Genomic DNA, 44,373 nt, shown 5'->3' on the forward strand with positions numbered 1-44,373 from the left:
CACTTCCTACGACAGTGCGCCCAACCCGAGCGCGGTGACGTCCGTCCCCTTTGTTCAGGCTTTCCTCACCGTGCTCATGGTCGGGCTGAGCCTGCTGCTCTTCGTCCTCTACGTGAACACCACCCTGCGATTGATGCGGATCAGCCACGTCATCGCGCGGATCGCCCGGGAGTCCCTGCGAAGCTTCTCGTCCATCCCGGGGACTTTGATGGACCCCAGCCCTACCCCACAGGCTTCGCCGACGGCGTGGATCCGTCATGACGGTCCTGCCGGAGTGCTGCATGAAGTCCACACCGACCGGCTCGTACGCGCCGCGCGCAAGCACGATGTAGTCCTGCGGCTCATCCCAAGGATCGGAGACTTCCTAGTCCCCGGCACACCCGTGCTGGCGGTCTACGGCAATTCCCTTCCCGTGAGCCAAGACCTGCGGCACACCATGTCGACGGGCGTCGAGCGCACCTTTCACCAGGACATTTCCTTCGGTCTGCGTCAACTATCCGACATTGCCCTGCGCGCCATGTCGTCCGCCATCAACGACCCGACGACCGCCGTACAGGCGTTGGACAGGGTCGTTCAGTTGCTGTCCACCTTGAGCCACTGGCCTTTGCACACCGCCTGCTATCGGGACAGCGCGGGCGAGGTGCGGCTGATTCGTTCTGTTCCCTCGTGGACCGAGCTGGTAGATCTCGGACTGGCAGAAGTGCGGGGCTGCGCTGTTGGCAGTCCGCAGGTCTCGCGGCGCATGCTGGCGGGAATCGACGATTTGCTGTCCACTGCGCCGCAGGACCGGCACGCACCCTTGCTGCGCCACCGCGAACTCCTGCAACAGTCCGTGGCATCGGGGACCCCAACCGCGGCTGATCGCGCTTTCGCCCTGATGCCAGACCGTCAAGGAATCGGCGGAACGCACCTGTCTGCGTAGCCTGCGCCTTCAGATCAGGTGGAGTGGGAGGCAACGTTTGCGTCGAGCGGCGCACACTGACGGAAGTTGGCGCCGGTTCAGGCCAAAGAGTCGTAATACGCCTTCTGGGCGGGGTAGTAGTCCCCGAAGTCCGGCTGGGGCCCGCCGCTACGTGAGGCGGTGAGCATGTCCAGGTAGTACTCCCAACCGGGACCGGTCGCGCCCAGCTGTTCGGTCGAGGCGAGATGATGAATCAGTTGGAGCTCGGTGGTGCCGTCCGTCTCGGTCAGCAGCAATTCGAGCAACCAGGAGCCGGCCTCGTCCTCCATTGACACGGCGAGACGACGGGGCGGTTCACATGCTTCGATGCGCATCGGGCACCAGGGTGCCGACTCCTCGAACGCCATCTGCACTTCGACGGTGCGGCCTGGCCCGGACTCGCCGCGCCAGGGCCCGAACCAGCGGGCGGTGCGCTCCGGCTCGGTGACGCTTGCCCAGACGTCGTTCGCGGAGGCGCGGTAGGTGCGGGTGAGGACGAGGTCGTATCCGGACGGCGTGGCTTGGAGTCGTCCAGTGGGTTCAGGGGTCATGCCGTGTCCTTCCTGGAGCTGGGCGTGGTCGGCGAGTTGCTGTCAGGCTCGGTCCGTTGGCGGTCCCTGCGCGTGCGGTGGACCTCGGTCTCCAGCGCCGCCAGACGCTGCGACCAGCCGGGCTGCCGGGTGTCGAACAGGGCGAGCCATGTGGCCAGTTGGCTCAGCCTGCTGGGTACGAGCGAGTACCGGCGGTGGCGTCCCCTTGGTTCGTCCTGGACCAGACCGGCCTCACGCAGTACCCGCAGATGGCGGCTCACCGCAGGCCGACTGATGGGAAACCGGGCAGCGATCTCTCCAGCCGGCAGGGGGGTGTGGCGCAAGAGGAGCATGATCTCCCGGCGCACCGGATCGGCGATGGCCTCGGCTACCTCGCTCAGGTCGTCCACATCAGGAAGTGTAACCTGGCGGTTACGCATCTGCTGGAATCCCTGCGAGGACGGGATCTGGCTGAACGCGGTGCCAGCCGAGGCGCTGATCCCCCTGGGGCTGCTACCGGCCCCGAACTCGGTCGCTTACGTCCAAGGCCCCACAGTTGGTCCGACAGGCCCGGAAGCATCGGAAAGGCCGACGGCTACGCTGGCAACGCGAACTGGGGTAACGACAAGTCCCAGTTTCCCGGGGCAAATACAAGGAATGGGACGTCAATGCCAGGGTCGACCTCCCGCAGGATGACTCCGGTCCCGCGTATTACACGCCTGACCACTACGGCACTTTCTACTGCGTTGGTCAATTCACAGGGTGATCAGAAATGACAGGCTTCGACATCACGGGGACCGGCGAGCCCTGGGTCGTCTTCGCACCGCAGGCAGACGCCGAGATCCGTCGGCAGTTGGCTGCCCTGAAAGCGCGGGGCGGACGTGTCTACCGTCTCGACAGCCGCGAGCTGGTGACTGAGCACGGTATCTACAAGGCGTTCGCCGAAGCTCTAGAATTTCCGGGCTACTTCGGCAGGAACTGGGATGCCATGGTGGACTGCCTGGACGATCTGTGCGGCGCAGTGACTGGCGGGGTCGGGATCGCAGTTGTCATTGATGGCGCGGATCGATTGCTCGGGACGGAGCACTTCCCCCTCTTCGTCTCGGTTCTCTGCCAAGGAGCGGATCGCGCGAACTCGGCGGTGGACCTGGATGGATTCCCCCTGGGCCGCGCTGCCGTCGCGGAGCACTTCGTGTTCCAGTTCAGTGCCTTCGATCCCGACAAGATCGAACTCCGTGTGGGCCAGCCGTGCCTGACCGTCACCACGGGGGAGGGGTACGTCGGGGTCGCGCTCAATCCCGAGGAATGGCATTGATGCCGAGCCCCGCGGAGTACCGGAGTCTGAGCGCGGCAGCGTCCGTTGGAGGTGTGTCCGCCGGAAGAGGAGTCGTGGCAAGGATGCTCGAACTGCTTGATCAGATCAATCAGCAGCGGGCGGCCCACTTGGCGATGGATTTTGCACAGCATGTGCTGGACGTTCCACGGGCGGAGATCGATGACGAGGTGATGGCCACCTGCCAGGAACGCATCACGGCCGCCCACGAGGCGATCGAACTGGGCGAGGCCACCCCCGGGCTGCTCACGGCGCACGAGCGGCTTTACGAGGCCGCCGAGCGGTGGGAGGGCCAACCGGAACCTTCTCGCACAGGGAGCGGGGCTGACGGCGCAGGCCGTAAGGGTGGGCACCGAGCGGCTGCTGGACAAGGCGAAAGGACGTGTGCCGGGCACCCCGCTGCGCTGTGCGGACGTCACCCGCGAGCTGCAGGCAGAGGTCGGCCGCTGGTATGCGCACCGGATCCCTGACGGTGCGGACGAACGGCTTGTCGCACGCCGTGCCCGCTGGGAAGAGGCCCGCTGGCAGGTACAGCACATCCTCGCCACGGAGCCCGCCCCGGGCGGCGACGGGGACCGGAGTCGCTCGGTCGGGCGATGAACGGAACCTGTGAAGGGCACTGAGCCGGACCGGGAGAGCGGGGCGAGCTTGCCGGGCATTGACGACCCCGCCGAGTGGGACGCGGCGTACGAACGCCGTAGGCCTATCCGTCCGGAGTCACCCAGACCCATCTGCGTCGGCGAGGGATCCGGGCCGTGACCCCACAGCCCGCCGACCGGACCGTAAACCGCAAGCGCCTCGGACGCCACGGAGGCAAGGCCACCAGCCGTCGACCGCGAGGTATACGAGCAGAGCCCCAGCTGACCCCGCCGCGCCGGACTGCTGTCAGCCCGCAGCCGTTGCTGACGCGGCCGGTAGGCGCGTTGTACGCGTCAGGGCCGTGGCCTCCGACGTGGGCCCCTCGACGGCGCCCACGAAGAAATCGTCGAAGCAAGCCTGCACGAAGTGCGCGAAGAGACCGGCGTCGTGGCCGACCGGGCGACGTAGACGTCGAGATGCGGGTTCGAGTGCTGACAGAAGGGCACCTTGTCCTGACCAGAGTTGGCCAGGGCCTTGGCCAAGCCCTCGATGAGCACCCCGGCTTCTCGGCCATCCAGATGACGCGTCGGGGCCCTCCATGGGCATGGGGGACGGCGGGGCATCGCGGACCGAGTCGCGTATAGGAAGGGGCATTTCATGTTTGAGGAGTTCGCCACCAGGACGGTGCGCACGGGTGAGGCGTCCGTCTTCGTTCGGTACGGGGGTGAGGGCCCGCCGCTCCTGTTGTTGCATGGCCACCCGCGGACGTCGGCTACCTGGCATCGGGTGGCGCCCATCCTGGTACGGCGGGGCTTCACCGTTGTCTGTCCCGACTTGCGCGGCTATGGGCGATCCCGTGGCCCGGCGCCCGCTCCAGACCACGTCCCGCACTCCAAGCGTGTCGTAGCGGAGGACATGGTCGAAGTCATGCAGGCGCTCGGGCATCAGCGCTTCGGGCTGGTCGGCCACGACCGTGGGGCCGCCGTGGCGCTCCGGCTCGTGCTGGACCACCCCTCCGCGGTGACCCGGGTGGCATTCGTGGACGGTCTGCCGCTGAGCGAGCATCTTGCTCGGGCCGACGCCCGTTTCGCCACCGCGTGGTGGCACTGGTTCTTCTTCGCCCAGCCAGAAATCCCCGAGCGCGTCATCAACGCCGATCCCGACGCCTGGTACCGCGGCGACCCCGAGGCCATGGGCCAGGAAAACTACGACGAGTGGCGGGCCGCCACCAGGAATCCGGACGTCGTCCGCGCCATGTTGGAGGACTACCGTGCCGGCATCACGGTGGACTGCCGACAGGAGGAGGCCGACCAGGGCCGAGGAGCACGGATCGGCTGCCCGGTTCTGGTCCTGTGGTCTCTCCGAGACGATTTGGAGGACCTCTACGGCGACCCTCGCGCCATCTGGCGTGACTGGGCCGACGATGTGCGCGGCCACGGTATCGACGCCGGCCACCATGTGGCCGAGGAAGCTCCCGGCCCGCTCTCCGCCGCCCTGGGCGACTTTTTCAAGGACTGACACTGCTTCGAGTGGCCGCTGAACGGCAGGTGTTGTCCCCAATGGCCGAGGAACTGCCCGAGACCAGTCTACGAACGCGGGGCTGACCCGCCTTGTCGCGCACGAGATCGACCACCTCGACTGGTTGCGTACCTCAACTGGATGCGGCCCGGCGTCGAGCCCTTGCCCGTTGAGCAGGCGAGTAGCTACTGCGGCGACGCCAGATGCCTCGCTGGCCCATGCTCGGAGAGCATCTGTTCCCGTTGTCGGCCCGGCAGGGCAGCACTCCAGCTCCGCACCACAGTCCTGACACATCGCGGAGTACCTGACGGACTCGAAAACGGCCTCCGCCATCTCCCACCCCCAACGAGGACGCGGTTAAACGACGGGTTGAGTGCCTGTATGTGCACTACTGGTGGCTTTTGCCGGATGTGTAGTGATAGCTCCGGGAGGGGTACATTGCCTGGCGCACGGTGTGCTGAAGCGGGTATCGGGCAGGCGTTTGATATGCGACCTCCCCAGCATCGATACAGGCATGATCGCTTTGGATCGGCTCATGCGTCCCGTGTGAGTGAAAGCTGTGCAGCGGAGAGTGTGAGCGGGGACGGCGTCCGTCCGGATGAAGCAGTGGAGTTGCAGCGGGAGAATGAGCAACTCAAGCATGCGATGGAGAGCCGACCGGCCATCGACATGGCCCGTGGCGTCCTGATGGCGGGCTTCGGCTGCAAGCCGGAGGAGGCATGGGAGATCCTGGTGACCGTCTCCCAGCACGCCAACATCAAACTGCGGGAGGTCGCCGAGGCGATCAACTCGGCCACGACCGGGAAGCCGATGCCGGTACCGCTGCGGGAGCATCTGATGATCGCCGTGCAGTCCTGGCAGTCGACCGGACATGAGCGCGGATCTTCTGGGTAGTCGGGATGCCTGGATGGGGAGGTCGAAGCGGCCCTTCCCCTGACGCGTTGTGCCAGCCAGAGGGTGAGTTGCTCGGGGCGGCGACATAGGCCGGGACAAGGCCATGGGGATGGCGTCGGCCTTGAGAAGGCGCAGTCCCATTGGCGTCGTATGCTGCCTGGCTGTCCGCTTCTGCGGGAACTTCGGTGTAGCCGGCCAAGGGCACCGCCGTGCCCCACAACCACCGGCGCCGTGTTCGTCTCGCGACCTCGTTCCCGCGGCTGCTCCGCGTCGAGGTCGGGACCTGCACCTCGCCGACCTCGACGCCGACGACGCCACCCGGATCGTGGGGCTGTTGCCGGTCTTCGAGGTGGCCATACCGCGCGGCACTGGATCCGGCAGCCCACGACAGCTGGGGCTGGGGGTCGTACCGGCGGGCAGTGGTCACGTTGTGCCTCCGATGGTGAAGGCCGTAGAGGCTCCTCCTGGTGGAGGTGTCACTTCGTTCTTGCCAGCGGGCCGGTCGACGCGTGCGCGGGAGAGGACACCGTCCCGGTCGTCAGGCGTTCGCCGTCGTGCAGCGGATCGTTGGCACGGAATTCTGACCGGCACGAGCGGCACGAAGAGCCCCACCCGGCAGCCCGACGTCCCGCACTGTCCTGATCCGGTAGCAGAGACGCGCAAATCGAGCGTCACAAGCCTGCGAGGGCGAGCAGCCGGTACATGCCTGTGGTTGGCAGGTTGGGGTTTGCGGCCGCGGCGGACGCGACGTATTCGGACGGATCAGCCAGCAGCCGTATCAGCTCGTCGGCCGGAAGCCTGGGATGGGTCGCGATGGTGCGACGCACCCTGTGGTCGGGGTCAGCTGCCAGGCGGCGCGCCAGTTCGAGTGGCAGGTCGGGGTCGCGTGGGGCCAACTGCCTCATTCTCGGGTCAGTGTCCGTGGCCAGGCGTCGAAGTACGTATGTCGGCAGGGGAATGTCGTCGGCCGGACGCCACCGGACTTTCTTGTCAGGGCGGGAAGTCCGGTCGATGCGCTCGGCGGTGTCGGGATCGATCTGCTCTCGGGCGTGGAGAGCCATCGTGGTGCGGACGCTGCTCTCCTCGTCGTTGAGGAGTCGTGCGACGAGCGGCGGTGGGAGGTGGTCGGACATCGCTGCCGAGGCGCGGAAGCAGGCGTATGGCGAGTCCACGTAGGGCAGTGGGTCGGTCGTCACCCAGGGCAGGCGCAGTGCTCGAAGTTCCGCGCGGGCTATGTCGCCCATGAGTTCCCGTTCGAGAGCGTCGTCGTCCAGCGCTTCGTGGTTCGTGAGCGAGCCCCATGGGGGGACGTCGTCGGACAGGATTTGTGCGTGGATCGCGGCTCGAGTCGGCTCTGGGGTGTCCTGACGGGCGAAGACACGGAGCGCGACGCGCAGGTTGGGATCCTGCGCGAGCTTGTCGCGCAGTGCCGCTGGGAGGTCGGGGTGCTGCGCGAGTTGCTCGCGCACCTCGTCGTTCGGATCCTCGGCCAGCCGGCGTGCGGTGGCGTTGTCCAGCGTGCAGTGGCGTACCGCCCCGGCGCGTGTGACCGGGTCGGCCAGCAGCTCCGGGACCAGGTCTGCCGGCGGAACAGGATGGGGAACTCGGCGGAAGTAGGTCGCGCAGGCCCCGGCTCGTACTGAGTCGTCGGGATCTGTCAGCAGCAGTCGGCGCACCGGTTCCGGGGCCGTCGTCCACCATTGGGCAAGCGTTGCCCGGACCTTTGGGTGCGTGTCCGCCGCCAGCCGGGCCCTCAGGTCTGCCGGCACGTGATCGCTCTCCGCCAAGTGCTCGCGAACCTGCGGGTCAGCGTCACCGAGCAGCCGTTCGAACAGTGCTCGTGATGCGCCGTCCGCAGCAACGACTACAGCCCTGCGAATCGCGGGATCTGGGTGCTCGGCGAGCATCATCCGGAACGCTTGTGGGATGTTGCGGTTGAGGGCGAGCGAGTGTGTAAGCCAGTGATCGTCGGTGGCAATGATCTCGGCGATCACGTCCTCGCTCAGGTCCGGCCGCTTGGCCACCCCGCCAAAGCCCTTGCGATGGCCGAGGAGGCGGCGCACGAGCTCGGCTGGCAGCGAAGGGTTCTCCGCGAGCCCGTCCACCACCTTGGCGAGATGCACCGGCGGCAGTATGGCGTCGGACATGGCAAGCGGCGTCCCTTCTGCCGTGGTGATCCGATCACCGAGTTTCTCACGCGAGTTCGTTGAGGGCTCAGGCGATTACCACCGGCACTGCCTTCGTTCTGCGGGGTCGAGGCGGCGCGTGTCTCTCAGGAGGGGAGTGGGGTGGGGCGGTCTGCGAGGGCTACGGCGCGCGCGGTCCCCGGCCCCGGTCCGGCCCAGCCGAGCCGTCGTGCTGCCGTCAGGCGATCAGCCTGGGCGTTTTCCCCAGGTCTGGTGGCACAGGTCCACGATTTCTGAAGAGGCGACTCCATCCGCGCGGTGGCATAGGTCGTGCATCTGCTGAGGCCGGACCGGTGACGATGGCGGGACCGGCGGCTGCGCGCGTGGCCGCGGATGCACCTTGGGCTGCGCCCCGCGCTGGGGCGCTGCGGGACGGGCGTGGGGCGCGGGCCGCGGCGGGGGAGCTTCGGTCTGGGGAGGCTGCGAGGGCACTGCGGAGCGCCGTTCGGGAGAGGCGTGTTGGTGTTGGGGCTTGTTGCGCGGCGGGCTTGGTTCAGCCCGTACCAGGGCGGAGTCTGGTGCAAGAGCGGTCACGGGTGTGGTGGGCGGCGGCACGGGCCGGTGGGGGAAGGCTGGGACGGGCACGCCCTGCGGGCGGCCGTCGGGCTGGGACGTGCCGGGAGGCACGGTGACGCAGCCCGTGACGCTCAACAGGCCAAGGCAAAAGGGTCAGCGGGCGAGGCGGCATCAGTCCACTGTGCTGTACCGCGGATGCCGACAGGCGGCACCGCACAGCTGATCACCGCAAGGAGGGACTCCCGTGTCCGTGTGCTGACGGGCACTCAGTCCGTCCGCCCGGCGCCCCGCCCGGTGGCTGCGGGGCGGGTCAGGCCCCGGCGCGAGGTCGGGCGGTGGCGTGGGGCGGCTTGCGCTGTTCGGTGCTTCATACAGGCCTGGTGCGAATCTTGCGTCCTACGAGGAGGTGCCCGCGATCTCTTCGATGGTGACGCTGTCGCCGTCCGCGGGCTGCTCGGGTGCGACCTTGTCGCCGTAGTTGCTGAAGGTTGTGGTCTGCGGGGTTTGGCCGCCTTCGACGACGGACTTGAGGATGTACGGCTCGCCTTCGGCGGCGACGAACAGGGTGTGTGTCTCGTCGCCGGACTTCTTGGTGAGCTTGACGGCCTGCGTCCCGTCGACCTCGGCGGTGCCGTCCTTCTTCATGCCCTGTCGTTCGGACTTGTCCTCGTCCAGGGCGGCGACCAGCTTCTGCTTGTCGCACATGCCGGCCATCTCGTCGTCCTGGCCCGGAATCTTGACCCACTTGCCGGCCGCCTTGTCCACGGCAGTGTCCGATCCCGGTTGGCCCTTGAGGCTGGTCTGCCAGTACTTCTCGTCGCCCTTGAGATAGAGGGTCTGGCCCGTGCGCCGGACCTCGGCCTTCGCGCCGGCCTGGGTGATGGTGCCCTGGCAGTTGCTCTGGTTGTCCACCGCCATGTCGATGGTCATGCTCTGGCCTGACTCTTCGACCTGGCCTTTCATGCGCATGGAATCGGCGTCCCTGGTCGCCTCGACGGCCTTCGCCGCGATCGCATCCGCGCTCTCTCCCTCGAACGCGTTCTCGGCGCTGTCGTCGGAGCCGCAGCCGGCCGCGCCTAAGGCGCAAATGCCGGCCACTGTCATTGCTGCGACCCGCCTGTTTACACGCATGCTGTGCTCCCTCGTCCGTCCTGTGGGCTCATCTGTCGGGCGCGCCACTTCAGTGGTGCCGGCGACGCCGTGATCGCGCGGTTACCCCGCTCTTCACACCGAAAGCCTGGAACGTCCCATTCCGGAACTAGGGTCAGGGTTGGAGCATGTGAGGAATCGGCCGTTCTCGCAGTTGACAGGGGTGTACGCCGGTCGAATGCGTGTTGCCGCCTCGTGTGGACGGCAGTCGCAACGCGGCTGTGTATTGCCCCACGCCTCAGTACGCTCAGCTCTGGGGAGACGGCGGGATATGTGCAGCCCGGGTCCGCCTTGTCCACCTGCGCATCCCTGAGGCGCCGAGGGCTTCGCGTCGTTTTTGCTCGTCGGGGTCGGGGACGGGCCGGCAGACAGGCTGGGAAGGCCCGCTGCTGGGGACGCCATCGAGGACCCGGCGGCTTGGCATCAGTCCTCAGAAATGGGTGGCAGTCCCAAAGGCTCGGCGGCGTTGAGCCATGTCATGCCGATCACGGTCCGTTGGCTCGTATCCCTGATGGAAGTAGACCTGCTGCTCGGCGGACAGACACGGAACCCTCGTCCCCTTGATCGTTCCTGTTACGAAGCACGAGGAGGGATAGATGAAAGGTCGCTCTGGTTCGGGTGACGCCTGCGCCGCCGAGCCGTCGTCTCCAAAAATGAGGGGATGAAGGTCGATCTCTCGGCCATCCGGGGCCGTGACGACGAATCGAATGGGCCTCCAGTTCAGGCTCTCCACGAAACCCGCCGTGCAGAGGGCTGCCACCGCGGCAGCTTCCTGATCTTGTCGATGCATCAGGTCCAGGTCGCGATGGTCTCGGGTCTGCTCGCGTACCAGCTCGCGTACCAGAGCATCGATCCCCCACCCTCCGCCGACCCAGACATCCACCCCTGCCCGTCGCAGCAGAGCCAGGACAGACAACACGTCTTCAGCAGTCATCACGCGACGGAGGCTAGAAGCGATCGCCTCGGACAGCGAACCAATTCCTCGATGGCAGCCAGCCCGGTAACCGCCCTGCCGAGCCCCAGGTAAATGCCACATTCAGTGCGAATCATGGACGCAGATCTCGCCATCCGAATGGAGACCGTGCCGCGCCCGGGCACGGCCGACTTGGCTGCCTGCGGCCGGCCCGGGGCGAGGCCCCGACCCCCGCAGGGCGGTCTCGTCACGGGCTGGTCGCCGGCGCGAGCGGATCAGCAGGTGGGGTCGAGGAGGATCTTGCGAACCCCGTCGGAGCGTTCGGCGAACAGGTTGTAGGCCGCCGGGCCCTGGGAGAGGGGGAAGCGGTGGGACACCACGACCTCCGGCTTGATCCGGCCGGCCTGGGCGAGGGCGATCAGGGTGGGGAGTTCGTAGTGGATCGAGCACAGCCCGATGGCGAACTCCAGCTCCTTGATCTGCGCCAGGCCCATGTGGAAGGGAAACGCCTTGTTCTGGCTGACGCCGATGACGCTGACCCGGCCTGCCTGCCGCACGGTCTTGAGGGCCAGCTCGATGGTGGCGTCCGAGCCCACGGCCTCCACCACCGCGTCCGGACCGCGCCCGCCGGTCATGTCCCGCACGGCGGCCTTCGCGTCCTCACCCTCGACCGGCTCGACCCCGAGGCCGGCGGCGAAGGCGCGGCGCTCCGCGACCAGGTCCGCACCGAGCACGCGTGCGGCGCCCATCGCGAAGGCGGACTGGGCCGCCATCAGACCGACCGGGCCGAGGCCGATGACCAGAACGGTCTCGCCGGGCTGGATGCGGGCGCGGCGGCAGCCGTACCAGGCCGTCGGGGCGTTGTCCGTCAGGACGACGGCGGCCTCGTCGGAGATGCCCGCTGGCAGGTGCACCAGGTTGATGTCGGCGTACGGCACCGCGAGGGCCTGGGCCTGGCTGCCGGGGAGCTGCGGGCTGACTCCGTAGCAGAGCTCCGTGCTGGACTTGGCGCGCTCGCACCGCGCGGTGAACCCGGCCGCGCACGACCGGCACCGGGTGCAGCCGGCCGAGGCGGGCACCAGGACCCGGTCGCCCGGCTTGAACCGGCTCACCTGGTCGCCGGTGTCGACGACCACACCGACACACTCGTGCCCCGGCGTGTAGCCCAACTCCGAACTGAACGGGTTGCCGTGGAAGATGTGCAGGTCGCTGCCGCAGATGCCGGCTGTGGTCACCTGGACGACCGCGTCAGTGGGGCTGGCCACGGCCGGGGCGGGGACATCGCCGTAGCGGATGTCATGACGGCCGTGGTAGGTCAGTGCCTTCATCGGCTTGCTCCCTGCCCTCCCGCCCGCTCAGTCCGCGATCTTCAGCACGAGCTTGCCGTGGTTCTCACCACGGAACAGCCGCATCAGGGTGTCGGGGAAGGCCGCCACTCCACCGGAAGCCACGTCCTCGCGGGACTTCAGCCGCCCCTCCGCCCGCCACGCGGCCATTTGCGCGATGCCCTCGCCGTAGCGGTCGGCGTAGTCGAAGACGACCATGCCGGTCATGGTGGCCCGATTGACCAGCAGCGAAAGGTAGTTGGCGGGGCCCTGCGGCTGGGTGCTGTTGTACTGGGAGATCGCTCCGCAGACGATGACGCGGGCACCCCGCGCCAGCCGCAGCAGCACAGCGTCCAGGACGTCGCCGCCGACGTTGTCGAAGTACACGTCGACGCCGTCGGGAGCGTGTTCGCGCAGCGCCTTGCGGATGTCCTCGTTCTGGTAGTCGATGGCGGCGTCGAACCCGAACTCGTCGATGAGCATTCGGCACTTGGCCTCGCCGCCGGCGATGCCTACGACCCTGCAGCCCAGGATCTTGGCGATCTGACCGACGACGCTGCCGACCGCCCCCGCCGCACCGGAGACGACGACCGTCTGCCCCGGCTCGGGGCGCCCGATGTCGATCAGGCCGAAGTAGGCCGTCAGGCCCGACATGCCGAGAGTGCCGAGATACGTGGGCAGGGGGGCCGCCGCCGGATCGACCTTGGTCACGCCGTTCCCGTCCGACAGGCAGTACTCCTGCACACCGAACGACCCCGTCACGTGGTCCCCGACCGCGAAACCGGGATGCCGCGAGGCGATCACCCGGCCCACGGCCCCGGCGCGCATGACCTCACCGATCTCCACCGGGCGGATGTAGGACCTGCCCGCGTTCATCCAGCCGCGCATCGCGGGATCGATCGACAGACAGAGCACCTGCACCAGGAACTGCCCGTCGCCCGGCTGCTCGACCGGCTCCTCCGTGTGCTCCCAGTCGGTCGGCTGCGGCTCTCCGACAGGTCGTGCAGCCAGGCGCACCTGGTGGTTGATGCTGCTCATCGTCGGCGGCTCCTCAGACGGTTGCGTGGGACAGGTGGCGCGTCACGTCCGGCAGGTCGTCCGTGGTGCACTGAGATGGCCACATGGCATACCAGCCGGTCGGTATGGTCGGTGAGCGTATCGGGGGCGAGGCGGGGGAAGCAAGAGGCGCCGGTCTCGACGAGACCTGGGAGTGGAGGCGGGTGGCCGGATGCGTGCGCGTCACTCGTCGGCCCGTTCCTGGCGGGGGCTCGCGTGGGCTCCGGTGGGTGGTCGGGACCGGCAGATGCCCGGAGTGTGGGCCTGCTCGGGCCTTGGGGTGGCCGGCGGCGTCTGCCGTGGAGCCCTGCTGCCCGCAGGCCCCCGAAAGCGCCGCGCCGCCCTGGCTTGACCGGGACGGCCCTGCCCAGACGCGGCGCGGACCCCTCCTCGTGCCGGTCTATCCCCGGCGGGGCAGACAGCCTTACGTCGGGCACCTCGGCCGACCTCTTCTTCTGCACGGCGTGCGCGAGGCTCAACGCCAGGCGCCAGCCGCCGGCCGCCGGTGCGGCAGAGGCGATTGCGGCGCAGTCGCCGTAGGTCGTGGCCGATCTGTCAGCGCGCCGCAGCTATGCGTACCGACTCATGGACGGCCCGCGCCAGCCGGGCGCCCCACACGGAGCGGGGGCCGGCGAAGGCATGGGGCTCCTCGCCTGGGCGAGCAACGCGCGTGGCGATACAGACGGCGTCGGTGGGCGTGCCTGAGCAGTCGTAACCGCTCTCCAGCAGTGCCTGAACCTTGGCTTCGGTGGCCGTGGCGACCGCGTTGACCAACGCTGAGTCGGTCAGCGCCACCGGGAGGGCGGCGATGATGTTGATGGTGCCCGGAGTCGTCCCCTCGGCCATGCCGGGGGCCGGGGAGGCGGCCCACCCGCGCACGCCCAGCCCAGCGGTGGTGACCGCCTCCACGCCTCCGTCGTGCGCGCTCCCGTACGCCTGGACGGCCGCGGCGGTCATCAGGCCGACCCCCTCTCCGCGCGCGTCGGCGTCGCGTGCAAGGCCGGCGAGGTGACGTTCGGGGTCGGTGCGGCGGTATCCGTGGGAGACCTGCGCGTTCATCACCCAGGCGCGCTGGCCGATGCCGCCGCCCAGGACGGCGCTGCTGATCATGCGCCAGCCGGTGCCCGCCCGCCACAGCAGGGCGCCCAGGTGCTCGCCGTCCTCGACGCGGGTGAGCAACTGAAGGGGCAGGGCAGCGCCGGGCGTGGTGCGCGGCGGCGGAATGGCGGTCAACGGACAGAACTCCTCACAGCGGCGGCGGAACCCGGTGATCGTACGCAGGCCGCTGTGGCGGGCCGCGCACCCCCCGGCCTGGGCTGCGGTGTCTTTCATCGAGTGCGGTGTGGGGGAGGGAGAGAAAGCGTTGGCACAGCGGATCGCGACCTCATCGTCCCTGCGGAGGCGAGGGCCGGGGTGAGGTCCGCGTCACCTCGGTGCGGAGGTGCCACCGGCTTTGCCGACCGGCAGGGACGGCACAGGGCGGCGTACGTCCTCTCGCCATCTCTGAGCTCCGGGCGGCGCCGTCCAGGAAGTTCTGGATTCGCTCGTCGCCGTGCTCGAGGCGCATAGGGGTGAATGTACGCCTGGCACGAACTGGTGGTGGTCGGAGCGATGCCCGCCTTGCCCTTCCACTCCGGTTCGGCCAGGTTGAACACCGACTGCGGCAGGTTCTTCTCGGGGACCTGGTCGACGTTGTGGACCATGGTGCGCGAAGGACCCAGTCCCCGCCCCTCGGCCGGGTAGGCGGATGGCACCATGTCCATCACCTCGTCCGGCCGACCGGCCAACAGATCCCCGGCCACCGCTCCAACGCGCCGACCTCCTGGGGCGAGGAAGACGTCCGCGGGCGTTCGGCTTCCCCCTACGGCAACTTCGCAGCCAGGGGGCGGTAAACGCCGTAGGGCACCTCGACGGTGATGCCGCTGCCCCGCTACAAGGTGTCCAGCACCGGTTTGACCAGGGACTCGCTCCGACGTTGTAGACCGTGATCTAAGTGTCGGCGGCCTGCCCGACCAACTGCGCTCCCTGACTCCCGCCACCGCAGGTCGTAAGGCTCCGTGTCAGACCGCTGACGGCGACTCAGGTGACCACTTACGGGCTGTTACTCGGATACTCCGCACGCGGTGCTCCGGTGATCGCCGTGGCCGGTGTGCGGGCGGGGGAGGGGTGTGTGGTGTGGGGTGGTGCAGGCTCATGGTGGGAGGCCGGATTGCGTGTTCGGGCATTGTGTGTTCGGGCGTTTGCGGGGCATCCGCAAGGGACACGGGCGACGAGCCCCAACCCGAAGGGATCCACACCATGTTGGCCATCATCTCCGCAGTGCTGTTCTTCATCGCGTTCCTGATCAACGCTGCTGACATCTCCACCAACGACGCCTTCAGCTCGACGAATGTGATGCTGCTCGGGCTGACCACGCTTGCTCTGCATCTCGCAGGTATCGGCAGCGGTTGGTCGCGGAGTGGCCGCAGACGCTGACGCCGCCCGGCGGGCACGCCGGTGCCCGCCGGGCCCGCGCGCGACCCGTTGCCGACCCGGCGCGGGCAGCTCGGCGCGGCGTATTCTTCGCTGGTGGAGCTGCGCTTTGTGACGCGCGAGTCGGACTCGCCGTGGGTCGACCGTGTGTGGACCTGCACCAGTGAGCAGGTGACGGCGATGACGTCGGTCGCGGGGGTGCGATGGGGCCTGGTGTTCTGGGAGCAGGACGGCCAGTGCCATGCGACTGTCACCGGCCCCGAGACCCGGACGAGCACAGCACCGGTCCCCGAGGGAGCTGTGTTCACCGGAATCGACTTCGCTGTGGGCACCTCGCTGCGGGCCCTGCCCACACCGCAGCTGGTCGACAGTGGTGTCGAGCTTCCTGACACCACACGCCGAGCCTTCCGCCTGGATGGCGCGCGCTGGGAGATACCGGGCGCCGATGACGCCGAAGGGCTGGTGGAGCGGCTGGTGCGGGCCGAGATCGTGGTGCGTGACCCGCTGGTCGCCGAGATCCTGCGCGGCGGCAGTGTCCCGGCTGTGTCGGGGCGAACGGTGGAACGCCGTTTCCGGGCCGCGACCGGCCTCACGCGCGGCGGCATCCGGCAGATCGAGCGGGCCCGCACGGCGGCGGAGCTGCTGGCCGCCGGTATCACGGCCGCCGACGTGGTCGCCAAACTCGACTACTTCGACGAGCCGCACCTGGCCCGGGCACTGCGCACCTATGTGGGGCGCACCGCCGGGCAGCTGCGCGACGGTTCTGGCGGCGCGATCGCGCTCGACCTGGCTCAGCGCCGGACGTCGTAGATCAGCTTCAGGATCCCGTTGGAGTAGCTCTCCGACTCCCGCAGCGACAGCATCTGCTTGTCCTGGTCCAACCGGTGGAACAGACTCTTGCCGGCACCGAGCAGGACGGGGAAGACGAGCAGGTTGTACTGGTCGATCAGGCCAGCCTCGGACAGCCGCCGCGCAAGCTCGGCGCTGCCGTGGATGTAGATCGAACCGCCCTCGCTCTCCTTGAGCCCGGCGACGTCTTCCGTCGTCCGCAGGATTGTCGTCGGCCCCCACCCGTCGACGAGGGCATCGTCGGGCAGCGTGCTGGACACCACATACTTGGGCAGCTCCCGGTAGGCGGCGTGGTCTTCCGAGGCGGGCCAGACGGAGGCGAAGGCCTCGTAACTGCGGCGGCCGAACATTAGCGCGGTCGTGTCGGACAGTTCCTCGCCCTTCAGCGACCAGGCCTCGGGGACGAATTCCAGGTCCTTCACCACCCAGCCACCGCTGCGGTGCCCTTCCTCGGGTCCGCCGGGCGAGTCCAGAACGCCGTCGAGCGACATGAATCCGGTGTAGACCAACTTACGCATCTGCAGTCTCCTCATGACAGGCCGAGCTCCTGAGATCAGGTTAGTTGGGGTCCGTCGGCGCCGTCTTGGACGGAAACGACACCGGCTGGGGGGACAGGAACGCCGTGTGGCCCGGGCCCGAGTCTGCCGCCATCAGGAAGCGTGCCAAAGGCGAACGCTGCAACCGCACCCTGCAAGCCGAGTGGGCCTACCACCAGGTCTTTGCCAGCAACGCCAAACGTGCCGTCGGTTCCGGTCTCGTCCAAGTGCATCGACTCCAGAGGACCACGGACCCCCTCGCTGGCTGTCACGATGGTCGCGTGGCAGGATCATGAACTCCTTTCGCGGTGCGTCCCGGCCGCAATGGCCCCCTACCCACGCGGCCCCTGCCCGCGTCCCGGCCGGTGCTCGCCCCACATGCGGCCGAGCAACTGCTCGTCCGGCCCCGGCAGACCGCAACATTGGTGCTGGGCCCCACGTCGACCGGCGTGAACGCGGCTGCTGCCGCGACGATTTCGTCGGCGAACCAGCCGTGCCGCGTCCCGCGCCTGTTCCGTTCTGCCCGGTCGCTGGAGCATCCGACCCCGGCTGTAGCGTGTGGGTTTCGTGCCGCGGCGGCGGGTGCCTGGCCGCGGCTTGAGGGGGGTGTCTTGTGTCCGAGCGTCATGCGGTGGTGGTCGGAGCGGGGATTGGTGGTCTGACTGCCGCTGTTGCGCTCCATCGCCGGGGGTGGCGAGTCACGGTATGTGAGCGTGCCCCGGAACCGCCCACCACGGGCGCCGGTATCGGCCTGGCCCCCAACGCTTTGCGTGCGCTGGATGCGATCGGCGTGGATGCCGCCTATACCGTCGGCAAGGCCGTTCCCGCCCAGATGGGTTTGCGTCGCTCCGAGGGCACGTGGCTGGTGCGGGAGGCGACCTCGGAGATGGCGGTCCGGTACGGTGTGCCGCCGATCGCCATTGCGCGCCCGGCTTTCACCGCCGCTCTCGCTGCCATCCTACCGCCGACGGCTCTGCGTTACGGCACGGCCGTTACCGGCGTGGACGACGCAGAAGGCCGCCCGGTCGTCCGTACGGCAGCGGGCCCTGACCTGCCCGCCGATCTGGTGGTCGCCGCGGACGGTATTCACAGCCCGCTGCGCCGTGCGTTCTTCCCCGGCCATCCGGGCCTGCGCTACCTCGGTGAAACCGCCTGGCGGTGTCTGGTGGATGCCCCGGAGCTGCGCGTGACGTCCATGAGTGAGACCTGGGGGCGGGGGGAGCGGTTCGGCATCACTCCGCTGTCTGATGGGCGGCTCTACCTCTACGCCACCGCGGTCGTCCCGGCCGGCACCCGCGAGGCGGACCCGCGCGCCGAACTGCGCCGCCGTTTCGGCTCCTGGCATGACCCGATCCCGGCCCTCCTGGAACGCGTCGGCCGCCTGGACGCGGCCGATGTCCTGCGCAACGACCTTTTCGACCTGGCGGCCCCCCTGCCTGCCCTGCACCATGGCCGGATCGCCTGGCTGGGCGACGCCGCCCACGCCATGGCGCCCAACCTGGGCCAGGGCGGCTGCCAGGCCATCGAGGACGCGGTGGTCCTGGCCCACCTGCTGCCTGCGGCCAACACCCCCGACGCCGACCCGGACCGTATCCCGTCCGCCCTGGCCGCGTACACGGCCGCTCGCCGGGTCCGCACCGACGCGGTACGTGTCCGCGCCCGCCGGGTCGGTCGCCTGGGCGCCGTACGCAACCCGCTTGCAGCGGCCGCCCGGGACCTCGCGGTCCGCGCCACCCCGAACCGCCTGGCCCGACGCGGCTTGGACGATCTCTTCACCGGCTTCCGCCTGCCCGGCCGGCATGACGCCCGGTGAGGTCCGGCACGGTGTCCTGTGCTGACATCTCATGCCGTTGGCAATGTTGCGAGAAGTGGTCGGAAAGCCAGGGCCGGAGACTGGTTCCCTTTCACCTCCGCCGGTCCGACATCGGTCAGGACGGTCTTGGAGCGTCTACCGTTGCGGGAGTTGCCGCCGTTCTTGCCGGCCGGATCGTGCTTGTCGTAGCCGAGGTGGTCGGTGATCTCCCCCTCCGTGGCGGACTCCAGCAGCCGCTTGATCAGCAACTGCCGCCGCAGGCCTGTGTTGTGCGTCCTGTGCGGTGGCATGCACCGCAGTGACCGCCGCTCCGAGGTGGCCGCATCGGAGCGGAAGTGGCGCAATTGAGCGTTGCCGCTGCGTTTCATGACGCTCACTCTGGTTTTGGGAGCGCTCCCACTCGCTCCATCCGCACACCGTGAACCGGTATCCCCCCACGGGAAAGAAGGAGACCGTGAGTTGTCATGATCACATCAGCAAGGTGCGGCGCCGTTCGACGCTCGTTCTGAGCCTCTTCGCTGCGCTGCTCCTCGGGCTGCTCCCCTGGAGCGGCACCGCCGTTGCCCACGGCTCGACCGTCGACCCCGCCTCCCGCAACTACGGCTGCTGGCTACGGTGGGGCAGCAACCACCTGGATCCGGCCATGGCCCAGCAGGACCCCATGTGCTGGCAGGCGTGGCGGGCCGACCCCAACGCCATGTGGAACTGGAACGGTCTGTACCGCAATGGATCCGGCGGGAACTTCCAGGCAGCAGTGCCCGACGGCCAGCTGTGCAGCGGCGGCCGCACCGAGGGCGGGCGCTACAACTCCCTGGACACCGTGGGCTCCTGGAAGACCACGGACGTCAGCAGCAACTTCACCGTAAAGCTGTACGACCAGGCCAGCCACGGCGCGGACTACTTCCTGGTCTACGTCACCCGGCAGGGTTACGACCCCACCACCCAGCCGCTGCGCTGGAGCGACCTCCAACTGGTGACCCGCACCGGCAGGTACGCGCCCAGCCAGAACTACTCGATCCCGGTCAGCACGTCCGGCTACAGCGGTCGCCACATCGTCTACACGATCTGGCAGGCCTCGCACATGGACCAGACGTACTTCCTGTGCAGCGATGTGAACTTCCGCTGACCCTGCGTCCATAGGCCGTCCCGCCGGACGAGCTCATGTCCGGCGGGACACCGTGCCCTGACCTCCCACCGTGCGCTGACACACCCCACGCGCCGCCTGGGCGTCAGGGCGGCCTGGCCGGCCCCGAGGGGTGGCGTTCACGGGATGCGCGCCGCCGACGGGATGCGCCACCGGGACGCGTCCATCCGTATGCGAACACCGCTGTTGAACGAGCGTTTTGATACCTGGAGCCGATATGCCAAGACACCGCTGGACCGGGCCGCTCCTGCTCGCCCTCCTGTTGACCACCCTCACCCCGCTGTCCGCCGCCGCCTCGGCACCGCCCGCGTCGGCGGAGACCGTGCGCACCCGCACGGCCGCGGCCCCCTCGGCCGTCCCCCTGCCATCGCTGCGGGCGACCACCACCCAGGTCGCCTCCGGCCTGAGACGGCCCACCGCCCTTGTCGCCCCCGACGACGGTACGGACCGCTTGTTCATCACCGAGAAGTCGGGCACCGTACGCGTCTACCACCCGGGCACCGGCCTGGCCCGGGACCCGCTCATCGACATCACGTCCGCCGTGGATGAATCGGGCAACGAGCGCGGCCTGCTGGGCATAGCCGTCCCGCCCGACTTCGCCGACAGCCACCACCTGTACCTCGTGTACACGGCACTGCCCGACGGCGCGGTCACGCTCGCCCGTTACCGGCTCGACGACTCCCGCCTGGAGCCCTTGCTCTCCCAGCCCCACGCCGAGTACAGCAATCACAATGGCGGCCAGCTCGCGTTCGGCCCCGACGGCAACCTGTACTGGAGCATCGGCGACGGAGGCGGCTCCGCCGACCCGTTGCGCGCCGGGCAGCGCCTGGACACCCTGCTGGGCAAGATCATGCGCATCGACGTCAGCCGCAGTTGCGGCCAGCTCGCCTACTGCATTCCCGATGACAACCCCTTCGTGGCCACCCCCGGCGCCCGTGACGAAATCTGGCTTTACGGCCTGCGCAACCCGTGGAGGTTCTCCTTCGACGGCGCCGACGGCTCGATGTGGATCGGTGACGTCGGTCAGGGCCGATGGGAAGAGGTCAACCACCTCCCGTCCGGACAGGGAGGGCTGAACCTCGGCTGGTCCTGCTACGAAGGACTGGAGAGGTTCCAGGGAGGCCACTGCGTACCCGGCGAACAGCACACCGAACCAGTGTTCACCTACTCCCCGTACACCGGCGGCTGCTCGATCATCGGCGGTCACGTCTACCGGGGCCAGAAGTACGCCGGCCTCGTCGGCGGCACATACATCGCCACCGACTACTGCTCCAGCACGGTCTGGGCGCTGCGGCCGGACGGTGAAGGCGGCTACGACCAGGCGGAGATCGGGCAGATGCCCACCCAGGTGACGTCGATCGGCGTGACCGTCGACGGAGAGTTCTACGTCGTCAACGACCTGCCCGGCGGCCTGCACCGCGTGTCCTTCGCGCGGGAGGAACCCACCTGCCGCGTGGATCGCACCGTGCGGACCTGGGGGGCCGGCACCACAGTCGACCTGACGGTCACCAACACGGGCACCACCCCAGTGAACGGCTGGACGTTGAAATTCCCGTTGGCTCTTGGGCAGACCGTCACCTCCGACTGGAACACCGACCTGACGCAGGGAAGCAACACGATCACGGCCACCAACGCCTCGCACAACGCCACGATCGCTCCCGGCGCGCACATCACCCTCGGCTACCTCGCCGGCCACACCGGCGACTCCTCGCCGCCGCCGCGGTTCACGCTCAACGGAGACGCCTGCGCCGTCGGCCGCTGAACGGTTGCTGCCTGGGCCCGCCACGCCGTCAACGGCGGGCCCACCCGCCCTCTTTCGCCTCTACTTCCGTCAACTCAGCAGATCGCCTGGTCCGGAAGGTTGCCATGATCTGGTCCGCACTCCGGCGCGGGAGGACAGCCATGCACGTGTCCCGCAAGCCCCGGCTCCGGCCTGCCGTTCCCCTTGCCTGCACCGTCGCCCTGCTGGCGCTCACGGCATGCAGCAGCGAAGACGCGCGGCCACCTGCGGCCCCGACCGGGGTCACAGCGCAGTCCAGCAGCGCGACCACCGTCCACGTCATGTGGAAGCCGGTGAAGACCGCAACGGACGGCGAGGCCGTGGAGGCGTACGAGGTCCTGCAGGCCGGGAAGAAGGTCAAGGAGGTCGACGCGGACCACACCATGGTCGACATCGCCGGCCTGAAACCATCCGCCGACTACGTGTTCACCGTCCGCACCCGAGACACCGCCGACAACTACTCCGCCCCGAGCCGCGAAGTCCCCGTCACCACCCTCCCCGCGCCCGCCAAGGACGGCGCACCACCGACCCGCCCCGGCCCGCTGCGCGGGAAGGCCGACGGATCGCGAGCCGCAGACCTGAACTGGACTGCCTCGACGGACGACCAGCGAGTCGTCTCGTACGACATCTATCAGGGCGACGTGAAGATTCACACGGTCGACGGTGCGGAGACGAGGGCCGTCCTCACCGGTCTCCGCCCGGGCACGGACTACGTCTTCACGGTGCGTGCCAGGGACGCGGCGGACAACCTTTCCCCGGCCAGCGCGCCTCTACGACTGACCACCGCCCGGGGCGAGGGCGGCGGAGGTGCGGGGCCCGAGGACTTCCGGGCCTCGGTGCGCAAGGACACGAAGGACACGGCGTACTACCTGGACCTGTCGTGGACGCCGCCCCGGACGGACGGACTCGTGGCCGAGTACCAGGTCTACCTCGACGAGGTGTTCGTGACGACCCTGGCCGGGGGTGACGAGGCGCCCGGAGAACGAGCGAGGCACACCGTCTACCTGGGCACGGAAGAAGGCAAGACGTATGCCGTGAGGATCAGACCGCGGCTGCCGGACGGCTCCTGGGGAGCGTTCTCGACACAGCGGACTGTCACGACGGACAGCTGACGTCGCGACGGCGTGGTCAACGGTCGGTATGCGGCGCATGTCGGAAGGGGCCTCCTCGACCCAGTGGTCTCGGTCGGCGAAGACGATATTGGCAGTGGTGGACCGTCGTAGGAGTGATCAGATGCGATGCCGCGTTGCGGTGGGGCGTTGCGGTGGGCGTTGAAGTTCTCCCAGGTCGCGACGCCGGTCCGCGGAATTGGAGGTGGCCCGCACGATCAGGTCGCGGTAGTCCTGCGTCCCGGGATACGGCTTCGCGTCGCTGATGCCGCGTCGTCCCGGGAATGACGGCCTCGCCAGGAGACGGGACAGCCGGCCTGTTGTGCCGGGCCGTCGGGCGGTGGTCCAGTGGAGGAGTGCGGAGATGAGGTTCACGGCGCTGACAGCGGACGGTGGGCTGCTGACGCCTGCGTCCGTGCCGCACCTCAGTCCAAATACTGAAGCACCTTGTGATTGCCGGACGTAGCGTTCATCGAGCGCTGCCTCGAGCCCAGCCATGACTCCCGTTCGCGACAGGAGTTCTACCAGGACGCTCCTGCAAGCTCACAGAACGTGATTGATCCAGCGCCGGAGCGCGGCGTGCGTGGTGTCGTCCAGTCGGCACAAGGCCTCGATCGCGTCCAGATCGCCCGGGAGCGGCGCGATGCCCGCGGTGGTGAGAGCGGCGTGGAGTTCCAGACGGCGACGGTCGGACGGTTCGAGAGGCATGGACAGGCGGCTCGCCGGGTCGGGGGCGGGCAGCACGTAGTCGCCGCCCTCCATCAGGCCGAGGGCGGTCGGCGACTGCTGCGGCTGGTCTTCCATGCGCGCGGCGGGGAAGCGGTAGGGGTCAAGGTCCTGCAGCGCGGCGGTGCCCGTGGTGAAAGCCTGCATTCCGGTCACGAGGGCCTCCTCAGTCGGTGTGTTGTTGGAGAGGAGGACGGACCGGCAGTGAGGGCAGTTCCGGTACACGGGGCCGTCCACCCGAATGTCCCCTACCGCATCTCGTCACAAGACCGATGAACCAACAGGTGTGCGGTCACCTTGTCGCACTGCCCATTGCCGGAGCGCTGGTCCGGTCGCAACGCCGGTTCGCCCGCGAGCGGTGGTCCGTGCTCAGGGCGGCGTCCACCGGGTCGACACCGACGGCAGGTCGCGTCCGTGCCCCAGACCTCGACGTCGGCGGTGTACAGATCCCGCTGCCTCAAGCGATAGAGGGGGCCGCAGGGCGCTGTCGAACCGGAGCACGTCATCCTGCGACCGCCGCTGGGAAACCTGGTGGCCGAAGTCGTCATCCATGCCCCTGTACTGACGGTGGCGGGGCGTAGTCGTGCCTGCAGCGAGCTGCTGTAACGGCCGTTGCGGCGACGCCGGGTGCTCCGTGCTCGATCGCGCTGCACTGGCGCGGGTAACTTGTCACCGGATGGATGACCGACGCTGTCGTCGACCTGACCACCGAGGGAGGGAACCTGTGGTCGAAGTGGACCAGCCGTCCACACCCGGCACCGACGCCCGCGATCCGGCGTCGTTTCTTGCCGCTGCCGCTGCCGCTGCCGCTGCTCTCGCCGCCGTAGACGCCACACTGCCTGATGCCCACCAGGAGGCCCTCGACACCGCTGCTCCCGGTGGCGAGCAGGTGCCGGATCGTCTGATGCTGCTCCGGCAGGTGCGCGAGCAAGTCCCAGGGTGGGAGACCGCCCTGATCGAAACGGCCCACGGCGCGGCCGCCCGACCTCACCGGCCGACAACCCGCAGAACGCCGATCCCTGCGTGGGCGCCCCGGCGTCGGCGGGACCCGGGCCAATCCCGCCGACCTGCGCCGCTTCGCCGGACAGATCACCGTGCTCACTCACCTCGCGCCCGAAACCGGCTCAATTCAGGTGGCCCTGCAGACCGCCCTCGGCGCCGCCCACGCCGCCGAACTCATGACCCCCCCAACTGGCATGCGCCCCACCGCTCCTAAGAACAGTCACACGATGCGGGTGCGGTCCCACTCGCCCCGCACCACGCCGATGGCGGCAACGATCCGCCTCGGCCCAAGCCCAAGTTCCATTCATGACGTTCGCACAGAAAGAGACCCGCATGGCCAGCAGTGTCGAGACGCTGGAATTCCAGGCTGAGACCCGCCAGTTGCTGCGGCTGGTGATTCACTCGATCTACTCGAACAAGGACATCTTCCTTCGCGAGCTGATCTCGAACGCCTCGGATGCGCTGGACAAGTTGAGGCTGGAGTCGCTGACCGACTCCAGCCTCGCCGCCGTCGACACCACCGACCTGCACATCTCGTTGGAGGTCGACACGGACGCCCGCACATTGACCGTCCGTGACAACGGGATCGGCATGACCCGCGACGAACTCGTGGAGCTGATCGGCACGATCGCCAAGTCCGGCACCGCCGGCCTGCTGGAGAAGATCAAGGAGTCCAAGGACGCCGCCACCGCAGAGGGCCTCATCGGGCAGTTCGGCGTCGGCTTCTACTCGGCGTTCATGGTCGCCGACAGGGTCGCCCTGCGCACCCGGCGGGTCGGCACCGACTCCGGTACTTTGTGGGAATCCGATGGCGAGGGGACGTACGACCTGCAAACCGTCGACGGCCTCCCGGTGGGTACGTCGGTCACCCTGCACCTCAAGGCCGCCGACAGCGAGGACGGGCTCGCCGACTACCTGTCCGAGTCGAAGATCCGTCAGATCGTCAAGAAGTACTCGGACTTCATCCGCTGGCCGATCCGGATGGCCACCGCGCGAACCGACGCCGAGGGCGAGAACAACACCGCGGAGCCCGACACGCTCAACTCGATGAAAGCCCTGTGGGCCCGGTCGCGCACCGAGGTGACCGAGGACGAGTACAACGAGTTCTACCAGCAGATCAGCCACGACTGGCTGCCCCCGGCCGAGACGATCCACATGCGCGCCGAAGGCACCTTCGAGTACGAGGCGCTGCTGTTCATTCCTTCCCAGGCACCCTTCGACCTGTTCTCCCGTGAGACCAAGCGCGGCGTGCAGCTGTATGTCAAGCGGGTGTTCATCATGGACGACTGCGAAGCGCTCATGCCGAACTACCTGCGCTTCGTCAAGGGTGTCGTGGACGCCCACGACCTGTCGCTGAACGTCTCCCGCGAGATCCTCCAGCACGACCGGCAGATCCGCGGTGTACGCCGACGCCTGGTCAAGAAGGTCCTCGGCGCCATCAAGGACATGCAGTCCAAGGACGTCGAGCGCTACACGAAGGTGTGGGAGCAGTTCGGCCGGGTGCTCAAGGAAGGCCTGGTCGAGGACACGGACAACACCGAAGCCCTGCTGGGGTTGGTGTCGGCCGCGTCCACTCACGACCCGGAGAAGACCACGACGTTGCGCGAGTACGTCGAGCGCATGAAGGACGGTCAGGACACCATCTACTACCTGACCGGCGAGACGCGCGCGATGGTGGAGAACTCCCCGCACATGGAGGCCTTCGCCGCCAAGGGCTACGAGGTCCTGATCCTCACGGATCCCGTCGACGAGGTATGGGTGGACCAGGTGCCCGCCTTCGACGGTCATCCTCTGCAGTCCATCGCCAAGGGCCAGGTCGACCTCGACGAGTCAGCCGACGGCGACCAGGGAAGTGACGCCGACAAGGCCGAGCGCGAGCAGGAGTTCGCCGGGCTGCTTCAGTGGCTGACCACCACCCTGTCCGAGCAGGTCAAGCAGGTCCGCCTGTCGTCACGCCTGACGACCTCGGCGGCCTGCATCGTCGGCGACGCCCACGACGTGACGCCGACTCTGGAGAAGATGTACCGGGCGATGGGTCAGCAACTGCCGCCCGTCAAAAGGATCCTGGAACTCAACCCTGCCCACCCCCTGATCACCGCCCTGCGTACGGCACACGCCGCAGACGCCGACAACCCCGCACTGGCGGAGACCGCCGAACTGATCTACGGCAGCGCGCTGCTCGCCGAAGGCGGCGACCTGCCCGACCCGGCCCGCTTCACCCGTCTGCTCACCGACCGACTGAGCAGCAGCCTCTAACCCTGGGCGCGGCCCGGCACAGCCGAAGGCCCCGCAGCGCGGTGCTCGACACGCGCCCCGGACCTGCCCGCTCCGGCACCCCGCATGGGGGTACTGGAGCGGGCAGGTGTCGTCGGACGCCCACGCCATGTGCGGCAGGCGCAGTTCGCCGACGGCTGCGGGCTCCGCGACGGGTCGAAGCGACCTGCGTGGCTACGGCGCCGGCAAACACCTGTGTTCCGGCGCGCCTGCCTAGAACCTCCGTATGGGCGGGTCGTTCCAGGCCGCGATCGATTCGCCCGCGCGGCAAATGCCCGTTTGTCGCCGTCGCTTTGACCGCCCCGGGCCGCCACGACCCCGCGGCGTACGACGGACACCCCCGTCGCCGCCTGACGTGCTCAGGCCAGTCTGTCGGAGGCAGTTGGCGCCGCGGCACCGGGGCGCACACGGGCTCACTCGGGCTTCCGGAGTGCCCGGATCAGGTCGCGGAGGTTGGCCTCGGGCATGTAGGCGCGGGTGAGGGCGACGCCGATGCGCGGCAGGTCCGCCTCGTCGCGGTACAGCAGGTACAGCGGCTCATACCGGGGGTTGAACTTCTGCTTGAAGGCGTGCAGGGATCGGAACCCGTAGTACGGCTCCATGAAGACGCCGAGTTGGTCCAGAGCCCGGTCGAATGAGGTGGCGGTATCCGACCAGGCGCTGTCGCTGTGGGCGAGCGGTGCCCCGGACAGGGACACGAACTCCGCGCCCTCTTCCTGGAAGGCGAGAAACGCGGAGGCGATCATGAACTCAACCACGGGCGGGAAGGGCCCGTCAGCACGTCTGCGCATGACGTCGAGCGTCCACCCGCGAACCCGGCCGTCGCCGGCATACACGGGGATCCACGAGGTGACCCCGAGTACCGTCGCGCCTTCCGTCGCCAGTCCGACGCGTACGTGGGGGTCGAGTGCCTCCTCCACGCCGCCCAGCGTGAAACCCATCTCGGGCAGCCCTTTGTCGCCCACCCACTCCTCGGAGATGGCCCGTACCTGGTTGACGACTGCGCGCGGCTGATCGGCCAGGCGAACCAGTTCGAAGCCGACGTCCAGTTTCTTGCCGCGGTTCAGGGCGCTGCGCACCTTCTGCCACCGCTTGCCGGTGAGTTCCAGCCCTGGGAGGGCCACCACCGTGTCCTCTGCCACCTGGACGCTGTGCCAGCCGAGCGCCTCGGCGGCCTCAGCGACCGGGCGGGTGGTGGAGAACAGGCAGGGAACCGTGCCGTGGTGCTCGCAGAAGTCGACGAAGTCCCTCACCGCCGCCCGTCGGTCCTGCGGCGCCCCGGCCGGGTCACCGAGAGCGATGCATACGCCCGCGTGCCTCCGGTAGGCCACGTAGGCATGGCCGGACGGGGCGAAGAAGTAGGAGTTGTCGGGCCAGGTGGTCATCCAGGACAGGTTGGTGCCGCCGTAGCGGACGAGAAGGCCCACCGCCCGCTCGCGCTCCTCCCGCGCGGTCGAGTCGCGTGAGCGGCGGAACCCGCTGAGCAACGGGATGGGGACGCGGAACGCGGACCGGCCCGCCAGGAGAACGACAAGCTCGGCGGCCCAGACCACGCCAACTGGCGCCAACACCGGCAGGCCCTCGAGTACGTCGCGCCGGTCGGCCTCGTCGGCCACCGCGTAGGCCACCGTGACCAGAGCGCCCAGCAGGACCGACAGTGTGGCCAGGACGGTGGTGATCCACCAGGCCGCGCGTCGGCCCTTGCGCAGGCCGTCCACGAGCACGACGGCCACCAGCGCGTGGACTGCGGCGTGCAACGCGGAACCGCCCAGCCCGTACGTGGACCCCATGGGCCCCTGGGCGGGGATCAGCCACACCACGACGGTGATGGCCAGGAGCAGAACGATGCCCGAGGCGGCGAACAGACGCCACTCGCGGCGGCTCACTCGGCCCGACGCCGGGGACCTGTGCGGCAGGGGCAGCCACCGGGCGGCGGCCAGGCCCAGCAGGGCGCCGATCAGATGCTCCAGGTCGGCGATCCCGCCCACGAAGAGGAACGCCACCAGCACATAACCCGAAAGGGCCAGCCGCACCCGCAGCCGCCAGGGGGAGGGCAGGGTCGCGGTGGCCAGGGCCGCGGCGGCCAGGGCGCCGGCCGAGGGCCCCACGTCCAGGTCCCGAGCCACCAGCTCCGCCCACGACCAGCTCACGCCCCGGCCCAGCCACAGCAGCCCGGCGCTGGCGAGCACCGCGACGAGATGGCCGATGAGCGTCGTCGCCGCCGCCCACCGGGTGCCCATCCGCCATTCGGCGAAGCCCACCAGGAAGACCACGGCGACCACGACGGCCAGCTCGGCGCTGGGCCGGGGACCGAACACAAAACCGCTGAGCAGCGTCCACCAACGGTTCGCCTCGAACGACGGCAGCCCGTAGGCGATCTGGGGATACCAGGAACGGTCCTCCACCGGCCGCCACAGGGACTGCGTAGCCAGGGCCACCACGAGCATGGCCACGAGCAGACCGATGGTGAAGGGCAGCCGGCGCATCACATGTATGACGCGGCCCCTGCCGTCGGCGGAGGTGACGCTGTCCTCCGGTCGGTCCGAGCGGTCTGGCCTGAGCTGTCGAATGCCCACGAAAGACATTAAAGGCGGCAGCCAGGCAGCGTGCGCGTCGGTGGTCGGGTGTCATGGCCCCAGGAGTTGGTCGGACGAGGTGTCCGTCGGTCTGCAGGCGCTCGACCTGCACATCAAGGACCGGGCCGGGGCCCGACCGTCTCGTGGCGCTGCAGATATTCGGGTCGTCTGTCTCCAGGCCGCCCTGGCTCACTCCTCCCGTCGGTGGAATTCGCTTGTGCGTGCGCTGGTGACAACCAGGCTGGTGACGATTCCGGTGGGATGCGCGGCCGACTGGTAGCCCTCGCCAGCGGGAAGTTCGTGGACGCCCCGCACCGCACGGCCGTCGTGGCCCGCTCCCCGCAGCACCGGTCCGAGAAGGCCGGGTCCCCTGACCCGGGTCGTCCCTTGGGGCCGTCCCTCAGTCTTGCCCTTCGGGCTCCTTCGAGCTGCCGGGTTCGTGACGCACGTCCGGGAAACCGCCCTCGGCAGCGACGACCTCATCGCGTTCGACTACGCAGCCCTGGTCGCCGCCGCCCTTGCAAACACCATCGTCCGCCTTGAGCCCATCCCTCACCGCAACAGCCATTACGCCGCGCTCATCGCCGCCGAGTACCTGGACCACGCCAGCGAAGGAATCGATCCCCCTACGGCGCCCTCTCCGACTTCGTCCGCAAGATCCGCGGCACTCGCCTCGCTGTCCCAGCCGTCGGCGATCAGCTGCGCGCGGGGGGTGGTCGGATGAACGTGCCGTCGATGAGGGCAGTCAGGGGAGCGGCGGTGTCGATAGTGTGGCGCAGGTTCTGTCCGGTGCCGGAGATCACCCGCAGGTGGTTGCGGGCGGGTTGAGTCGCTGCGGAACGGCGGGTGGTAGCCGCCGGACGGTCACACGCTGAGCGCCTCCCGGACGGTCTGTTCGGCGTCCGTGCCGCCCACGCCGGAGGAGGTCACCCGGCCCGCCTCCAGGACGCAGTAGCGCTGGGCGGCGCGCATGGCGAAGCCGACGTGCTGCTCGACGAGGAGGACTGCGAGTCCGCCGCCCCGGGTCAGGGCGAGGACGGTCTCCTCGATCTCCGCGACGACGGAGGGCTGGATGCCCTCGGTCGGCTCGTCGAGCAGGAGCAGCCGCGGCCTGGTGATCAGGGCACGGGCGATGGCCAGTTGCTGGCGCTGGCCGCCCGAGAGCAGGCCGGCGCGGCGGCTGGACACCTCCCGCAGGACGGGAAAGAGGTCCAGCACCTCCGCGATCGCCATCCTGCCCCCGCCGCGGCCGTCGGCGACCAGTTGCAGGTTCTCGGCGGTGCTCAGATGCGGGAAGGACTGCTGGCCCTGCGGGACGTACGCCATCCCGCGGGCGACCCGTTGGTGCGGGGCGAGGCGGGTGATGTCCTCGCCGTCCAGCAGGACGCTGCCGCTCCTCGGCTTCAGCAGGCCCATCGCGACGCGCAACAGGGTGCTTTTGCCGGCGCCGTTGTGCCCGAGGACTGCGGCGACCCCGTCCTTCGGGACGGTGACCGTGACGTCGTGCAGGACGGGGCTGCGGTCGTAACCGGCCCGAACGTTCCTGATCTCCAGCATGGCGTCAGGCCTCCTGTGTCGACGCGACGGGTGCCGAGGACGCCACCTCGGGTTCGGAGGCCCGCCCGAGGTAGACCTCCTGGACCTTGGCGTCGGCCTGGACCTCATGGACCGTGCCCTGGCTGAGCATCCTTCCGGCGTGCAGGACGCTGACACTGCGGGCGAAGGAGCGCATGAAGTCCATGTCGTGCTCGATGACGACGACGGTCCGCTCCTCGCTGATGCGCTGCAACAGTTCGCCGGTCGCCTGGCGTTCGTCGTGACTCATCCCGGCCACCGGCTCGTCGAGCAGCAGCAGCCGTACGTCCTGCACGAGCAGCATGCCGATCTCCAGCCACTGTTTCTGACCGTGCGCGAGAACCCCGGCCGGACGGTCGCGCAGCGCGGACAGACCAATCGTCTCCAGAGCCTGCTCGACCGGCTCCGGGACGCCCTTGCGGCGCCGCAGCATGGTCCACGGACCACGTCCAGCGCCGGCAGCGATATCCAGGTTCTGAAGAACCGTCAACTCCTCGAAGACCGTGGCCGTCTGGAACGTACGGCCGATGCCCATACGGGCGATCGACTGCACCGGCCTGCCCAGCAGCTCCCGGTCGCCGAAGCGGGCCGAGCCGCCGGCTTTCACCAGGCCGGTGACGGCGTCGACCAGTGTGGTCTTGCCGGCGCCGTTCGGGCCGATGAGGAAGCGCAGGTCACCGGGGTGGATGTCCAGGTCGACGCCGTCGACGGCGGTGAAGCCGTCGAAGGTCACGCGCAGATCGCGAACGGTCAGTCCCTCGCCACTCATGCGGTCTCTCCTGAACTGATCGGGCGGGTACGGCGGTTGCGTACAGCGGTCGTCAAGGAGGCGAGGCCGCCTGGCAGGAAGCCGACCGCCAGCACGAACAGCAAGCCCTGCAGGTACGTCCATGCGGCCGGGAAGGCGTCGGACAGCGTGCTCTGCGTCCAGGCGACGGCGACCGCGCCGAGCACCGCCCCCACCAGCGATGCCCGGCCACCGACCGCCGCGCCGATGACGAAGCCGATGGACGGCACGATTCCGATCAGGGCCGGGGAGATGATGCCGACGGCCGGGACGAAGAGGGCCCCGCCGAGCCCCGCCAGCCCGGCCGCGACGACGTACGCCACCAGCTTGACGTTGGCCGGGTCGTAGCCGAGGAAGCGCACTCGCTCCTCGGAGTCCCGTACGGCGACGAGGAGTTCGCCGTACCGGCTGACGAACAGCTGGCGGACCAGGATCATGACCAGCAGCAGGGCCGCGGCGATGATGAAGTACACCGTCCGCTGGTTGACCGGGTCGCGCAGGTCGTAGCCGAAGAAGCCCTGGATGTCGGTCAGGCCGTTCGTGCCGCCGGTGGTGGCCTGCTGGCCGATCAGCCAGATCGCCAGGGCCGCGGCAAGGGCCTGGCTGAGGATCGCGAAGTACGCGCCCTTGACCCGGCGGCGGAAGACGAAGAAGCCGAGCACGGCGGCGACCGCCATGGGCAGCAGCACCGTCATGGCCAGCGCGAACAGCGGGTTCGCGAACGGCTGCCACCACCAGGGCAGCGTGTCCGAAGTGCCGTACAGCTGCATGAAGTCGGGGAGCGTCTCGCCGGTCGCGGCGGCGTCCGCGAGCTTGAGGTGCATGGCCATGGCGTAGCCGCCGAGGCCGAAGAAGACGCCCTGGCCGAGCACCAGCAGTCCGCCGCGGCCCCACGCCAGGCTGACGCCCGCGGCCACGATCGCGTAGCACAGGTACTTGGCCAGCAGCGAGAGTCGGAAATCGGGAAGGACGAGCGGCGCCACGCCGAGCAGCAGGACGGCGCCGAAGAGGAACCCGCCGGGCACCCGGAAGCGCGTCAGCACACCGGGGGCCGGAGTCTTGGCGGCGGCGGGGGTCACGGTTGTCGTCATGCCAGGCTCCGGGTGCGCAGTGTGTACAGGCCCTGGGGGCGCCACTGGAGAAAGGCGACGATCGCCACGAGGACGACGACCTTCGCGACGCTGATCGTCGTCGAGTACTCCAGCACCGCCTGGAGCACACCGAGCACGAAGGCGGTGATGACACTGCCCTTCAGCTGCCCGATGCCGCCCACGACCACGACGAGGAAGGCGTCGACGATGTAGTTGGTGCCCATGGTCGGGCCGATCGGGCCGACCAGGGTGAGGGCGACACCGGCCACGCCCGCGAGGCCCGAACCGATGAAGAAGGTCGTACGGTCGACCCGTTCGGAGGCGATGCCGGACACCTCGGCGAGGTCGCGGTTTTGCACGACGGCCCGGATCCGGCGGCCCAGCGGTGTCAGCCGCAGCACGAGTGTGAGGCCGAGGACGCAGCTCAGGGCGAGGCCGAGGATGAACAGCCGGCTGTTGGCCAGGGTGAAGCCGGCCACCGAGATGTTGCCGGTCAGCAGATCCGGGGCGCGGGTCTGCACGTTGGGCGCGCCGAAGATGTCACGGGCGAGCTGCTGGAGCATCAGGGAGACGCCCCACGTCACCAGCAGCGTGTCGAGCGGCCGGGTGTACAGGCGCCGGATCAGCAGCCATTCCAGCAGTGCGCCGAGGCTGCCGGCCACGAGGAAGGCCAGCGGCAGGGCGACGAGCAGCGAGACGCCGGCACTGCTGATGGACTTCTGCAGGACGTAAGTGGTGTAGGCACCGGCCATGATGAACTCGGCGTGGGCCATGTTGATCACGCCCATCTGACCGAAGGTCAGCGTCAGTCCCAGGGCGATGAGCAGGAGGACGGCACCGATGCTGATGCCGGTGAAGGACTGGTTGAGGATGACCGTCATGAAGCGGCTCCGGGTCGGGGACGAGCGTGCGGTCCGGGGCGCGGCCCGGCCTCGGGTGACGAGGCCCGGGCACCTGCGCGGGGCCGGGGTTCAGGAGAGACCGGAGGCCCAGGTGTAGCCCTTCAGATACGGGTCCGGCTTGACCGGCTTGCCGGAGTTCCAGACCTCCTCGATGAGGCCGTCCGCGCCGACCTTGCCGATGCGGGCCGTCTTGTACACGTGCTGGGAGGCGCCGTCCACGGTGACCTTGCCCTCGGGGGCGTCGAGTTCGATGCCGTCGGCGGCCGCCTTGACCTCGGCGACGTCGAACGAGCCGGCCTTCTCGACCATCTCCTTCCAGAGGTAGACCGAGACGTACGCGGCCTCCATCGGGTCACTGGTCGGCTTGTCCTTGCCGTACGCGGCCTGATAAGCCTTCACGAACTCGGCGTTGGCCGCGCCCGGGGTGGTCTGGTAGTAGTTCCAGGCGGTCAACTGGCCTTCCAGATACTGGGTGCCGATGCTCTTGACCTCCTCCTCGGCGATCGACACCGACAGCACCGGCATGCTCTTCGCGGTGAGCCCCGAGGACTTGTACTCCTTGAAGAAGGCCACGTTGCTGTCGCCGTTGAGGGTGTTGAACACCGCGTCGGCACCGGAGTCCTTGACCTTGTTGACGATGGTGCTGAACTCCGTGGAACCCAGGGGTGCGTAGTCCTCCCCGACGACCTCCATACCGTTGGCCTCCGCGTACGCCTTGATGATCTTGTTGGCGGTGCGCGGGAAGACATAGTCGCTGCCCACCAGGTACAACCGCGTCAATCCCTGCTTCTTCAGGTAGTCGAGCGCGGGCACGATCTGCTGGTTGGTGGTCGCGCCGGTGTAGAAGATGTACGGCGACTGCTCCAGGCCCTCGTACTGCACGGGGTAGAACAGCAGCGACTCGTAACGCTCGAAGACCGGCTTGACCGCCTTGCGGCTCGCCGAGGTCCAGCAGCCGAAGGTGGCGACGACCTTGTCATCGGTGATCAGGCCCTCGGCCTTCTCGGCGAAGGTCGGCCAGTCGGAGGCGCCGTCCTGACTGACCGGCTTGAGCTTCTTGCCGAGCACCCCACCAGCGGCGTTTATCTCCTTGATGGCGAGGAGCAGCGAGTTGTGGACGGTCACCTCGCTGATGGCCATGGTGCCCGACAGCGAGTTGAGCAGACCGACCTTGACGGTGCTGCCGGAGGTGTCGGCCTTGGCCGCGGTGCCGGACGACGTGTCGTCGCCGGTCTTGGCACCGCACGCACTGAGGGCGGCGGACGCGCCGATGGCAGAGACACCCGCGAGAAGACCGCGACGGCTGATGCTGGGCCCGGACATGCAGTACCTCCTTGCCCCGAAGGGGGCGTGGGAACGAGAGGAAGAATCGGGGACGGGGGTGTGCGGGCACTCAGCGTGTGAAGGGCGGCTGGTGGGCGCGCGCATTCCCAGCCGTACGGTGCGGTGGCGGCCGAGCTGGTCGTCTGAAGTGCGGTCACAGACTGCGCCCGTGCTGTTACCCCGGCGTTTCGGTGCCGTTGATGAGTAATTTCTTTTGGAAGCACTCGGTGCGAACCACGCCGTGAGCCGACCTCTTGGATGTCCCAAAGACCACTGGTGGGGGCGTACTTGGGGCCGGGGAGGGGCTTGCTTGCCCTGGAAAGCATCTCCCGAGGGGAGGTAGGGTCGGTGCTGTGAGCCGCTTCTTCGTGGCCTGCTGAGGAGGATCGAAGTGCTGTCAGAGCCGCCGCGCGATCTCCCCCGACTGCTAAGCAGTGCGGAGCGGTTGATGACCCGTCGGCTGGCCGCCGCGCTGGAGGACGAGCACTGCTCCGTCGAGGAGTGGCGGGTGCTGGCGCTGCTCTCGGACGGCCGGGGTCACACCATGTCGGACGTCGCCTCCTACGCCCTGATGCCCGCGCCCAGCCTCACCAAGCTGGTCGACCGGATGGTGTCGGCGGCCCTGGTCTACCGCCGCAAGGACCCGGGGGACGGCCGGCGCGTGCTGGTCTACCTCTCCGCCCGCGGCCGGACCCGGCACCGTGCCGTGTCGGTACCGGTGCAGCGAGTACACGAGCAGGTGCTGAGCGAGCTGCCCGGCGTACAGGAACTGGCGGACGGTCTTGCGCGGCTGGAGTTCTTGCTGGAGTGCGGCTCGGAACAGCTCAGAGCTGAGCGGTGATCTCGAAGTCCAAGGCGTCCGCCCGGGCGAGATACAGCCGTTGTTCGAGATGGTTGCCCCGCAGCCGCAAGGCGCCCCGGGGGCCCTCGTAGCAGATCGTCTCGTCCGGGCCCGCCGGCGCCGATGCGCTCAGCGACCCGCGCTGTTCGGCCAGCGCGCCGAGCAGCAGGAAGCCCTCGAAACAGGACTCGCCGAGACTCCCCGCGACCGGCGCCTCGTCGCCGAAGCGGCGGGCGTAGCGGTGGCCGAAGGACAGGCTCTCCGCGGTCATCAGGGAGTCGAAGTACCCGGCCGCCGCCCACAGTCCCTCCGACGCCTCCGCGCCGGAGGCGAGCAGCAGGTTCTCGTCCATGTGCGTGCTCAGCCGTACGCACCGCTGATGCAGGCCCGCCGCGGTGAACGCCCGGTTGAAGCGCACCGCGTCGTCCCCGAGCAGCAGCATCAGTACCGCGTCCGCCCCGCATGCCTCGACCCGGCGCACCACGGGGCCGAACTCCGCGGTGTCCAAGGGCACGAACACCTCGTCCACTACGCTGCCGCGGCACTCGTCGGCGAACCGGCGCGCGGTACGTGCGGTCACCCGCGGCCAGACGTAGTCACTGCCCACAGTGCACCAGCGGCGCACACCCGTGGACTTGGCCAACAACTTCATCGCCGGGGCGAGTTGCTGGATGTCCGTCTCTCCGGTGAGGAAGACGCCGGGAGTCTCCTCGCCGCCCTCGTACTGGGCGGTGTAGATGTACGGCACCCGGTTGGCGATCCGTGGTGCCAGCGCCTGGCGGACCGCGGAGTCGTGCCAGCCGACGACCGCGTCGACCGCGCCGAGCGCGACCAGGCCGGCCACCTCGTCCGCGACCTGCCGGGGTGCGGCGCCGCCGTCCACGACGACCAGCCGTACCTCCCGGTCCAGGATGCCGCCCCCGGCATTGAGTTCCTCCGCGGCCAGTTGCGCCGAAAGCTCGCAGGACGGTCCGAAGATGCCGGCCGGTCCGTGGAGGGGGATCACGAGCGCCACCAGGAGCACGTCCCGGCGGCTCGGGGAAAGGTGTGCTGCCGTCGAGTGCACAGGGCACCTCCGGGGATTACGCGGCGTCCGCGGAGTTCAGCCCCGGCGCCCTTGCTGAGGACCTCCCGCACCGACGGAGCCTAGACCGGTGCGGGGGCGTTGACAATGCGTCAAGATCTGACCAGCCGAGCGACAGCCGGCGAGCGGCGTTCGCGCCTCACTCGCCTTGCCGCGGCTGCCGGACCGCTCAATCCGGCCCAGGCCGGCGCGGCTCGGGGCAGCGCCGGCATCGCTCAGGCGGTCAGCGGCGACGGAGCGACAGCCGAGCCCTTGTCGCGCAGCCGGGCGCGGAAGTTGACCATCAGGAGGACGGGGAGAACTGCGAAGTCATCGCAGGCGTTGAGGAGTGCCTTGATTTTCCTCCAGGTACAGACCGAGCCGCTGCCTATCCGGGTGAGCGTGAGGCACTCCAAGGCCTCTGGGGGAGGGTAGCGGCAGTGGTCTCCGCTGCTTCTGACCGGGGGCCGGGAGGCCGATCCGCTTGTAGTGGCGCGGGGCGTCGACCGTGATGACGGCGGATCGGGCCAGGGAGCCACTGCTCAGCAGTGCGGGATCAGCGATCGCGCGCGGCGGAGCGGCAAATCCGGGAAACACGAAACCTGGTTCAGCGAGTGGTTCTCATCTGGTTTATCGGTCCTGGTGTGTCCGCGGTGCCGGGAGACCGTGAAGCGATTTCGTGACCCAACGCCTCTACACAGCCTGAGATTTACGCCCTAGCCTCGTTCCACTGTTCCCAAGTTACTTGCCAGTCAGTCCATCTGTGATGGGCGCCCTCGGGCCCGGAGGCAAACATGAGTTCCGCGCAGCACCTTCTTGAAAGCCGCCCGCCTTCCGTGGCGCACCTGTTCCTGTCGCGGCTTGAGGCCACCCCCGATCGGGAGGCGTACCGGTATCCCACAGTGGTCGACGGTGGCGGTGAGGAGTGGCAATCGCTGACCTGGGCGCAGACTGCGCAGCGGGTCAAGGCGATCGCGGCCGGTCTGCTCGCCCTGGGGCTGCGGCCCGAGGAGCGAGTGGCGATCTCCTCGTCGACGCGGATCGAGTGGATTCTGGCCGACATGGGCGTCATGTGTGCGGGCGCTGCGGCGACGGCCGTATACCCCAGCACCAACGGTGAGGAGACGGCGTACATCCTGGCCGACTCCGGCAGTCGTGCGATCTTCGTAGAGGACGCCGAGCAGCTGTCCAAGGTCGCCGCGCACAAGAGTGAGCTGCCGGACCTCGAGTACCTGGTGCTCTTCGACCCGGCGCCGGACGCGGCCGGAGTCGAAGGGTTGGAAGTGCTGACCCTCGCCGAGCTTGAGCAGCGCGGCACCGAGTATCTCGGCAAGCACCCTGATGCCGTCGAGGCGACGGTTCAGAGCATCGGTCCGGAGCAACTCGCCACGCTGATCTACACCTCCGGCACGACCGGCCGCCCGAAGGGCGTGCGCCTGGTGCACGACTGCTGGTCCTACCAGGGTGTCGCCCAGGAGTCGACGGGCCTCGTGCTCCCCGACGACGTACAGTTCCTGTGGCTGCCGCTCTCCCACGTCTTCGGCAAGGCCCTGATCGCCGGCCAGGTGCAGTCCGGGCACGTCATGGCCGTGGACGGCCGGGTCGACCGCATCATCACGAACCTGCCGGTGGTCCGGCCCACCATCATGGCGTCCGCACCGCGGGTCTTCGAAAAGGTCTACAACGGCATCGCCGCCAAGGCGCGCGCCGAGGGCGGCGCCAAGTACAAGATCTTCCAGTGGGCGGCGAAGGTCGCCCGCGATTACGCCAGAACCGGTCAGGAGCAGATGGTCGCCACCGGCCGACGCGCTGTCCCTCTGTCGCTGTCCGTCCGGCACACCCTTGCCGACAAGCTGGTCTACGGCAAGATCCGCGCGGCTTTCGGCGGCCGGCTACGGGGCAGCGCATCGGGCAGCGCCGCGCTCGCGCCCGAGATCGGCTACTTCTTCGCCGGTGCCGGCGTCCCAGTGCTGGAGGGTTACGGGCTCACCGAGACCAGCGCGGGCTGCACCGTCAACCCGGCCGATGACAGTCGGGTGGGCACGGTCGGCAAACCGCTGCCCGGAACCGAGGTCCGCATCGCCGAGGACGGTGAGATCCTCCTGCGCGGGCCGGGCATCATGCGCGGCTACCACAACCTCCCTGACAAGACCGCCGAAGTCCTGGAGTCCGACGGCTGGTTTCGTACGGGGGACATCGGGGAGATCGACACGGACGGCTACGTCCGGATCACCGACCGCAAGAAGGACCTGTTCAAGACCTCCGGCGGCAAGTACGTTGCCCCCACCGAGATCGAGGGCCGTTTCAAGGCGGTCTGCCCCTTCGTCAGCAACATCCTGGTCATCGGCAGTGACCGCAACTACTGCACCGCCTTGATCGCACTCGACGAGAGCGTGATCATGCCCTGGGCCGCCGCGAACGGCCTGGCCGGCCGACCCTATGCCGAGGTCGTCACCTCTTCCGAAGTCCATGCCCTCGTCGACGGCTTCGTCCAGCGCCTCAACGGCGGCCTCCAACGCTGGCAGACGATCAAGAAGTTCGCCGTCCTGCCCCGCGATCTCGACGTCGAGCACGGCGAGCTCACCCCGAGTCTGAAGGTCAAGCGCCCTGTCGTCGAACGCGCATACGCCGACTTGGTAGAGGCCATGTACGAAGGCGCCCGCGAAGCCTGACCCTCCATGCGCTGTCCGGTACGCAGCCTCCGTACCGGACAGCGGCCCCCACTGTTCGCGATGTCGGATCGGTGTCCGGGCTTGGGCTCAGTGCCCGGCCGTTGACCTCGTGGTGGTGGCCTCATCCAGACCGTAGCCACCGGATCGCAGGCGTCAAGGGAGCAGAATTCCAAACGAGCAGGATGAGGGGGATGAGTTGAAACAAGAAGGCTGGTGTGCTCGCGGTCGCTGTTGCCGGCTCTTTCCGCAACTTCCTTGTCCGACCCGGATTTCGCGGGTGAGCTACCGGGACTTAATTGCGGTGCTCCCCCGTTTGCGGGGGAGGTGAAGCGATTCTGGGCGGTGCTCTGGCCCGCAGGTCACAGCGGGCGATGCTGCTGCTCGATGTACTGACGGACGATCGAGAGCGGCGCCCCGCCGGCCGAGCCGGCGAAGTAGGAGCCGGACCACAGCCGTTGAGCCCGTCAGTAGTGCCGGACCAGTTCCGGGTACTCCTGGCGGAGCCTGCGGGAGCTGACGCCCTTCAAGCAGTTGACCAGCTTGGAGACGGCGACCTTTGGGCGGGAAGTTCACCAACAGAACTCGGCCAGTTCGGTTACGAAGCCAGGCGCAGACGGCCCGCATGATCTCCTCCATGCCGTCAGGTACACGTCGTTGAAGACCTTGTGCCGGTACTTCGAGGTCTCCGCCGTCGTCCTGCAACAGTCCCTCCGGGACCTGGACGCCGCGTACGGCAACTTCTCCGACGGCCCGAAGGGCGAGCGCCCTCGCATGGGAGCGTCCCGGTTCAGGTCCCGCAAGGACAACCGGCAGGCCGTCTGGTTCACCGCCAATGCCCGCTGGAAGATCGCGCTTCCTGCGCCGGGCCGAGAAGCGTCTGAAGAAGACGCAGCAGGCCCTGAGCCGTAAGGCCAAGGGGTCCAGCCACCGCAGGAAGGCCCGGCTCAAGGTCGCCCGCGCACACGCGAAGGTGGCCGACGCACGGCGCGAGTTCCACCACCAGCTCTCAACGAAGATCATTCGCGACAGCCAAGCGATTGCCGTTGAGGACCTGGCGGTGAAAGGTCTCGCCCGTACACGCCTGGCCATGTCCGTGCACGACGCCGGGTGGTCGGCGTTCACGGCGATGCTGGAGTACAAGGCCGCCCGGTACGGGCGCACCCTCGTGACGATCGGCCGGTTCGGGCCGACCTCACAGGTGTGCTCGCAGTGCGGCGTCAGGGACGGCCCCAAGCCTCTCCACGTCCGGGAGTGGACGTGCGCAGCCTGCGGGTCCGTCCTTGACCGGGACGTCAACGCGGCGGTCAACGTCGCCAAGGCCGCCGGACTGGCGGTGTCAGCCTGCCGAGCGCGGGTAAGACCGGGACTCCTCCCGGCACAGCGCGGTGAAACAGGAACCCACCGAGACGGTCACCCGACCGTGGCAGGAATCCCCGCGCTTTGGCCCGGGGAGCGGACGTCAATCGTGGGCATGAGCCCTGGCCGCGGGATGCGAGTCGTGGCCGTTCGCGCCCAGGCGCGCGAGCAGGCGCAGTCCGTCCTCGGCAGGGCTGTCAGGGGCTGCGGACAGCAGGAGCAGTTCCATGCCGGACGCGTCCGGCAGAGCGAAGTTCTCCTGGTGCAGTTCCAGCGGGCCGACCAGCGGGTGCCGGTAGGCCTTGCGTCCATGGGTGCGTGCTCGCACGTCCGCTCGGGCCCACAGGCGGCGGAAGCGCGCGCTGCCCATCGCCAACTCGCCGATGAGCGCGGCCAGTCGAGGATCCTCGGGGTATTTGCCCGCGGCCAGGCGCAAGTGCCCCACCACGTCGAGGGTGCATGTGTCCCAGTCCGCGTAAAGTCCCCGCTCGGCCTCCTCGAGGAAGATGTGCCGGGCGGTGTTGAGGCCCGGCATAGGCTTGCCGTAGAGGAGTTTGGCGAGGTGGTTCCCGGCGAGCACGTCCAGGCGCTGGTTCATGATCAGTGCGGGTGCGTGGGGGACCAGGTCGAGCACGCGCAGCAGCTCCGGCCGGACTCGCCCGCCTGGCGCCTTCGCGCGTCGGCGGCGCTGCCGGGCGAGCCGGTGGAGGTGCCCGCGCTCGGTCTCGTCGAGGCCGAGGACGTGGGCGAGCGCGTCGAGGACCTGTTCGGAGGGTTGCGTGGCGCGGCCCTGCTCCAGTCGTACGTAGTAGTCGACACTGACGCCGGACAGGTGCGCGACTTCCTCGCGACGCAGGCCCGTGACCCGGCGTCGGTTGTCGGCAGGGATACCGACGGCTGCCGGATCGACCCGGGAACGCCGGGTCCGGAGGAAGCCCGCAAGATCGTCCATGCCCCCAGTATCGCTCCGCCTCCGCCCGTGAAGGTGGCCCCGCCGGTACCAGGAAGTCCAGTCCTACGGAAGAGCTGCCCCTGAACGCAGGCCGCGGCGGCGCCCAGGATCGAAGGCATCCGATCCGAGGGAGTCGCCATGAAGACGCTGATCATCTACGCCCACCCGGAGCCGAAGTCGCTCAACAACTCGCTGAAGGACCTCGCGGTGTCCACCTTGGAAGCCGTCGGGCACGAGGTACGGGTGAGCGACCTCTATGCGATGAACTGGAAGGCGGTCGTCGACGCCACGGACTATGGCCCCAGCGCCTCGGCTCCGTTGAAGGTCACCCGGGCCTCGGGTCTGGCCTTCGACGCCGGGACACTGACCCCGGACGTCCTCGCCGAACAGGAGAAGCTGCTCTGGGCCGACACGATCATCATCCAGTTTCCGCTGTGGTGGTACACGATGCCCGCGATCCTCAAGGGCTGGGTGGACCGCGTGTTCACCTACCACTTCGCGTACGGCGTCGGAGAGCACAACGAGACCAAGTACGGCGAACGCTTCGGTGAGGGCACTCTCGCGGGCAGGAAGGCCCTGCTGTCGGTGACCGTGGGCGGCGCCGAGTCGCACTACGCCGCGCGCGGGATCAACGGCCCCATCGAGGACCTGCTCTTCCCGATCCACCACGGCATCCTCTACCACCCGGGCATCGAGGTACTGCCACCGTTCGTGCTGTACGGCGCAGACCGGATCACCGGTGAGAACTACCCGGACGTTGCCAAAGCCTGGAAGCAGCGTCTGCTCACCCTGGAGTCGACCGAGCCGATCCCGTTCCGGCGCCAGAACTTCGGTGACTACGAGATCCCCTTGCTGCAACTGAAGGAGGGACTGGAGCTAGCGGGCCGGACGGGGTTCGGGCTGCACGTGCGCGGCTGACCGTCGGCTCCCGTCTCCTGTCGGTTGACCCGAGAAGCTTGCGGGTCTGGGACGAGGACGGGGCACCTGTCGACGCGAACGGGGCTCTCCCACCTCGCGCATGTGCCGCCGTCCCTGACGGCAGGAGTCGAGGGGCCGGTTTCCGGGTTCGGGATACCAAGGTTGAGGCAGTGCGCCTTCACTATGGACTGGGCGAGCCATCGGTGCGGCGGGGCATGCTGGGGACCAGGTGGTGCGAGGGAGGCCTGACGCGCATTCGAGCGGCGCCAACGTGCGGCGGGGCCGTCTGCGGCCGCCTGCCGACGGGGCGGGCTGAACTCCAGGCCCGCTCCTGCGCTCCGATGCGTGCTCTTCCGGAGCACGCTCTTGGACTTCGGCGCTCTTCCGGCACGGGGTGGGCGCCACTGGACCGGTCGTCGCTCGGAGCGACGGCGTAGCGGGCGTCCGCGTCGGCAGAATTGCTGCACCGCATCGCCGACGGCGCCTGGGCGGTGTGGTAGAGGGAGTCTGAAGACCTTGCAACAGTGCCCGGTTCGTCCAGAGGGAGCGGGCGGGCACATGGTGCACATCACGGGTTAGCGGCCCGGAAACGTCCGCGGTCCAAAATCTGTGCTGTGGTTCAGTACCGAGAGGTGCACGGCTACCGGCGGGCCTACCGGATAGAGGGGGACGGGCCGCCGCTGCTTCTCCTGCACGGGATCGCGGACAGCTCCGAGACCTGGTCCGCGGTGATGCCCGTGCTAGCCGATCACTACACCGTCATCGCCCCCGATCTGCTCGGGCACGGCGAGTCCGCTCGGCCGCGGGCTGATTACGCCATCGCCGCGTATGCCTGCGGGATGCGGGATCTGCTGACGGTGCTCGGGGTGGACCGGGTAAGTGTTGTCGGGCACTCACTCGGGGGCGGAGTGGCGATGCAGTTCGCCTACCAGTTCCCCGAGCGGTGCGAGCGGCTGGTGCTGGTCAGCAGCGCGGGCATGGGGCCGGAGGTGCATCCGATGTTCCGGCTGGCCGCGGGGCCGGGGGCGTTCGCCGGGATGTATCTGCTCACCTCGCCCCTGGCCCAGGCGGTGGCCGCGATCGCCGAACCGGTCGTCCGGCTGGCCGGCGGCGGGGGCCTCGGCCCGGATCTGCCCTACGTCATGGACCGCTACCGGCGCTTCGCCGACGCCGCTGCCCGGCGCGCCTTCCTGCGCACCGTCCGGGCGGCGGTGGATCTGCGTGGCCAGCACATCACCATGCTCGACCGGGGCTATCTGGCGCGGCATCTGCCCACGCTGATCATCTGGGGCGGGCGGGACCGCATCATCCCGGTGTCGCACGCAGCGGCGGCGCACGAGGCGCTGACCGGCAGCCGGCTGGAGATCTTCGAGGGGTCCGGCCATTTCCCCCACCACCATGAGCCCGACCGGTTCGCCGAAGTGGTGCTGGACTTCCTGCACACCACCGAACCGGCGGACTACGACCGGTCGGCGTGGCGCGAGGAACTCCGCAACGGCCCACCGCCGGCCAGCGTGGAGGAGCCGTCCAGCGGGAGCTAAACCTGTCCTACCTACCAAGCGGGGTCTGAGCTGGTCATGGTTGCGTCCAGGGAAGTGGTGTACGGGTTCGACCTGATCCGGGGGTTTGCTCCGGCATCGGGATGGTGCCCGCATAGATGAACGGCCACCGGC

35 protein-coding genes and 5 pseudogenes (1 of these 40 cut by a window edge) are annotated in these 44,373 nt (G+C 68.8%); 19 read left to right on the forward strand and 21 right to left on the reverse strand.

The annotated features are described in order from the left end of the window. Positions 1-922, forward strand: partial view of a DUF2254 domain-containing protein gene (locus tag AC068Z_RS37000; RefSeq protein ID WP_478566229.1) — the 3' portion only. Its footprint begins 419 nt before the window's first position; 922 of the gene's 1,341 nt are visible here — the last part of the coding sequence; its start codon lies off the left edge, out of view; it ends in the stop codon at positions 920-922. A 77-nt stretch (positions 923-999) separates the two neighbouring features. Here AC068Z_RS37000 and AC068Z_RS37005 read toward each other — a convergent pair whose 3' ends face one another. Both AC068Z_RS37005 and AC068Z_RS37010 read right to left on the reverse strand, forming a co-directional pair. After that, positions 1,000-1,491, reverse strand: a complete 492-nt coding sequence (locus tag AC068Z_RS37005) for an SRPBCC family protein (RefSeq protein WP_478566232.1) — start codon at positions 1,489-1,491, stop codon at positions 1,000-1,002. Continuing rightward, positions 1,488-1,880 carry an ArsR/SmtB family transcription factor gene (locus AC068Z_RS37010; protein ID WP_478566236.1) on the reverse strand — a complete coding sequence of 131 codons (393 nt, stop codon included), beginning with the start codon at positions 1,878-1,880 and terminating at the stop codon, positions 1,488-1,490. The genes AC068Z_RS37005 and AC068Z_RS37010 overlap by 4 nt, the downstream gene beginning before the upstream one ends. Before the next feature lie 362 nt (positions 1,881-2,242). Between AC068Z_RS37010 and AC068Z_RS37015 the strand changes: the two genes are divergently transcribed. From AC068Z_RS37015 to AC068Z_RS37030, 4 genes are all read left to right on the forward strand, one after another. Next, positions 2,243-2,785, forward strand: a complete 543-nt coding sequence (locus tag AC068Z_RS37015) for a barstar family protein (protein ID WP_478566239.1) — start codon at positions 2,243-2,245, stop codon at positions 2,783-2,785. Positions 2,786-2,868: 83 nt separating this feature from the next. After that, positions 2,869-3,273 carry a hypothetical protein gene (locus tag AC068Z_RS37020; RefSeq protein WP_478566242.1) on the forward strand — a complete coding sequence of 135 codons (405 nt, stop codon included), beginning with the start codon at positions 2,869-2,871 and terminating at the stop codon, positions 3,271-3,273. A 766-nt stretch (positions 3,274-4,039) separates the two neighbouring features. Beyond that, entirely contained in the window at positions 4,040-4,900 is an 861-nt protein-coding gene (locus tag AC068Z_RS37025) for an alpha/beta fold hydrolase (protein ID WP_478566245.1), read from the forward strand. A gap of 486 nt (positions 4,901-5,386) precedes the next feature. Then, positions 5,387-5,794, forward strand: a complete 408-nt coding sequence (locus tag AC068Z_RS37030) for an ANTAR domain-containing protein (protein WP_478566248.1) — start codon at positions 5,387-5,389, stop codon at positions 5,792-5,794. 671 nt (positions 5,795-6,465) lie between these two features. Here the strand turns inward: AC068Z_RS37030 and AC068Z_RS37035 are convergent. From AC068Z_RS37035 to AC068Z_RS37060, 6 genes are all read right to left on the reverse strand, one after another. Then, positions 6,466-7,941: a hypothetical protein gene (locus AC068Z_RS37035; RefSeq protein WP_478566251.1), complete on the reverse strand. Its 1,476-nt coding sequence runs from the start codon at positions 7,939-7,941 to the stop codon at positions 6,466-6,468. A gap of 951 nt (positions 7,942-8,892) precedes the next feature. Continuing rightward, a complete protein-coding gene (locus tag AC068Z_RS37040; protein WP_478566254.1) occupies positions 8,893-9,627 on the reverse strand; it encodes a hypothetical protein in 735 nt (244 codons plus the stop codon). A 448-nt stretch (positions 9,628-10,075) separates the two neighbouring features. Then, positions 10,076-10,579 (reverse strand): nucleotidyltransferase domain-containing protein, encoded by a 504-nt coding sequence (locus AC068Z_RS37045; RefSeq protein ID WP_478566334.1) that lies wholly within the window; start codon positions 10,577-10,579, stop codon positions 10,076-10,078. 254 nt (positions 10,580-10,833) lie between these two features. Then, the gene (locus AC068Z_RS37050) at positions 10,834-11,886 is read right to left on the reverse strand and encodes an alcohol dehydrogenase catalytic domain-containing protein (RefSeq protein ID WP_478566257.1); all 1,053 of its coding nucleotides are present in this window, start codon (positions 11,884-11,886) and stop codon (positions 10,834-10,836) included. Between the two features lie 27 nt (positions 11,887-11,913). Beyond that, positions 11,914-12,921, reverse strand: a complete 1,008-nt coding sequence (locus tag AC068Z_RS37055; RefSeq protein WP_478566259.1) for an NADP-dependent oxidoreductase — start codon at positions 12,919-12,921, stop codon at positions 11,914-11,916. 573 nt (positions 12,922-13,494) lie between these two features. Then, complete coding sequence (locus tag AC068Z_RS37060) at positions 13,495-14,172, reverse strand: adenosylcobinamide amidohydrolase (protein ID WP_478566336.1); 678 nt, start codon at positions 14,170-14,172, stop codon at positions 13,495-13,497. Between the two features lie 1,065 nt (positions 14,173-15,237). Here AC068Z_RS37060 and AC068Z_RS37065 point away from each other — a divergent pair. Beyond that, the gene (locus AC068Z_RS37065; RefSeq protein ID WP_478566262.1) at positions 15,238-15,414 is read left to right on the forward strand and encodes a hypothetical protein; all 177 of its coding nucleotides are present in this window, start codon (positions 15,238-15,240) and stop codon (positions 15,412-15,414) included. A 93-nt stretch (positions 15,415-15,507) separates the two neighbouring features. Beyond that, the gene (locus AC068Z_RS37070) at positions 15,508-16,221 is read left to right on the forward strand and encodes an AraC family transcriptional regulator (RefSeq protein ID WP_478566265.1); all 714 of its coding nucleotides are present in this window, start codon (positions 15,508-15,510) and stop codon (positions 16,219-16,221) included. Here the strand turns inward: AC068Z_RS37070 and AC068Z_RS37075 are convergent. Then, entirely contained in the window at positions 16,203-16,778 is a 576-nt protein-coding gene (locus AC068Z_RS37075; protein ID WP_478566268.1) for a dihydrofolate reductase family protein, read from the reverse strand. The two genes, AC068Z_RS37070 and AC068Z_RS37075, sit on opposite strands and share 19 nt — an antisense overlap. 652 nt (positions 16,779-17,430) lie before the next feature. On the opposite strand from AC068Z_RS37075, the gene AC068Z_RS37080 reads away from it, so the two are divergent. Continuing rightward, the gene (locus tag AC068Z_RS37080; RefSeq protein WP_478566339.1) at positions 17,431-18,609 is read left to right on the forward strand and encodes an FAD-dependent oxidoreductase; all 1,179 of its coding nucleotides are present in this window, start codon (positions 17,431-17,433) and stop codon (positions 18,607-18,609) included. A 56-nt stretch (positions 18,610-18,665) separates the two neighbouring features. On the opposite strand, the pseudogene AC068Z_RS37085 reads toward AC068Z_RS37080, so the two are convergent. Further along, positions 18,666-18,860 (reverse strand): annotated as a pseudogene (locus AC068Z_RS37085) (transposase); the annotation flags it as partial. A 203-nt stretch (positions 18,861-19,063) separates the two neighbouring features. Between AC068Z_RS37085 and AC068Z_RS37090 the strand changes: the two are divergent. The 3 genes from AC068Z_RS37090 to AC068Z_RS37100 all read left to right on the forward strand — a co-directional run bounded on the left by AC068Z_RS37090 (position 19,064) and on the right by AC068Z_RS37100 (position 22,645). Next, positions 19,064-19,735, forward strand: a complete 672-nt coding sequence (locus tag AC068Z_RS37090) for a lytic polysaccharide monooxygenase auxiliary activity family 9 protein (RefSeq protein ID WP_478566271.1) — start codon at positions 19,064-19,066, stop codon at positions 19,733-19,735. 235 nt (positions 19,736-19,970) lie between these two features. Then, positions 19,971-21,515: a PQQ-dependent sugar dehydrogenase gene (locus AC068Z_RS37095; protein WP_478566274.1), complete on the forward strand. Its 1,545-nt coding sequence runs from the start codon at positions 19,971-19,973 to the stop codon at positions 21,513-21,515. 140 nt (positions 21,516-21,655) lie between these two features. Continuing rightward, positions 21,656-22,645 carry a fibronectin type III domain-containing protein gene (locus tag AC068Z_RS37100; protein ID WP_478566277.1) on the forward strand — a complete coding sequence of 330 codons (990 nt, stop codon included), beginning with the start codon at positions 21,656-21,658 and terminating at the stop codon, positions 22,643-22,645. A 540-nt stretch (positions 22,646-23,185) separates the two neighbouring features. On the opposite strand, the gene AC068Z_RS37105 is transcribed toward AC068Z_RS37100, so the two are convergent. Then, on the reverse strand, positions 23,186-23,515 hold the full coding sequence (locus tag AC068Z_RS37105; protein WP_478566342.1) for a hypothetical protein: 330 nt from the start codon (positions 23,513-23,515) through the stop codon (positions 23,186-23,188). Positions 23,516-24,044: 529 nt separating this feature from the next. Between AC068Z_RS37105 and AC068Z_RS37110 the strand changes: the two are divergent. Continuing rightward, a pseudogene (locus AC068Z_RS37110) lies at positions 24,045-24,573 on the forward strand (hypothetical protein); the annotation flags it as partial. Between the two features lie 130 nt (positions 24,574-24,703). Beyond that, the gene (htpG, locus tag AC068Z_RS37115; RefSeq protein ID WP_478566280.1) at positions 24,704-26,626 is read left to right on the forward strand and encodes a molecular chaperone HtpG; all 1,923 of its coding nucleotides are present in this window, start codon (positions 24,704-24,706) and stop codon (positions 26,624-26,626) included. 431 nt (positions 26,627-27,057) lie between these two features. Here htpG and AC068Z_RS37120 read toward each other — a convergent pair whose 3' ends face one another. Continuing rightward, entirely contained in the window at positions 27,058-29,220 is a 2,163-nt protein-coding gene (locus AC068Z_RS37120; protein ID WP_478566283.1) for a bifunctional lysylphosphatidylglycerol flippase/synthetase MprF, read from the reverse strand. 439 nt (positions 29,221-29,659) lie between these two features. On the opposite strand from AC068Z_RS37120, the gene AC068Z_RS37125 reads away from it, so the two are divergent. Beyond that, on the forward strand, positions 29,660-29,944 hold the full coding sequence (locus AC068Z_RS37125) for a hypothetical protein (protein WP_478566286.1): 285 nt from the start codon (positions 29,660-29,662) through the stop codon (positions 29,942-29,944). On the opposite strand, the pseudogene AC068Z_RS37130 reads toward AC068Z_RS37125, so the two are convergent. The 6 genes and pseudogenes from AC068Z_RS37130 to urtA form a co-directional block, all read right to left on the reverse strand. Continuing rightward, positions 29,925-30,044, reverse strand: a pseudogene (locus AC068Z_RS37130) (DUF4394 domain-containing protein); the annotation flags it as partial. The gene AC068Z_RS37125 and the pseudogene AC068Z_RS37130 overlap by 20 nt on opposite strands. Positions 30,045-30,084: 40 nt before the next feature. Then, positions 30,085-30,777, reverse strand: coding sequence for an urea ABC transporter ATP-binding subunit UrtE (gene urtE / locus AC068Z_RS37135; protein WP_478566289.1), 693 nt, complete (start codon positions 30,775-30,777; stop codon positions 30,085-30,087). Positions 30,778-30,781: 4 nt separating this feature from the next. After that, complete coding sequence (gene urtD, locus AC068Z_RS37140; RefSeq protein ID WP_478566292.1) at positions 30,782-31,564, reverse strand: urea ABC transporter ATP-binding protein UrtD; 783 nt, start codon at positions 31,562-31,564, stop codon at positions 30,782-30,784. Then, positions 31,561-32,673 (reverse strand): urea ABC transporter permease subunit UrtC, encoded by a 1,113-nt coding sequence (gene urtC, locus AC068Z_RS37145; protein ID WP_478566295.1) that lies wholly within the window; start codon positions 32,671-32,673, stop codon positions 31,561-31,563. The genes urtD and urtC overlap by 4 nt, the downstream gene beginning before the upstream one ends. Beyond that, positions 32,670-33,554 carry an urea ABC transporter permease subunit UrtB gene (gene urtB, locus AC068Z_RS37150; protein WP_478566298.1) on the reverse strand — a complete coding sequence of 295 codons (885 nt, stop codon included), beginning with the start codon at positions 33,552-33,554 and terminating at the stop codon, positions 32,670-32,672. The genes urtC and urtB overlap by 4 nt, the downstream gene beginning before the upstream one ends. Positions 33,555-33,644: 90 nt before the next feature. Beyond that, a complete protein-coding gene (gene urtA / locus AC068Z_RS37155) occupies positions 33,645-34,898 on the reverse strand; it encodes an urea ABC transporter substrate-binding protein (protein ID WP_478566301.1) in 1,254 nt (417 codons plus the stop codon). A gap of 448 nt (positions 34,899-35,346) precedes the next feature. Here urtA and AC068Z_RS37160 point away from each other — a divergent pair, with 448 nt between their 5' ends. Beyond that, positions 35,347-35,739: a MarR family winged helix-turn-helix transcriptional regulator gene (locus AC068Z_RS37160; protein WP_478566304.1), complete on the forward strand. Its 393-nt coding sequence runs from the start codon at positions 35,347-35,349 to the stop codon at positions 35,737-35,739. On the opposite strand, the gene AC068Z_RS37165 is transcribed toward AC068Z_RS37160, so the two are convergent. After that, entirely contained in the window at positions 35,723-36,805 is a 1,083-nt protein-coding gene (locus tag AC068Z_RS37165; RefSeq protein WP_478566307.1) for a substrate-binding domain-containing protein, read from the reverse strand. The two genes, AC068Z_RS37160 and AC068Z_RS37165, sit on opposite strands and share 17 nt — an antisense overlap. Positions 36,806-37,596: 791 nt before the next feature. Here AC068Z_RS37165 and AC068Z_RS37170 point away from each other — a divergent pair. Then, complete coding sequence (locus tag AC068Z_RS37170; RefSeq protein WP_478566310.1) at positions 37,597-39,474, forward strand: AMP-dependent synthetase/ligase; 1,878 nt, start codon at positions 37,597-37,599, stop codon at positions 39,472-39,474. A 359-nt stretch (positions 39,475-39,833) separates the two neighbouring features. On the opposite strand, the pseudogene tnpA reads toward AC068Z_RS37170, so the two are convergent. Beyond that, positions 39,834-40,034: pseudogene (gene tnpA, locus AC068Z_RS37175) on the reverse strand (IS200/IS605 family transposase); the annotation flags it as partial. 118 nt (positions 40,035-40,152) lie between these two features. Here tnpA and AC068Z_RS37180 point away from each other — a divergent pair. After that, positions 40,153-40,900: pseudogene (locus tag AC068Z_RS37180) on the forward strand (RNA-guided endonuclease TnpB family protein); the annotation flags it as partial. A gap of 33 nt (positions 40,901-40,933) precedes the next feature. Here the strand turns inward: AC068Z_RS37180 and AC068Z_RS37185 are convergent. Beyond that, positions 40,934-41,782: a helix-turn-helix transcriptional regulator gene (locus AC068Z_RS37185; RefSeq protein WP_478566313.1), complete on the reverse strand. Its 849-nt coding sequence runs from the start codon at positions 41,780-41,782 to the stop codon at positions 40,934-40,936. 138 nt (positions 41,783-41,920) lie between these two features. Here AC068Z_RS37185 and AC068Z_RS37190 point away from each other — a divergent pair, with 138 nt between their 5' ends. Beyond that, a complete protein-coding gene (locus AC068Z_RS37190) occupies positions 41,921-42,700 on the forward strand; it encodes an NAD(P)H-dependent oxidoreductase (RefSeq protein ID WP_478566315.1) in 780 nt (259 codons plus the stop codon). 614 nt (positions 42,701-43,314) lie between these two features. Further along, complete coding sequence (locus AC068Z_RS37195; RefSeq protein WP_478566318.1) at positions 43,315-44,241, forward strand: alpha/beta fold hydrolase; 927 nt, start codon at positions 43,315-43,317, stop codon at positions 44,239-44,241. Positions 44,242-44,373: the final 132 nt, after the last annotated feature.

This window comes from Streptomyces sp. NPDC043726 (assembly GCF_056436565.1).

What these genes read in the sequence shown, in the direction of transcription:
- urtB (WP_478566298.1), bottom strand. Translation starts at nt 33,554, where the DNA reads ATGACGGTCATCCTCAACCAGTCCTTCACCGGCATCAGCATCGGTGCC.
- AC068Z_RS37050 (WP_478566257.1), bottom strand. Translation starts at nt 11,886, where the DNA reads ATGAAGGCACTGACCTACCACGGCCGTCATGACATCCGCTACGGCGAT.
- AC068Z_RS37005 (WP_478566232.1), bottom strand. Translation starts at nt 1,491, where the DNA reads ATGACCCCTGAACCCACTGGACGACTCCAAGCCACGCCGTCCGGATAC.
- urtA (WP_478566301.1), bottom strand. Translation starts at nt 34,898, where the DNA reads ATGTCCGGGCCCAGCATCAGCCGTCGCGGTCTTCTCGCGGGTGTCTCT.
- AC068Z_RS37025 (WP_478566245.1), top strand. Translation starts at nt 4,040, where the DNA reads ATGTTTGAGGAGTTCGCCACCAGGACGGTGCGCACGGGTGAGGCGTCC.
- AC068Z_RS37045 (WP_478566334.1), bottom strand. Translation starts at nt 10,579, where the DNA reads ATGACTGCTGAAGACGTGTTGTCTGTCCTGGCTCTGCTGCGACGGGCA.
- AC068Z_RS37065 (WP_478566262.1), top strand. Translation starts at nt 15,238, where the DNA reads ATGTTGGCCATCATCTCCGCAGTGCTGTTCTTCATCGCGTTCCTGATC.
- AC068Z_RS37095 (WP_478566274.1), top strand. Translation starts at nt 19,971, where the DNA reads ATGCCAAGACACCGCTGGACCGGGCCGCTCCTGCTCGCCCTCCTGTTG.
- AC068Z_RS37055 (WP_478566259.1), bottom strand. Translation starts at nt 12,921, where the DNA reads ATGAGCAGCATCAACCACCAGGTGCGCCTGGCTGCACGACCTGTCGGA.
- AC068Z_RS37100 (WP_478566277.1), top strand. Translation starts at nt 21,656, where the DNA reads ATGCACGTGTCCCGCAAGCCCCGGCTCCGGCCTGCCGTTCCCCTTGCC.
- urtE (WP_478566289.1), bottom strand. Translation starts at nt 30,777, where the DNA reads ATGCTGGAGATCAGGAACGTTCGGGCCGGTTACGACCGCAGCCCCGTC.
- AC068Z_RS37160 (WP_478566304.1), top strand. Translation starts at nt 35,347, where the DNA reads ATGACCCGTCGGCTGGCCGCCGCGCTGGAGGACGAGCACTGCTCCGTC.
- AC068Z_RS37040 (WP_478566254.1), bottom strand. Translation starts at nt 9,627, where the DNA reads ATGCGTGTAAACAGGCGGGTCGCAGCAATGACAGTGGCCGGCATTTGC.
- AC068Z_RS37035 (WP_478566251.1), bottom strand. Translation starts at nt 7,941, where the DNA reads ATGTCCGACGCCATACTGCCGCCGGTGCATCTCGCCAAGGTGGTGGAC.
- urtD (WP_478566292.1), bottom strand. Translation starts at nt 31,564, where the DNA reads ATGAGTGGCGAGGGACTGACCGTTCGCGATCTGCGCGTGACCTTCGAC.
- AC068Z_RS37105 (WP_478566342.1), bottom strand. Translation starts at nt 23,515, where the DNA reads ATGCAGGCTTTCACCACGGGCACCGCCGCGCTGCAGGACCTTGACCCC.
- urtC (WP_478566295.1), bottom strand. Translation starts at nt 32,673, where the DNA reads ATGACGACAACCGTGACCCCCGCCGCCGCCAAGACTCCGGCCCCCGGT.
- AC068Z_RS37170 (WP_478566310.1), top strand. Translation starts at nt 37,597, where the DNA reads ATGAGTTCCGCGCAGCACCTTCTTGAAAGCCGCCCGCCTTCCGTGGCG.
- AC068Z_RS37030 (WP_478566248.1), top strand. Translation starts at nt 5,387, where the DNA reads ATGCGACCTCCCCAGCATCGATACAGGCATGATCGCTTTGGATCGGCT.
- AC068Z_RS37190 (WP_478566315.1), top strand. Translation starts at nt 41,921, where the DNA reads ATGAAGACGCTGATCATCTACGCCCACCCGGAGCCGAAGTCGCTCAAC.
- AC068Z_RS37020 (WP_478566242.1), top strand. Translation starts at nt 2,869, where the DNA reads ATGCTCGAACTGCTTGATCAGATCAATCAGCAGCGGGCGGCCCACTTG.
- AC068Z_RS37015 (WP_478566239.1), top strand. Translation starts at nt 2,243, where the DNA reads ATGACAGGCTTCGACATCACGGGGACCGGCGAGCCCTGGGTCGTCTTC.
- AC068Z_RS37185 (WP_478566313.1), bottom strand. Translation starts at nt 41,782, where the DNA reads ATGGACGATCTTGCGGGCTTCCTCCGGACCCGGCGTTCCCGGGTCGAT.
- AC068Z_RS37075 (WP_478566268.1), bottom strand. Translation starts at nt 16,778, where the DNA reads ATGCGTAAGTTGGTCTACACCGGATTCATGTCGCTCGACGGCGTTCTG.
- htpG (WP_478566280.1), top strand. Translation starts at nt 24,704, where the DNA reads ATGGCCAGCAGTGTCGAGACGCTGGAATTCCAGGCTGAGACCCGCCAG.